At 65.3% G+C, this 52799-nt stretch carries 66 protein-coding genes and 1 tRNA gene (2 of these 67 running past the window's edge); 44 read left to right on the plus strand and 23 right to left on the minus strand.

Annotated elements, in window-relative coordinates:
- The 5 genes from flgK to WFP44_RS01655 form a co-directional block, all read left to right on the plus strand.
- Positions 1-170, plus strand: the 3' portion of a protein-coding gene (gene flgK, locus WFP44_RS01635; RefSeq protein ID WP_336924592.1) for a flagellar hook-associated protein FlgK. 1162 nt of this gene lie to the left of the window's left edge; only the last 170 of its 1332 coding nucleotides appear in the window; its start codon lies off the left edge, out of view; it ends in the stop codon at positions 168-170.
- Positions 167-1084 (plus strand): flagellin N-terminal helical domain-containing protein, encoded by a 918-nt coding sequence (locus WFP44_RS01640; protein ID WP_336924593.1) that lies wholly within the window; start codon positions 167-169, stop codon positions 1082-1084. Before flgK ends, WFP44_RS01640 begins: the two co-directional genes overlap by 4 nt.
- A 15-nt stretch (positions 1085-1099) precedes the next feature.
- Entirely contained in the window at positions 1100-1963 is an 864-nt protein-coding gene (gene motA / locus WFP44_RS01645) for a flagellar motor stator protein MotA (RefSeq protein ID WP_336924594.1), read from the plus strand.
- A gap of 1 nt (position 1964) precedes the next feature.
- Positions 1965-2873 carry a flagellar motor protein MotB gene (locus WFP44_RS01650; protein WP_336924595.1) on the plus strand — a complete coding sequence of 303 codons (909 nt, stop codon included), beginning with the start codon at positions 1965-1967 and terminating at the stop codon, positions 2871-2873.
- Between the two features lie 63 nt (positions 2874-2936).
- The gene (locus tag WFP44_RS01655; protein ID WP_336924596.1) at positions 2937-4193 is read left to right on the plus strand and encodes a potassium/proton antiporter; all 1257 of its coding nucleotides are present in this window, start codon (positions 2937-2939) and stop codon (positions 4191-4193) included.
- Between the two features lie 88 nt (positions 4194-4281).
- Here the strand turns inward: WFP44_RS01655 and WFP44_RS01660 are convergent, their stop codons facing one another.
- Positions 4282-5100 carry a flagellin N-terminal helical domain-containing protein gene (locus WFP44_RS01660; RefSeq protein ID WP_336924597.1) on the minus strand — a complete coding sequence of 273 codons (819 nt, stop codon included), beginning with the start codon at positions 5098-5100 and terminating at the stop codon, positions 4282-4284.
- Positions 5101-5360: 260 nt separating this feature from the next.
- Between WFP44_RS01660 and WFP44_RS01665 the strand changes: the two genes are divergently transcribed.
- From WFP44_RS01665 to fliS, 18 genes are read left to right on the plus strand one after another with little or no spacing between them, the layout of a single operon-like run.
- A complete protein-coding gene (locus WFP44_RS01665; RefSeq protein WP_336924598.1) occupies positions 5361-6632 on the plus strand; it encodes a sigma-54 interaction domain-containing protein in 1272 nt (423 codons plus the stop codon).
- A complete protein-coding gene (gene fliE, locus WFP44_RS01670; RefSeq protein ID WP_336924599.1) occupies positions 6629-7009 on the plus strand; it encodes a flagellar hook-basal body complex protein FliE in 381 nt (126 codons plus the stop codon). Before WFP44_RS01665 ends, fliE begins: the two co-directional genes overlap by 4 nt.
- 3 nt (positions 7010-7012) lie before the next feature.
- On the plus strand, positions 7013-8656 hold the full coding sequence (gene fliF, locus WFP44_RS01675) for a flagellar basal-body MS-ring/collar protein FliF (RefSeq protein WP_336924600.1): 1644 nt from the start codon (positions 7013-7015) through the stop codon (positions 8654-8656).
- Positions 8653-9657 (plus strand): flagellar motor switch protein FliG, encoded by a 1005-nt coding sequence (locus tag WFP44_RS01680; protein WP_336924601.1) that lies wholly within the window; start codon positions 8653-8655, stop codon positions 9655-9657. Before fliF ends, WFP44_RS01680 begins: the two co-directional genes overlap by 4 nt.
- Positions 9641-10255, plus strand: coding sequence for a FliH/SctL family protein (locus WFP44_RS01685; RefSeq protein WP_336924602.1), 615 nt, complete (start codon positions 9641-9643; stop codon positions 10253-10255). Before WFP44_RS01680 ends, WFP44_RS01685 begins: the two co-directional genes overlap by 17 nt.
- Entirely contained in the window at positions 10249-11610 is a 1362-nt protein-coding gene (locus WFP44_RS01690) for a FliI/YscN family ATPase (protein WP_377923111.1), read from the plus strand. Before WFP44_RS01685 ends, WFP44_RS01690 begins: the two co-directional genes overlap by 7 nt.
- Positions 11597-12031, plus strand: a complete 435-nt coding sequence (locus tag WFP44_RS01695; RefSeq protein ID WP_336924603.1) for a hypothetical protein — start codon at positions 11597-11599, stop codon at positions 12029-12031. The genes WFP44_RS01690 and WFP44_RS01695 overlap by 14 nt, the downstream gene beginning before the upstream one ends.
- A gap of 35 nt (positions 12032-12066) precedes the next feature.
- Positions 12067-13575, plus strand: coding sequence for a hypothetical protein (locus tag WFP44_RS01700; RefSeq protein ID WP_336924604.1), 1509 nt, complete (start codon positions 12067-12069; stop codon positions 13573-13575).
- Between the two features lie 26 nt (positions 13576-13601).
- Positions 13602-14177, plus strand: coding sequence for a flagellar basal body-associated FliL family protein (locus WFP44_RS01705; RefSeq protein WP_336924605.1), 576 nt, complete (start codon positions 13602-13604; stop codon positions 14175-14177).
- Entirely contained in the window at positions 14174-15100 is a 927-nt protein-coding gene (locus WFP44_RS01710) for a FliM/FliN family flagellar motor switch protein (RefSeq protein ID WP_336924606.1), read from the plus strand. The genes WFP44_RS01705 and WFP44_RS01710 overlap by 4 nt, the downstream gene beginning before the upstream one ends.
- Positions 15090-15368: a flagellar motor switch protein FliN gene (fliN, locus tag WFP44_RS01715; RefSeq protein WP_336918493.1), complete on the plus strand. Its 279-nt coding sequence runs from the start codon at positions 15090-15092 to the stop codon at positions 15366-15368. The genes WFP44_RS01710 and fliN overlap by 11 nt, the downstream gene beginning before the upstream one ends.
- Entirely contained in the window at positions 15368-15673 is a 306-nt protein-coding gene (locus WFP44_RS01720) for a flagellar biosynthetic protein FliO (RefSeq protein ID WP_336924607.1), read from the plus strand. The genes fliN and WFP44_RS01720 overlap by 1 nt, the downstream gene beginning before the upstream one ends.
- Positions 15673-16449: a flagellar type III secretion system pore protein FliP gene (gene fliP / locus WFP44_RS01725; RefSeq protein ID WP_336924608.1), complete on the plus strand. Its 777-nt coding sequence runs from the start codon at positions 15673-15675 to the stop codon at positions 16447-16449. The genes WFP44_RS01720 and fliP overlap by 1 nt, the downstream gene beginning before the upstream one ends.
- Positions 16450-16464: 15 nt before the next feature.
- Positions 16465-16740, plus strand: coding sequence for a flagellar biosynthetic protein FliQ (locus tag WFP44_RS01730; protein ID WP_336924609.1), 276 nt, complete (start codon positions 16465-16467; stop codon positions 16738-16740).
- Positions 16737-17519 carry a flagellar biosynthetic protein FliR gene (gene fliR / locus WFP44_RS01735; RefSeq protein ID WP_336924610.1) on the plus strand — a complete coding sequence of 261 codons (783 nt, stop codon included), beginning with the start codon at positions 16737-16739 and terminating at the stop codon, positions 17517-17519. The genes WFP44_RS01730 and fliR overlap by 4 nt, the downstream gene beginning before the upstream one ends.
- Before the next feature lie 10 nt (positions 17520-17529).
- Positions 17530-18666, plus strand: coding sequence for an EscU/YscU/HrcU family type III secretion system export apparatus switch protein (locus WFP44_RS01740; RefSeq protein WP_336924611.1), 1137 nt, complete (start codon positions 17530-17532; stop codon positions 18664-18666).
- 30 nt (positions 18667-18696) lie between these two features.
- Complete coding sequence (gene fliD, locus WFP44_RS01745) at positions 18697-20145, plus strand: flagellar filament capping protein FliD (protein WP_336924612.1); 1449 nt, start codon at positions 18697-18699, stop codon at positions 20143-20145.
- 13 nt (positions 20146-20158) lie between these two features.
- The gene (gene fliS, locus WFP44_RS01750; RefSeq protein WP_336924613.1) at positions 20159-20527 is read left to right on the plus strand and encodes a flagellar export chaperone FliS; all 369 of its coding nucleotides are present in this window, start codon (positions 20159-20161) and stop codon (positions 20525-20527) included.
- 4 nt (positions 20528-20531) lie between these two features.
- Here the strand turns inward: fliS and recF are convergent, their stop codons facing one another.
- Entirely contained in the window at positions 20532-21617 is a 1086-nt protein-coding gene (gene recF, locus WFP44_RS01755) for a DNA replication/repair protein RecF (protein ID WP_336924614.1), read from the minus strand.
- Between the two features lie 225 nt (positions 21618-21842).
- On the opposite strand from recF, the gene WFP44_RS01760 reads away from it, so the two are divergent.
- Positions 21843-21971 (plus strand): hypothetical protein, encoded by a 129-nt coding sequence (locus WFP44_RS01760; RefSeq protein ID WP_336924615.1) that lies wholly within the window; start codon positions 21843-21845, stop codon positions 21969-21971.
- Positions 21968-22201 (plus strand): PspC domain-containing protein, encoded by a 234-nt coding sequence (locus WFP44_RS01765; protein WP_336924616.1) that lies wholly within the window; start codon positions 21968-21970, stop codon positions 22199-22201. The genes WFP44_RS01760 and WFP44_RS01765 overlap by 4 nt, the downstream gene beginning before the upstream one ends.
- Before the next feature lie 4 nt (positions 22202-22205).
- Here the strand turns inward: WFP44_RS01765 and WFP44_RS01770 are convergent, their stop codons facing one another.
- A complete protein-coding gene (locus WFP44_RS01770; RefSeq protein ID WP_336924617.1) occupies positions 22206-22964 on the minus strand; it encodes a queuosine precursor transporter in 759 nt (252 codons plus the stop codon).
- A 59-nt stretch (positions 22965-23023) separates the two neighbouring features.
- Here WFP44_RS01770 and WFP44_RS01775 point away from each other — a divergent pair.
- Positions 23024-23100, plus strand: a tRNA-Arg gene (locus WFP44_RS01775).
- A gap of 241 nt (positions 23101-23341) precedes the next feature.
- Here WFP44_RS01775 and WFP44_RS01780 read toward each other — a convergent pair.
- Genes WFP44_RS01780 through leuC form a run of 7 tightly spaced genes read right to left on the minus strand, consistent with a single transcriptional unit; the run spans position 23342 to position 27235 of the window.
- A complete protein-coding gene (locus tag WFP44_RS01780; RefSeq protein ID WP_336924618.1) occupies positions 23342-23956 on the minus strand; it encodes an SOS response-associated peptidase in 615 nt (204 codons plus the stop codon).
- 53 nt (positions 23957-24009) lie between these two features.
- Positions 24010-24339: a Grx4 family monothiol glutaredoxin gene (gene grxD, locus WFP44_RS01785; RefSeq protein WP_336924619.1), complete on the minus strand. Its 330-nt coding sequence runs from the start codon at positions 24337-24339 to the stop codon at positions 24010-24012.
- A 33-nt stretch (positions 24340-24372) separates the two neighbouring features.
- Positions 24373-24606: a BolA family transcriptional regulator gene (locus tag WFP44_RS01790; RefSeq protein ID WP_336924620.1), complete on the minus strand. Its 234-nt coding sequence runs from the start codon at positions 24604-24606 to the stop codon at positions 24373-24375.
- A 4-nt stretch (positions 24607-24610) separates the two neighbouring features.
- Positions 24611-24934 carry a DUF1476 domain-containing protein gene (locus WFP44_RS01795; RefSeq protein WP_336924621.1) on the minus strand — a complete coding sequence of 108 codons (324 nt, stop codon included), beginning with the start codon at positions 24932-24934 and terminating at the stop codon, positions 24611-24613.
- 46 nt (positions 24935-24980) lie between these two features.
- Positions 24981-25595, minus strand: a complete 615-nt coding sequence (gene leuD / locus WFP44_RS01800; RefSeq protein WP_336924622.1) for a 3-isopropylmalate dehydratase small subunit — start codon at positions 25593-25595, stop codon at positions 24981-24983.
- Positions 25595-25753: an isopropylmalate isomerase gene (locus WFP44_RS01805; RefSeq protein ID WP_336924623.1), complete on the minus strand. Its 159-nt coding sequence runs from the start codon at positions 25751-25753 to the stop codon at positions 25595-25597. Before WFP44_RS01805 ends, leuD begins: the two co-directional genes overlap by 1 nt.
- Positions 25754-25801: 48 nt before the next feature.
- Positions 25802-27235 carry a 3-isopropylmalate dehydratase large subunit gene (gene leuC / locus WFP44_RS01810; protein ID WP_336924624.1) on the minus strand — a complete coding sequence of 478 codons (1434 nt, stop codon included), beginning with the start codon at positions 27233-27235 and terminating at the stop codon, positions 25802-25804.
- A gap of 128 nt (positions 27236-27363) precedes the next feature.
- Between leuC and WFP44_RS01815 the strand changes: the two genes are divergently transcribed.
- On the plus strand, positions 27364-27795 hold the full coding sequence (locus tag WFP44_RS01815) for an acyl-CoA thioesterase (RefSeq protein WP_336918465.1): 432 nt from the start codon (positions 27364-27366) through the stop codon (positions 27793-27795).
- Positions 27796-27821: 26 nt separating this feature from the next.
- A complete protein-coding gene (locus tag WFP44_RS01820; RefSeq protein WP_336924626.1) occupies positions 27822-28343 on the plus strand; it encodes a sterol desaturase family protein in 522 nt (173 codons plus the stop codon).
- A gap of 19 nt (positions 28344-28362) precedes the next feature.
- Here WFP44_RS01820 and WFP44_RS01825 read toward each other — a convergent pair whose 3' ends face one another.
- The 11 genes from WFP44_RS01825 to WFP44_RS01875 form a co-directional block, all read right to left on the minus strand.
- Complete coding sequence (locus tag WFP44_RS01825; protein WP_336924627.1) at positions 28363-28710, minus strand: YbaN family protein; 348 nt, start codon at positions 28708-28710, stop codon at positions 28363-28365.
- A 5-nt stretch (positions 28711-28715) separates the two neighbouring features.
- The gene (locus tag WFP44_RS01830; RefSeq protein WP_336924628.1) at positions 28716-29126 is read right to left on the minus strand and encodes a SufE family protein; all 411 of its coding nucleotides are present in this window, start codon (positions 29124-29126) and stop codon (positions 28716-28718) included.
- 72 nt (positions 29127-29198) lie between these two features.
- Complete coding sequence (locus WFP44_RS01835) at positions 29199-29435, minus strand: hypothetical protein (RefSeq protein WP_336924682.1); 237 nt, start codon at positions 29433-29435, stop codon at positions 29199-29201.
- 14 nt (positions 29436-29449) lie between these two features.
- The gene (locus tag WFP44_RS01840) at positions 29450-29710 is read right to left on the minus strand and encodes a hypothetical protein (protein ID WP_336924629.1); all 261 of its coding nucleotides are present in this window, start codon (positions 29708-29710) and stop codon (positions 29450-29452) included.
- Positions 29707-30033, minus strand: coding sequence for a hypothetical protein (locus WFP44_RS01845; RefSeq protein WP_336924630.1), 327 nt, complete (start codon positions 30031-30033; stop codon positions 29707-29709). Before WFP44_RS01845 ends, WFP44_RS01840 begins: the two co-directional genes overlap by 4 nt.
- Positions 30033-30416 carry a hypothetical protein gene (locus tag WFP44_RS01850; RefSeq protein WP_336924631.1) on the minus strand — a complete coding sequence of 128 codons (384 nt, stop codon included), beginning with the start codon at positions 30414-30416 and terminating at the stop codon, positions 30033-30035. The genes WFP44_RS01845 and WFP44_RS01850 overlap by 1 nt, the downstream gene beginning before the upstream one ends.
- Positions 30416-30733 carry a hypothetical protein gene (locus WFP44_RS01855; protein ID WP_336924632.1) on the minus strand — a complete coding sequence of 106 codons (318 nt, stop codon included), beginning with the start codon at positions 30731-30733 and terminating at the stop codon, positions 30416-30418. The genes WFP44_RS01850 and WFP44_RS01855 overlap by 1 nt, the downstream gene beginning before the upstream one ends.
- Positions 30734-30760: 27 nt before the next feature.
- A complete protein-coding gene (gene pspC, locus WFP44_RS01860; RefSeq protein ID WP_336918454.1) occupies positions 30761-31141 on the minus strand; it encodes an envelope stress response membrane protein PspC in 381 nt (126 codons plus the stop codon).
- A complete protein-coding gene (pspB, locus tag WFP44_RS01865; RefSeq protein WP_336924633.1) occupies positions 31138-31434 on the minus strand; it encodes an envelope stress response membrane protein PspB in 297 nt (98 codons plus the stop codon). Before pspB ends, pspC begins: the two co-directional genes overlap by 4 nt.
- 5 nt (positions 31435-31439) lie before the next feature.
- On the minus strand, positions 31440-32297 hold the full coding sequence (gene pspA / locus WFP44_RS01870) for a phage shock protein PspA (protein WP_377923110.1): 858 nt from the start codon (positions 32295-32297) through the stop codon (positions 31440-31442).
- Positions 32294-32470, minus strand: a complete 177-nt coding sequence (locus tag WFP44_RS01875) for a hypothetical protein (RefSeq protein WP_336924634.1) — start codon at positions 32468-32470, stop codon at positions 32294-32296. Before WFP44_RS01875 ends, pspA begins: the two co-directional genes overlap by 4 nt.
- A gap of 166 nt (positions 32471-32636) precedes the next feature.
- Between WFP44_RS01875 and pspF the strand changes: the two genes are divergently transcribed.
- The 7 genes from pspF to rbfA all read left to right on the plus strand — a co-directional run bounded on the left by pspF (position 32637) and on the right by rbfA (position 40347).
- Positions 32637-33674, plus strand: coding sequence for a phage shock protein operon transcriptional activator (gene pspF / locus WFP44_RS01880; protein WP_336924635.1), 1038 nt, complete (start codon positions 32637-32639; stop codon positions 33672-33674).
- 156 nt (positions 33675-33830) lie between these two features.
- Positions 33831-34388, plus strand: coding sequence for a ribosome maturation protein RimP (gene rimP / locus WFP44_RS01885; protein WP_336924636.1), 558 nt, complete (start codon positions 33831-33833; stop codon positions 34386-34388).
- Positions 34388-36037: a transcription termination factor NusA gene (nusA, locus tag WFP44_RS01890; protein WP_336924637.1), complete on the plus strand. Its 1650-nt coding sequence runs from the start codon at positions 34388-34390 to the stop codon at positions 36035-36037. Before rimP ends, nusA begins: the two co-directional genes overlap by 1 nt.
- On the plus strand, positions 36018-36767 hold the full coding sequence (locus tag WFP44_RS01895; RefSeq protein WP_336924638.1) for a DUF448 domain-containing protein: 750 nt from the start codon (positions 36018-36020) through the stop codon (positions 36765-36767). Before nusA ends, WFP44_RS01895 begins: the two co-directional genes overlap by 20 nt.
- A 24-nt stretch (positions 36768-36791) precedes the next feature.
- Complete coding sequence (gene infB / locus WFP44_RS01900) at positions 36792-39350, plus strand: translation initiation factor IF-2 (RefSeq protein WP_336924639.1); 2559 nt, start codon at positions 36792-36794, stop codon at positions 39348-39350.
- Between the two features lie 57 nt (positions 39351-39407).
- Positions 39408-39944, plus strand: a complete 537-nt coding sequence (locus WFP44_RS01905) for a DUF1697 domain-containing protein (RefSeq protein ID WP_336924640.1) — start codon at positions 39408-39410, stop codon at positions 39942-39944.
- Position 39945: 1 nt separating this feature from the next.
- Positions 39946-40347, plus strand: coding sequence for a 30S ribosome-binding factor RbfA (rbfA, locus tag WFP44_RS01910; protein ID WP_336924641.1), 402 nt, complete (start codon positions 39946-39948; stop codon positions 40345-40347).
- A gap of 2 nt (positions 40348-40349) precedes the next feature.
- Here the strand turns inward: rbfA and WFP44_RS01915 are convergent, their stop codons facing one another.
- Positions 40350-41969, minus strand: coding sequence for an AbgT family transporter (locus WFP44_RS01915; RefSeq protein WP_336924642.1), 1620 nt, complete (start codon positions 41967-41969; stop codon positions 40350-40352).
- A gap of 90 nt (positions 41970-42059) precedes the next feature.
- On the opposite strand from WFP44_RS01915, the gene truB reads away from it, so the two are divergent.
- From truB to WFP44_RS01960, 9 genes are all read left to right on the plus strand, one after another.
- Entirely contained in the window at positions 42060-43043 is a 984-nt protein-coding gene (gene truB / locus WFP44_RS01920; protein WP_336924643.1) for a tRNA pseudouridine(55) synthase TruB, read from the plus strand.
- 25 nt (positions 43044-43068) lie between these two features.
- Positions 43069-43338 carry a 30S ribosomal protein S15 gene (rpsO, locus tag WFP44_RS01925; RefSeq protein ID WP_336924644.1) on the plus strand — a complete coding sequence of 90 codons (270 nt, stop codon included), beginning with the start codon at positions 43069-43071 and terminating at the stop codon, positions 43336-43338.
- Between the two features lie 207 nt (positions 43339-43545).
- Positions 43546-45867 carry a polyribonucleotide nucleotidyltransferase gene (gene pnp / locus WFP44_RS01930; RefSeq protein ID WP_336924645.1) on the plus strand — a complete coding sequence of 774 codons (2322 nt, stop codon included), beginning with the start codon at positions 43546-43548 and terminating at the stop codon, positions 45865-45867.
- Between the two features lie 185 nt (positions 45868-46052).
- Positions 46053-47165 (plus strand): sensor histidine kinase, encoded by a 1113-nt coding sequence (locus WFP44_RS01935; RefSeq protein ID WP_336924646.1) that lies wholly within the window; start codon positions 46053-46055, stop codon positions 47163-47165.
- Between the two features lie 87 nt (positions 47166-47252).
- Positions 47253-48314, plus strand: a complete 1062-nt coding sequence (locus WFP44_RS01940) for a class I SAM-dependent methyltransferase (protein ID WP_336924647.1) — start codon at positions 47253-47255, stop codon at positions 48312-48314.
- A 133-nt stretch (positions 48315-48447) separates the two neighbouring features.
- Positions 48448-49395, plus strand: coding sequence for an SDR family oxidoreductase (locus tag WFP44_RS01945; protein WP_336924648.1), 948 nt, complete (start codon positions 48448-48450; stop codon positions 49393-49395).
- Positions 49396-49420: 25 nt separating this feature from the next.
- Positions 49421-50023 carry a histidine phosphatase family protein gene (locus WFP44_RS01950; RefSeq protein ID WP_336924649.1) on the plus strand — a complete coding sequence of 201 codons (603 nt, stop codon included), beginning with the start codon at positions 49421-49423 and terminating at the stop codon, positions 50021-50023.
- 89 nt (positions 50024-50112) lie between these two features.
- Complete coding sequence (locus WFP44_RS01955) at positions 50113-51450, plus strand: MFS transporter (protein WP_336924650.1); 1338 nt, start codon at positions 50113-50115, stop codon at positions 51448-51450.
- A gap of 135 nt (positions 51451-51585) precedes the next feature.
- Positions 51586-52392, plus strand: a complete 807-nt coding sequence (locus WFP44_RS01960) for a helix-turn-helix transcriptional regulator (protein WP_336924651.1) — start codon at positions 51586-51588, stop codon at positions 52390-52392.
- A gap of 363 nt (positions 52393-52755) precedes the next feature.
- On the opposite strand, the gene WFP44_RS01965 is transcribed toward WFP44_RS01960, so the two are convergent.
- Positions 52756-52799: the 3' portion of a GcrA family cell cycle regulator gene (locus WFP44_RS01965; RefSeq protein ID WP_336924652.1), read on the minus strand. It continues 667 nt past the right edge of the window; only the last 44 of its 711 coding nucleotides appear in the window; its start codon lies off the right edge, out of view; its stop codon occupies positions 52756-52758.

A 52799-nucleotide genomic window follows, 5' to 3' on the forward strand; every position in this document is an offset into this window, starting at 1 on the left:
TGCGCACCATTGCCGATACCGCCGCCGTGTCGCTCGCTGCCGAAACGGGCGTCGACCTCGATCAGGAAGCCGCCAATCTCCTGCGCTATCAGCAGATGTTCGAGGCATCGGGTCGCATCATGCAGACCGCGACCGAGATATTCGACACGATACTGGGGATCGGCCGATGAGCACGATCACCAATTCGACACTCGCCTTTTACCGACGCACCGTCACGCAGATGGGCGATCTGCGCGGGCAGGCCGAAGCCTTGCAGCAGCAGCTTTCCACCGGGCAGCGCCTGTCGCGTTCATCCGACGATCCGGTGGCCGCATCGCGCCTGCGCAGTCTCGACCGGGCCGACCGGCTGGGCCGGATCGATGCCGGCAATGCCGCCCGCGCGGCGCAGGATCTGGGGCTTGCCGCCAGCGCGCTGGAATCGATGGGTGCGGACATTATCCGCGCGCGCGAACTGGCGCTGTGGGCCGCCAGCGATACGGTCGGCGCCAGCGAACGCGCCTCCATCGCGGCCGAACTCGACCAATTGCGCTTGCGCCTGATGGCCACCGCCAATTCGCCCGATACAAGCGGCAACGCGCTGTTCGGGGGGGAAGCCAGCGGCAAGGCGTATGAGCTGGGCGCTGGCGGGGTAATCTCCTATGTCGGCAGTCCGGCCAGCGGCACGATCGATCTGGGGCAGGGGCAGACCATCACGCGCGGCCTGACCGGCCCGGAAGTGCTGAATTTCAACGCAGGTGGCACGCCCACCGATATCTTCGCCTTCCTCGCCACGCTGTCCACGGCGCTGACCGGCGGATCACCCGACCCCGCAGGGGCCGCGCGCGATGCAATGGCCGGCCTTGATGAAGCGCTCGACACGCTCACCCGCTCGCAAACCGTGGTGGGCACGCGGCTGGCATGGATCGATGTGATCCAGGATCGGCAGGTCGATCAGGCGGCGTCGCGCGCCACGCAGAAGGCCGAAACCGGCGGCGTCGATCTGGCCGGGACGATCGCGCAAATGCAGCAATTGCTCACCGTGCTGGAAGCCAGCCAGGCCGGGTTCACCCGCCTTGCCGGGCTCAGCCTGTTTGACCGTATCTGAGAGGGAACCGGGACGATGTTTGCAGCCGCCGGGATCGCAATCCTGCTTGTTTTGGTGTTTGGCGGTTTTGTCATCGCGGGCGGTTCGCTCGGCCCGGTGATGAAGGCGCTGCCGCTCGAAATGATGATTATCGGCGGCGCGGCGCTGGGTGCCACGGTTGCGGGCAATTCGATGCACGAACTGAAGCTGATCGGCGGCGGCTTCAAGAAGGTGTTCAAGGGGCCGAAATATTCCGACCAGGATCACATCGATGTGATCGCGCTGTGCAGCCGTTTGATGCGGATGCTCAAAAGCGAAGGCCCGGTGGCGCTGGAATCGCACGTGACCGATCCCGCCAATTCCGCCATCTTCGCCGAATATCCCGGCATCCTTGCCGATCCCGCGCTGACGGGCCTTGTCTGCGACACGCTGACGCTGATCGTGGTGTCCTCGGGCACGCTCGATACCAGCGCGGTGGAAGATGTGATGGACAATTCGATCAAGGCGCAGCTGCACGAACTGGACGAGCCCGCGCACGCGCTGCAAACGCTGGCCGATGCGCTGCCAGCCCTCGGCATTGTGGCCGCCGTGCTGGGCGTGATCAAGACCATGGGCAGCATTGACGAACCGCCCGCCGTGCTGGGCGGGATGATCGGTTCCGCGCTGGTCGGCACCTTCCTGGGCGTGCTGCTGGCCTATGGCATTGTCGGCCCGCTGGCCGGGCGGCTGAAGCAGATCAACGCGCATGACGGGCAGATCTTCCAGTCGATCAAGCAGGTCATCATCGCCTCGCTGCATGGTTATCCGCAGCCGTTGGTGGTGGAAAGCGCGCGGTCGGGCCTGCCGCCCGCGCACCGCCCCGCGCTGACCGATCTGCTCGATATGTTGCGAGGCAAATAGGATGCAGAGCGCGCCCCTGCCCGTGCCCAGCGGTTCGCCGCCGCCCACGCCGCTTTCGCCGCCGCCGGCGGCCAATGCGCCGATCCCGGCGCCGATCATCGTCAAGAAGGTGACGGTGGTGGCCGGCGGCCATCACGGCGGCGCATGGAAAGTGGCCTATGCCGATTTCGTGACCGCGATGATGGCATTCTTCCTGCTGATGTGGCTGCTGGGCGCGACGACCGAGGATCAGCGCAAGGGGTTGGCGGATTACTTCACCCCCACGCTGATCAAGATGCGCGAACAGAGCGCGGGCGCAGACGGGATGCTGGGCGGCTCCTCCATTGTCGATGCGGACAACTATCCCAACGCCGCCGGGCAGACCGGCAACCAGGCGATTACCGTTCCGCGCGATGCACGCGGCGGCCCCACCGAAGGCGGCGCGGATGACGCCGAGCGCCGCCGCATGGAAATCGCCCGCCAGATTGCGGAGCGGATCGCGGCGGTGGAACGGCTGCAGCGCCTTGCCCGGCAGGTGCGCGTGACGCAGACACCCGAAGGCATCCGCATCGATCTGGTAGACGATGCCGAATTTTCCATGTTCCATCTCGGCTCGACCGTATTGGTGCCCGAAGCGCGCGAATTGCTGGGCATTATCGGCCAGACCGTGGCGCCCACGGGCAAGCAGCTGATCGTGCGCGGTCACACCGATGCGCTGCCCTGGCGCGGGGGCGACAGCGGACAGGGGCGGCCGAACAACTGGTCGCTGTCCACGGGGCGTGCCGAAGCCACGCGGCAGGAATTGCTGCGCCATGCACTGCCCGAAAGCCGTTTCAACCGCATTGAAGGCGTGGCCGACCGCGAGCCGCTGGTGCGAAATGACCCGGCCGATCCGCGCAACCGGAGGATCTCGATCCTGCTGGTGGGGTAGGGCGCATCGTCCGGATACAGCTTCCCGGTTGCCAATTGCGTCCCGCTCCGGTCTTTAGGGGCTATGTTTGCCGTCAGCCCCGATGTCGCGCTGCTGGTCCTTGGCCTGCTGCTTCTGCTCACCGTCATTGCCGGCAATCTGTCGAGCCGGTTCGGCCTGCCCGCGCTGATCGGCTTTCTGGGGCTGGGGATGCTGGCCGGGGTGGACGGGCCGGGCGCCATTTCCTTCAGCGATTACGCTCTTACCCAGAATATCGGCATTGCCTGCCTGATCTTCATCCTGTTTTCCGGCGGTCTTGATACCCATTGGAAGGATGTGCGCCGCGTCGCCGCGCCAGCTTTGGTGCTGGCAACAGTTGGCGTCATGATCAGCGCCGGGCTGACGGCGGGCGCGTCCATCCTGCTGCTTGATCTGCCGCCGTTTCAGGCCTTCCTGCTCGGCGCGGTGGTGGCGTCAACCGATGCGGCGGCGGTGTTTGCCATCCTGCGCACATCGGGGCTCGACCTGCATGGCGATGTGCCTGCGCTGATCGAGGTGGAATCGGGCTCGAACGATCCGATGGCGATCTTCCTCGTGGGTGCGGCGCTGCTGTTTATCGCCACGCCGGGCGCATCGCCGCTGATGCTGGTGCCCGATTTCGCGCTGCAAATGGTGCTGGGCACGCTGACGGGGCTTGCGGTGGGCTATCTCCTGCCCGAACTGCTCAAGCGTTCGCATTACCGCAATGCAGGCCTGTCCTTCGTCATCTCGATTTCCGCCGCGCTGATCGCCTATGGCCTGGCAGAGCTGCCGGGCGGCAACGGCTTTCTGGCGGCCTATGTCGCGGGGCTGGTGGCGGGCAACCGCACTTACACGGCCAAGCGGCTGGTGAGCACCTTTCAGGACGGCATGGCCTGGCTGGCGCAGGTGGTGATGTTCCTGACGCTGGGCTTGCTGGTCGCTCCGTCAAACCTGGTCGATATTATCGCGCCGGGGCTGGCGATCACCGTTATCCTGATGTTCGTTGCCCGCCCCATGAGCGTGTTTATCTGCCTGGCGCCGTTTCGCCGTTTCGACTGGCGGGCCAAGCTGTTCATATCCTGGGCGGGGCTTCGCGGCGCGGTGCCGATCGTGCTGGCGACATTTCCCATGGTGGCGGGCGTGCCGGGCGCCTTCACGATTTTCAACGTGGTGTTCTTCGTGGTGCTGATTTCCAGCATCATCCAGGGGCCGAGCATCAAATGGCTGGCGGCACGGCTGGATATTGCCTCACGCACCGGCGCCGAAGGCCCGCGCCTGCCCGATCCTGCCTTGCCTCCTGCAACTGGCACGCCCGATTGAACGCCCAAACGGCCCGGAGCTTGGGAAAGCTCCGGGCCGTCCGGGGAGGGCGGGGAGCCGAGGGAGGCTCCCCTTCAGGGGCTTGCGATTAACGCAGCAGCGACAGCACGTTCTGCTGGCTCTGGTTGGCCTGCGCCAGCATCGCGGTCGAGGCCTGGCTCAGGATCTGCGCCTTGGCGAGCGCGGTGGTTTCCGCCGAATAGTCGGTGTCCACGATCCGGCTGCGGGCGTCCGACAGGTTGATCGAGTTGGTCGAGAGATTGGTGATGGCCGATTCCAGACGGTTCTGCCCGGCACCCAGCGAGGCGCGGGTGGCGCTGATGTCCTTCAGAGCATCGTCGACATTGCCGATCGTGGTGTTCGCCAAGGTCGAGGTCGACACGTCCAGCGCGGTGGCGCTGATCTTGGTGCCATCGATCCCCGTGCTGGTCAGCGTCACCGTGTCGGTCGCGTTGGTTGCAATCACCACTTCGACATCGGTGCCCGAAGTGGTGCTGAACAGCGTCACACCGTTGAACTTGGTGTTCGACAGAATGTCGCTGATCTGTTCCTGCAGCTGCTTGACTTCGGAGTCCATGTAGCCGCGGTCATCGTTCGAATAGGTTTCCGTCTTGGACTGGACGGCCAGTTCACGCACGCGCTGCAGCATGTTCGACACTTCGTCGAGCGCGCCTTCCGCCGTCTTGGCGAGAGCGATGCCGTCATTGGCGTTGCGGATGCCCTGGTTCATGGCGCGGATGTCGGCAGTCATCGTGGTCGAAATGGCGAGGCCGGCGGCATCGTCCTTCGCGCCGTTGATGCGCTTGCCGGTGGAAAGGCGTTCCATCGCCACGCCCATCATCTTGTCGGCGCTGGTCGAGGCGTTCGAGGCGCGCAGGGCGTTAATGTTGGTGTTGATAGCGGCCATTGGTGATCTCCTGCTTGAATATGCGGGGTTGGTCAGGTCTTCGTATTGATCTTCGTCTGTTCGGTGGGTGCTGCCTTCTCGGTGGGCCGATCGGTGCAGCTTCCAGGCAGAAGAGCGGCCGCCTGCAAAATTGTTTAAGTCCGCCTCGGCGAATGTGCCGCGCCGGAGCCTAGGCATTTCTACGGGGGGTTAAGTTTCCGCTTCCTTGGACGTTCGGGCCGCATTTCCCCTCTGTAATCAGGGTTAACAGGGGCAGTTTCATGGCGCGCATTTGTGCTTCCAAGGGGTTGGAAAAAAATCACGCAAGCCTGCTGAATTATGCGCAGATCATGCTGGAAAGCGGTGTGGACGGCGGCGAAGTGCTGCTGGCTGGGGCCGAAAACGACCTGCCCGCACGCCGGCGCGATGACCGGCTGATCGTGCTGGAAAGGGGCGCGTTGCCGCAAGTGCGGGCGTTGGGCGCGGGTGCGCTGCGCCTGACCTATACGCAGGCGGATTGCCCCGCCACCCGCGCCGCACTGCTGGCCTGTGCCGCACGTCCGGGCCAGCCGGTGGCGGCCGACAGCGGCTCCATCGCCATGCTCACGCTGGCCGCGCGCGTCGCCGCCAGCGAAATCCCCGTGCTGATCGAAGGGCCGACCGGCACCGGCAAGGAAGTGCTGGCCCGCTATATCCACAATGCCAGCCCGCGCGCCGCCGCGCCTTTCGTGGCGCTGAATTGCGCGGCCATGCCCGAAGCGATGCTGGAAGCCATGCTGTTCGGCCACCGCAAGGGCGCCTTTACCGGCGCGACCGAGGCGGCGGAAGGTTTCTTCCGCGCCGCCGATGGCGGCACGCTGCTGCTCGATGAACTGGGCGAAATGCCGATCGGCTTGCAGGCCAAGCTGCTGCGCGCGTTGCAGGAAGGCGAAGTGGTGCCGCTGGGCGCGACGCAGCCGGTGAAGGTGGATGTGCGCGTGATCGCCTGCACCAACCGCGATCTGGCCGCCGAAATCGCCGCCGGCCGCTTTCGCGAAGACCTCTATTACCGTCTCAATGTGTTTCCCCTGCGGCTCGATGCGCTGCGCGTGCGGCCCGATGACATTGCGCCGCTGGCCTTTGCCATGCTGCTGCGCCACGCGCCCGCAACGGGTGCGCGCTGGATCGGCGCCGATGCGCTGGACAAGCTGCGCTCCCATGCCTGGCCCGGCAATGTCCGCGAACTGGAAAACGTGATCCGCCGCGCTCTGCTGCTGGCGGGCGAGGAGCCTACCCTCAACGCCGCGCATATCGTGTTCGATAGTGCGGTGCGTCCCGTCGGAGCTGGCGATACCCTGGTCGCCGCGGTTACCCCGGCCGCCTCCGACGGGCGCAACCTTTCCGCGATAGTCCGCCGTTCCGAGGCGCAGGTGATCCTCGACACGCTGGACCAGCACGGGGGCAATCGCCTGGCCACGGCAGCCGCGCTGGGCATTTCGGAGCGCACGCTGCGCTATCGGCTCGCCTCTATGCGTGAGGCCGGGCTGGTGGCCGCGGCCGGAGGCGCACGATGAGCGTGACCGGGCCTTCAGCAGCCGGAGGCGGACTGCAACAGGTGCTGGCGCTGCGCCGCCAGATTGCCGAACAATCCGATGCGCTGCGCACCCTAAGGGATGCAGGCGGTGTCACAGGATCGCCGCAAGCGGGCACGCAAGCCCCAACGCCCGCAGGCGGCGGCTTTGCCGACACGCTGCGCAGCACGCTTGATCAGGTCAATGCGGTGCAGGCCCGCTCGTCCGAGATGACCGCCGCTTATGAGCGCGGCGAAGTGACCGACATCGCGCAGGTAATGCTGGCGCGGCAGGAATCGAGCGTCGCCTTTGAAGCCACGCTGCAAGTGCGCAACAAGCTTTTGTCCGCCTATCAGGACATCATGCGGATGGGAGTGTGATAGATGGCCGAGGCTGATCTTCCCGCCACCCGCCAGCCCGCCTTGCTGGGCGGCAACCCCCTGCTGGGCGACCGGCTGGGCGGCATCATGAACAACCCGCTGCTGCGCCGCAGCCTGCCCGCGCTGGCGGGGCTTGGCACACTGGCGGCGGTGGGCGCGCTGTATCTGGCGCTGTCGAGCGGCCCCAGCCGGATGCTCTATTCCAGCCTGACCGATGCCGAACGTGCAGGCGTGGTGTCTGCGCTCGAAGCGGGCGGCATTTCCTACAAGATCGATCCGGGCACCGGCGCGCTGTCGGTGGCGGAGGAGGATTTGTATCGCGCGCGGATGCTGGTGGCATCCGATGGCGCGCTGGCCAGCCCCGACAGCACATCCGAAATGCTCGATTCCATCCCGCTCGGCTCCAGCCGCACGCTGGAAGGCGAGCGGCTGAAGAATGTGCGCGAACGCGAACTGATGCGCACCATTGCCGAAATCGACGCGGTGGAAAGCGTGCGCGTGCACCTTGCCAGCCCCGAACGCAGCGTGTTCGTGCGCGAGAATGTCGCGCCGTCTGCCTCTGTCATGCTGCGGCTGGCACGCGGGCGGTCGCTGACGAACGATCAGGTGCAGGCCATCGTCAATCTGGTCGCGGGGTCCGTTCCCGGCCTCTCGCCCGATGCGGTGCGCGTGGTCGATCAGCAGGGCCGCCTGCTGTCCGCCCCCCGCAACGGCGCGGCCGATGCGCTGGAATTGCAACGCGAATATGAGGACAAGCTGCGGCTGCAAGTCGCCCAGCTTCTCACCCCATTGCTGGGCGAAGGGCAGTTCTCCACCGAAGTGCAGGTGGAACTCGACATGGCGGAAACCACATCTGCCCGCGAAAGCTATGACAATGAAGGCGTGGTGCGCTCGATCAGCGAAAGCAACGCCACGCGCCCCGGCGATACGCTGGCCGCAGGCGTTCCCGGCGTCACCGCCAACACTCCGCCGCCGCCCGCCGTGCTGGAAGAAGGTGCGCCGCAAGGCGGGGCTGCGGCCGGGCAGGCGACGCCTGCCATGGGCCAGTCCTCCTCCCAGCGCACCTATGAACTGGGCCGCGAGGTTGCGGTGTCGAGCACGCGCCCCGGCACCGTGCGCCGCCTGTCCGTGGCGGTTGCCCTGTCCGAAGAAGCCTTGCAGGCGATTGCACCTGCAACCGCGCAGCAGGTGCAGGAACTGGTTTCCGCTGCTGTGGGGGCAGACCCGGCGCGCGGCGATCAGGTGCGCGTGGTGGCAGGCGCGTTCAAGGCGTCCGAGGAGGATGCGGTGCCTTTCTACGAAACCGGCTGGTTCGCCATGGCGTTGCGCTATGGCACCGCGCTGATTGCGGTCATCCTGGGCCTGCTTTTCGGTGTGCGCCCGATCATCAGCGCGCTGCGCGGCCCGAAGAAGGACGAGGCTGCGGATGAGGACGACGAGGAATCCCCCGCTTTGGCCACGGACGAAAGCGGGCAGCCGGGGCAGATCCTGTCCGGCCAGCGCGTGAATATCGCCGTGGGCGACCCACAGGACGATCTGCGCGAACAGGTCGATCTCGCGCGCCGCCTGGCCGCCGAACAGCCCGAACGCGCCGCCGCCGCGCTGCGCCGGATGCTGGCCGCCCCGGCCGAAGGGGCGAACGCATGACCATGGCCACCCCCGTGACCGAGGCGGATCGCGCCGCGGTTGTCCTGATGCTGATGGACGATGCCGAAGCCGCGCGCATCCTGGCTCAGATGGAACCCGATGAGCTCGAACTGATCGGCGAACGGATGATTGCGCTGGGTGAAGTGGGCGCGGATGGCATTGCCGCCGCCATCGAAGGCTTTGTGCGCCATGCGCAGACCGCCTCGTTGCCCGCCCATGACCGGCCCGCCCAGTTTCGCACCCGCATGGCTGCTGCCGTGGGCGAGGTGAAGGCTGAATCGATCATGCAGCGCATCGCGCCCGATGCCCGCCCCCGTTCGATCGAACTGGTGCGCTGGCTGGCGCCGCAGGTCTTGCTCGAATTGATTGAGGGGGAACATCCGCAGGCGATTGCCGTGCTGCTGCTGTTGCAGGAGGCGGAGCCCGCCGCGCGGCTGCTGGCGATGATGCCGCAAGCAATGCAGCCCGATCTGGTCGAACGCATCGCGCGCATGGGCAAGGTCTCGCACCACGCGATGGCCATGCTCGACGAAATTCTCTCCGCCCGCATTTCCAGTCGGTTTGGCGAAGCTGCACTGACCATGGGCGGCCCGCGCGAGGCGGCTGACCTTATCAATCTGGCCGCGGGCAATATGGGCAAGGTGGTGATCCCCGCGATCACCCAGCGCGATGCCGAACTGGCGCGTGCGATCGAGGCAGAAATGTTCACTTTCGAAATGCTCTACACACTCGATCCCATGCAGATGGGCCGCCTGCTGCGCGATGTCGAAAGCGAAGTGCTGGTCGATGCGCTGAAGGGTATCGAGGACGAACAGCGCGCCCCGTTCTTCGCCGCCATGTCCAGCCGCGCCGCCGATGGCGTGCGCGACGAGATCGAGATGCGCGGCCGCATCAAGCTGGCCGATGTGCGCGAGGCGCAGCGGCGCATTGTCATGCAGGCGCGCGAGCTGGCGGAATTGGGCGAAATCAGTCTGGGGGCGGGCGATGGCGAGTTCGTTTGAGCCGTTGTTCGCGCCCGCACCTGCACAGGGTTCGGCAAGCGGGCCAGACTGGATGGCGTTGCTCTCGCAGCGGGGCGGCTTTGCAAGCGCCGGTTTTGCCGGACGCCACCAGCCAGAGCCCCCGCCACAAGCTGAACCCGACAGGGCGCTGGCGCAGGCCTTTGCCGAAGGCGAGGCGCAGGGCCGCGCCCTGGCCGAGGCCGCCTTTATCGAAGCCGAGGAGGCGCGCGCCGCGCTCACGCTGTCGCTGGCGCAACTGGACGAGGCGATGGAGCGCGAACTGGCGCAGCGGCTGGCTGAATGTGTCGCGGCGCTGTGCGAGGCGACACTGGCCCCGCTGGCGCTGGATCGCGCGGCGCTGGAACGGCGCTGTGTCCGCGCAGCAGGAATGGTGGGCGAGGGCATTACCGATGCAAGCCTGCGTCTCCATCCGGATGATGTGCGCCTGCTCGATCCCGCCTTTGCCTCCACCTGGCACATCCTGCCCGATCCCATGCTGGAACGCGGCAGCGTGGTGTTCGATACGGCAGAAGGCGCGGTGGTGGATGGCCCCGCCGAATGGCGCGCCGCCCTGCGCGAGGCGCTGGGCCTGTGTTAGCAACGCTTGAGGACGAACTGCGCCACATCGCCCGCGCCGCGCCCGATCTGCGCGAGGCGCTGGGCCCGGTGCCGCTGGGCCGCATTGTCAGCTGCGATGGCGGGATGATCGAAGTGGCTGGTCTGCCAGCGCCCATCGGCACGCTCTGCCGTGCGCGGGTTGCCGATGGCGAACACGCGCCTGCTGCCGAAGTGGTGGGCTTTCGATCAGGGCGCAGCCTGATGATGCTGCTGGGCGATACGGTGCGCCTGCAACCCGGCACGCTGGTGCGCGCCGAAGGGCGGCCGGGCATGGTGCGCGTGGGCGAGGAGTTTCTGGGCCGCGCGGTCGATGGCACCGGCACGCCGATTGATGGCGGCCCGCCGGTCAATGGCGGAACGCTGTGGCCGCTGGGCGGGTTGCGCGAAGGGGCGCTGGAACGCGCTTCGGTTGCGCAGCCTTTCGATTGCGGCATCCGCGCGATCAACGCGCTCGCCACGCTGGGCGAGGGACAGCGCGTGGGCATTGTTGCAGGGTCTGGCGTGGGCAAATCGGTGCTGCTCGACATGATGGTGCGCGGCGCGGATTGCGACATTGCGGTGATCGGCCTGATTGGCGAACGCGGGCGCGAAGTGTCCGACTTTGTCGCGCGGCATATGGCCAAAGACCACAAAGGGGATAGGTGCATGAAAACCGCGCTGGTTGCCGTGCCCGCCGATCATGCCGCCAATCTGCGCCTGCGCGGCGCACAGCTCGCCTGTGCGCTGGCCGAATATTTCCGCGCGCAGGGCAAGCGCGTGCTGCTGGTGCTCGACAGCCTGACCCGCGTGGCGCACGCCGCCCGCGAGATTGCGCTGTCGCTGGGCGAACCAGGCGCGGCGCGCGGCTATCCGCCGTCCGCACTGGCAGCGATTACCAAGCTGATCGAACGCGCGGGCAATTCCGCGCGCAGCGGCGGCGCGATCACCGGCATCTACACCGTGCTGGCCGATGGCGACGATGCGAATGATCCGGTGGTGGACACCGCCCGCGCCATTCTGGACGGGCATATCGTGCTCAGCCGCGAGATTGCGCAGCGCGGGCAATATCCCGCGATCGATGTCCCCGCTTCGCTCAGCCGGGTGATGGAAGCGGTGGCCAGCCCGGCGCACCGGCAACAGGCGCGCAGCCTTCGCGGGCTGATCGCGGCGCTGGAGAGCAATCGCGATTTCCTGCTCATGGGGGCCTATCGCCCCGGCGTGGATGCGCAGCTCGATCAGGCGCTGGCCATGCAGGATGCGATCCGCGCCTTTCTGGGGCAGGAGGCGCACGAACAGGTGCCGCTTGACCGGGCGATTGCCGATCTGGCGGGATTGATGGGCCATGCGCCAGCCTGATCGCAAGGCCAAGCTGTTTGCCCGCATGGCGCGCCTGCGCGAAGTGGAGCGGCAGGCCGCGATGGTGCGCGTGGCAGAAGCCGCGGGCCTGCATGGCAAGCTCATCAACCTGCACGCGCGCAGCGGGGAAATCGCCGCATCCTATGCTGCCCACGAACACACCCATTCGGGCGATGATCTGGCCGCGCGGCTGACCTTTCTGGCGGGCCTGCAAACGATACTGAGAGAGACCGAAGGCGACCGGCGCAAGGCCGAACGCTCCAGCGCGGAGGCGATGGCCGCGCTGCGCCTTGCCGAAAGACGGCGCGACATTGCGGGCGAGCGCGTAGCGGCGGAGCGGCAGGCGGCCGAGAAACAGCTCGCCGCGCGCGACCTTCCCGTTTTCGTCCGGCCCGTTTTGGCACGGAAGTTGAAAGGTTGAAGGCAGAACCACTTTTGCAACAGGGATAGCCCCACGTGAACCTCGCCTCGCTGCTCTCGACTGCCGCCGCGCTGCCATCCGGCTCTCCTGCACCGCAAGGCGTAAATGCGGGCGGCAACGGGGGCGAGGCGGCATCCCTTGAGGCCTTTGCCGATCTGCTCGCCCCGCTGTTGCAGGGCGCAGCCACACCCGATCCGAGCGGTTTGAGCGGCAATCCGTTCGGCAGGGATCCGGCAGAGAGCGGCAAGGATTTGCCGGTCGCCGCCGGCATTGCCGTGCCGGATGCCGCAGCACTTGCCGTTCTTCCCGATTTACCCGCGCCCCAAGACCCTGCTCCCCCAGTCCCCGCGCCCCCAGTCCCCGCGCCCCCAGTCCCCGCGCCTGCTGCCCTTACCGCGGCTCTTGCCGTGCCCGATGCTGCGCCGAACGCGGATGTGCCGCTGGCGGCAGAACGTGCCGCGCCCAGCCTGCCTGCTGCGCCGCAGGTGGCTTCCAGCAAGCCGGCCATGGCGCAGGAAATGCCGGGAGCGGCGGCCATGCCCGTTCCTGCCGCTGCACTGGCACGAAGCGTGGCACCCGCGATCACCGCGGCGCCGCTGGCCATGCCCTTTGCCCGCAGTGAAATTCAGGTGAAGCTGCGCGGTGAGCCGAGCCACCTCAGCGCCGCGCAATCCACCGGGGCGCCAGTAACGGCCGCGCCCGTTACGACCGCTGATGGCGCAGCCCAGCTTGTGCCCGAACAGCTGCTCGCGCGGGCTTCCGCCGTGCAGGCCATTGCGGCCCGTCTGGCCGAACGCGCTGCGCCATCTGCCGCCACCCCCTTGGAGGGCGCGGCACAAGAGTCCGCATCGCCGCTGCCTGCTGTGTTGGCGATGCCGGTGCGCAGCGCTGCGCGCGGTGCGGCAATGGCCGAGGTGGCGGGTGACAAATCCACTGCCGCGCAGGCCAACGCGCCGCTGCCCGCTGCCCCCGCATCGGCGCCTGCACCTGCACCATCCCTTGCCCTGGCCGATGCCCCGCGCATGGCCGCCGCCGAAAACACCGGCACGCCGCAAGCAGCCGCTACCCCCGCCACACCGGGCCACGATTTCGAGGCCGTGATCGACAAGCTGGCCCAGGCGCGCGAACTGGCGCAGCCGGGCCGCGCTTCGCTCCAGATCGCGCACCGCGAATTCGGCCAGGTGGCGGTGCAATTCGACATGATTGGCCAGTCGCTGAAAGTCGCGCTGTCGAGCAGCGATGCCGGTTTTGCGCCGGCAGTGCAGGCCGCATTGGCCGACCGCCCCGTGATCGTGGTGCAGGATGGCGCTGCGGTCCGCAATGATGGGCGCGGTGACGGGCGCAATGACGCGCGGGCCGATCAGGGCGGGGGCCCCAATTCCGGCGCTGGCCCTTCGGCCCATTCCGATCAGCAGCGCGGCGAGCAGCAGGCCCGCGCAGCGCGCAATCTTGCCGCTGGCGAACAGATCCTGCGCCAGAACGAACAGAACCCCGCAAGCAAGGCCGAACCCCGCGCACCGCGCGATGGCAGCCGCTTTGCCTGACCCCCTGACTACCCGGAGCCGTTGAGATGACCAAAAAGAAGGAAGATGCCGAAGCCAAGCCCAAATCGGGCAAGATGAAGCTGATCCTGGGCGCAGTCCTGCTGCTGGGGCTGGGCGCGGGCGGCGCCTATGGCGCGGTGGCGATGGGCTATCTGGGCGCAAAGGGCGCGGGCGGGCATGAACCCGATGTCCCCCGCTATGTCGCCAAGGGCGATCCCGATCCTTTTGCCGCCGCCGAGAATGCCGAAGGCCCGCCGATGGTCTATGGCGAAGGCGGCAGCGAATACCGCGCGGCCTATTACACTTTCGAGGACGGCTTCACCTCCAACCTCAAGGATTCGCCCGGTCTGGTGCAGGTGAGCCTGGCCGCCTCCACCCGCCGCGACGGGCGCGTGATCCGCTGGCTGCAACTGCACGAACTCGCCATCCGTTCGGCCATTCTGGTCGAACTGGCCGACACGCCCGAGGACGATGTCTATTCGGTTGAAGGCAAGGAACGCCTGCAACGCCGCCTGACCGCCGCGGTCAACCGCGTGCTGGAGGAGAACGAAGGCTTTGGCGGCGTCGAAGCCGTCCATTTCCGCAGCTTCCTCGTGCAATGATTTCCGAAGGCTTCCTGAAGGCCGAAAGGCCGCTGGCACAGCACAGCACCAGCCTGGCCGCGCGCGTGCCGCAGCCGGACGAGCTGGCCGCGATGCTTGCTGCCGCCGCTCCGCGCCTGCGGCTGGCGCTGGCGGAGAGCTTGCGTCCGCTGCTGGGCGGCGAAAAGGCACAGGTCGAATGTTCCAAGGTGGAAAAGATCGCCGCGCCGCGTCTGCACAAGATGATTGATCCGGTGGCGGTGAACCTGCTGCTGGAAGATGCCGGCGGCGCGCAGATGCTCGCCAGCCTGGATTACGCGGGCGCGCTGGTGCTGACCGATCAGGTGTTTGGCGGGCGCGGCGATGCGCCCGGCGTGTTGCCTGATCGCCTGCCCGCCGCGACCGATCTGACGATGGCCCGCCTTGCTGCGGCCTTGGGCGAGGCGCTGGCGGGCGCGCTGGAACGGCCGCAACCGCTGCGCCTTGCCGCGCGCAGCGAAGTGCTGGGCAAGCTGGTGCGCGCGCGCGATGACGACATGTTCCTGGCGCTGCGCTGCGAAGTGGCTTTGCCGGGGCGCAATCCGTGGGCTGTGCAGCTGGTGATGCGCCTGTCGCAGGCCGCGCTGTTGCTGGTCGAAGGCGCACGTGCGCCGCGCCCCGTCGATGCCGCAGCCGATGTGCCGGTGCAAAGTCTGGACGCGCCCTTTGCCGATCTGCCGCTGGAACTGGTGGCGGTGCTGGCGGAAATGAGTGTGCCGGTATCGCGCATTTCCGCACTTCGCCCCGGCGATACCATCCCGCTGGCGATCCCGGCGAATATTCCCCTGTATCTGGACCGCGTGGCGATTGCCCATGGGCAGGCGGGCAGCGCCGATGGTGTGCTGGCCCTGCGCCTGACGCGGCTGACCCATTCCCAAACCGAAGGACATACCCATGACCGCTGACGATCTGCGCGCGCTTGACCTCATCCGCGATGTGGATGTGACCCTGACGGTGGAGCTGGGCCGCACACGCCTGCCGCTGAAGGATGTGCTGGCTCTGGGCGAAGACAGCGTGGTGCCGCTGGGCCGCCAGGTGGACGAGATGTTCGATGTGCTGGTCAACGGCAAGCTGATCGCGCGCGGCGAAGTGGTGACCGAAGGCAACCGCTTTGCGCTGCGTATCGTGGAAATGGCAGGCGATGCGCGCAGCACGCCAGAGGGCCGCCGCTGATGCTGTGGTATATCCTCAAGCTCCTGCTGCTGCTGCCGCTCTTGGCGGGCCTTGTCTGGGGCAGCCTGTGGCTGACGCGCAAGATGCAGGCGCGCATGGTGGCGCCCGGCGGCGAAAAGGCCGCGCGGCTGGTGGAAACCACGTTCCTGGCCCCCGGCATCCGTCTGGCAGTGATCGAGTTTCGCGGCCGCGAGATTCTGGTGGGCGCGACCAAGCAGGGGCTGGTGCGGCTGGCCGAGAACGATCCCTATGCCGCGCGACGGCAGGTGATGCCCGCCGATAGCCGCGAATGGGAGATGGGCTGATGTTTCGCCTGCTGACGGCAATGCTGGCAGTGGCGGCGCTGATCGTGCTGCCCGATATGGCGCTGGCCGCGTCTGCCGCGCCTGTGATGCCTGCGGCTGGCCTTGGCGGCGCGCTGGAACGCGCCATGGGCGGGGCAAACGGCGGCGCGCCCTTGTCCTTCTCGCTGCAATTGCTCCTTATCATGGGGCTGCTCACCATCCTGCCGGGGCTGGTGCTGATGATGACCAGTTTCCTGCGCATCATCATCGTGCTGTCGATTCTGCGGCAGGCGCTGGGCTTGCAGCAATCGCCGCCCAATCAGGTGCTGATCGGCTTGGCCCTGTTCCTGTCGCTCTTCATCATGGCCCCGACGCTGGATCAGGTGAACACTGCCGCCATCGCCCCCTATGCCGCCGGCACGATAGAGGCGGATGCCGCGATTTCTGCGGCGGGCGATGCCTTCCATTCCTTCATGATCCGCCAGACGCGCGAGACCGACCTTGCGATGTTTGCCGACATGGCCGGTTACGGCACTTTTGCGAGGGCGGAGGATGTGCCCTTTTCGATCCTGCTGCCCAGTTTCGTGACCAGTGAACTGAAAACCGCCTTCCAGATCGGCTTCATGATCTTTCTGCCCTTTCTGGTGATCGACCTTGTGGTGGCATCCGTGCTGATGAGCCTGGGGATGATGATGCTGTCCCCCACAATCATCTCGCTGCCGTTCAAGCTGCTCTTGTTCGTGCTGATCGATGGCTGGGCGCTCTTGATGGGCAGCTTGGCCATGAGCTTCGGATAAGGGGAGGCCTGGCACATGGATGACGGCGCTTCGCTGTTCGCCCTGTTCGACCGGATGCTGTGGACGACCGCGCTGGTCGCCGCGCCCATCCTGCTCGCCGCGCTGGCGGTGGGCCTGCTGGTGGGCGTGATTCAGGCGGCCACATCGGTCAACGAACAGACGCTGACCTTCGTGCCCAAGCTGGCCGTGGTGGCGGCGGTGATGGTGTTCTTCGGCGCGGCGATGTTTGGCCTCATCGGGGATTTCGCGCGCGAGATCTTCGCCCAGATCGCGGGGCTTTCCGGCCAGTGACCCTGCCCGATTTCGGCATTGGCGCGCTGGAGGATCAGCTGTGGGTGCTGATCTTCCTGATGGTGCGCATCGGCGCAGCCTTGATGGCGGCCCCTTTGTTCGGCGCGCGCAGTGTGCCGGTGGAGGTTCGCATCGTGATTGCAGGTGCGGTGGCGGTGTTCGTGATGAACTGGCTGCCCGTGCGCCTGCCCGCCGATATGCTGGCGATCGAGACGATCCTTGCCCTGCTGACCGAAGCCGTGATTGGCTTCACGCTGGGCTTTGTGCTGCAACTCTCCTTTGCCGTGCCCCTGATCGCGGCGGAACAGATCTCGGGCACGATGGGCATGGCGATGGCAACCGCGGTTGATCCCAACAGCGGCGGGCAATCGGGCGCGCTGGGGCAGGTGTTTGCCATCATGTTGACGCTGGTGTTCCTGGCGCTGGGCGGGCATCTGCTGTGGCTGCGGCTGGTGGTGGAAAGCTACAATCTGTTCCCGCCGGGCGCGGACTGGAATGTGGGTGAACGCGGCTGGCTGGTGGCCAGCTTTGCGAGCCAAGCGCTGGCGACGGCAGTAGCGATTGCCCTGCCGGTCACGCTGGTGCTGCTGCTGGTGCAGATCGTCACCGGCGTCATCAGCCGTTCGGCCCCGTCGCTCAACCTGTTTGCGCTGGGCTTGCCCGCAGGCGTGCTGGCCGGCCTTGCCGCGCTGATTGCCGCGGTGCCGCTGCTGACCGAACATTTCGTGATGCTGGCCGAAGCCGCGATCGAACAGGCCGGACGGGCGGTGCAACCATGAAAGGCCGGGCATGAGCGAGCAGCCCGCTGGCGAGAAGAGTTTCGCCCCTACCGAAAAGCGCCTGCGCGACGCGGCGCAAAAGGGCAATGTGCTGCGCAGCCGCGAAGTGGCGACAGCGGTTTCCATGCTGGCGGGCGCGATGTGGCTGAAACTTGCAGGGCCGTGGCTGCTGACCGAAGTTGAAGGCCGCGCCACCAGCGCGCTGACCTTCGACCGGGGCGCGTTGGAGGATTTCCGGCCCGAGAGGCTGGTGGCCGATACCGTCTGGGCACTGCTGCCGCCGATCCTTTCGCTGGGCGTGCTGGTGATCGTGGTCACCTTCACCGCGCAGCTTGCCTATGGCGAAGGCAAGTTCGTGGCCGGCAACGCCCTGCCCAAGGCCAGCCGCATCAACCCGCTGGCGGGCCTTGGCCGGATGTTCGGGCCGCAGGGTCTGATCGAACTGGGCAAAAGCCTTGCCAAGCTGGGCCTCTTGGGCGGCATCACCTGGTATTGGGGCAGCGCCAACCTTGCCGCGCTGATGGCGCTGGGGCGCGGCGAATTGACCGGGCAGCTTTCGGCCGCATGGGAGGCGACGGCCAATCTGCTGCTGCTGCTGTCAGGCGGTCTGGCCGTGATCGCGGCAATCGATTGGCCGATCCAGAACCTGCTGCGCCTATCCAAGCTGAAAATGACTTCGCAGGAAATGCGCGACGAATACAAGGAGATGGAAGGCAGCCCGGAAAAGAAGGCCGCCATCCGCCAGCGCCAGCGCGACATTGCCAAGGGCAGCGTGGCGGGCGCGGTGCGCGAAGCGCAATTCGTGCTGACCAATCCCACGCATTTCTCGGTCGCCATGGCCTATGACCCGGCCGTAGCTGCCGCGCCCTATGTGCTGGCCAAGGGGCGCGGGGAAAAGGCGCTGGCCATGCGCGAACTGGCGGCGGAATACGGCGTGCCGCTGCTCGAATATCCCACTCTCGCGCGCGCGGTCTATTTCACCACGCGCGAAAACCAGATGGTGCGCGCGGAATTGTATTCCGCGATTGCCAGCGTGCTCGCCTTCGTCATGTCGCTCAAACGCGGCGAGCATCCCATCCGCCCGTCCATCACCGTGCCGCTGGAATTGCGCTTCACCGCCGATGGCCAGCCCGAAGCGAAGGGTTAAAGCCGTGGCCTGCCAACCGTTCTTCCTGCCATGACCAGCACCAGCAGCACATCCAGCATCATCACCACGCTTGGCGGTGGCAGCGGCGTCGACATGATCAAGCTGGCGACCGATCTGGCCGAAGCGCGCTTCCTGTCGCAAAAGGGCCAGCTGCAAAGCCGCAGCCAGGCGCTGGAAGCGCGCATTTCCGCGGCTTCGACGCTGCGCAGCCAGATCACCAATCTGGCGAGCGCCTTGGGGGACCGTATCCGCAACGGCGATTTGTCGCCCAGTCCAACGCTGTCCAATCCCTCGATCGCGCAGCTTTCGCTTCTGCCCGGTTCGCCGGGGCGGGGCAGCTATTCGCTGGAAGTCACCGCGCTGGCATCGGCGCAGACGCTGGCCAGCAATGGCTATGCCGCATCCGCCGCCCCGGTGGGCGAAGGGCAATTGACGATCCGTTTCGGCACCGTGGGCGCATCCAGCTTTGCCGAAGATGCCGGCCGCTCGCCAGTGACGATCGACGTGACCGGCACCGATACGCTGGCCGATGTGGCGCGCAAGATCACTCAGTCTGGCAGCGGGCTTACCGCCTATGTTGCCCAGTCCGCAGGTGGCACGCGGCTGGTGGTGAAGGGGCAGGATGGCGCGGCCAACGGCATCGTGATCGAGGCGGCGGGCGCCAGCGCCAGTGACGGGGTAACTCCGCCGGTCGCAGGCCAGATCGACTACCTTGCCTGGTCGCCCACCACCGACAGCGGGCAGCGCAAGGCAACGGCCACGGATGCCGCCTTCCTGTTCGATGGCGTGGCAATGACCAGCGCCAGCAACAAGGTGAGCAATCTGCCGGGCGGCCTCGTGCTGCAACTCACCGGAACCAATGCCGGTGCGCCCGCGCAGATCGGCTTTGCCGACAAGACCACGCAGATCACCGCGATGATGGGCGATTTCGTCAACGCACTGAACGACATTACCGCGTCGCTGAACGAGCTTGCCGATCCCAAAAGCGGCGAACTGGGCAATGATGCGGGCGCTCGCGCGCTGAAGCGGGCGCTGGCTTCGCTCACCACGCAGGTGGTGATGCCCAATGCCGCCGCAGGCGATCCGCGCACGCTGGCCGATCTGGGCCTTGCCACCACGCGCGAGGGCAATTTCCGGCTTGATGCCACGCGCCTGCGCGAAACGCTGGCGAACAGCCCGGCGGGCGCATCGGCCATGTTCACCACCGGCCTGTTCGGCGTGTTCGCCACAGTGGACAGCATGGCGCGCAGCGCATCGCAGCGCACCAACCCCGGCTCGCTGGGCGGATCGGTCACCCGCTATACCAGCCAGCTGGAAAAGATTGACGAACGCCTCGCCAAGATTGCCGAGCAGCAGGAAAAGGTGCGCGAGCAATTGGTGAAAACCTTCACCAGCAGCGACCGCAATGTCGCCGCCTCGCAATCGACGCTGGCTTTCCTGAAGAACCAGATCGCCGCGTGGAATGCGCCGCGCAATTAACGGGTCAATCGCCATGTTGAGAACCGCCAACCCCGCCGAAGCCTATCGCCGCGTCGATTTCGATGCCCGCGTGGCCGGGTCGAGCGGGCTCGACCTCGTCCGGCTGTGCCTGGCCGATGTCGATGCGGCGCTGGGGCAGGCGCTGTGGGCCAATGCGAACGGGCGCGACGATATCCGCCGCAATGGCCTGGCGCGCGCGCAAAGCGGGCTGGGCGCGCTCAGGCTGGGGGTGGATCGCACCAATCCGGTGGGGCCTGCGCTGTTGACGCTGTACGAAGCCATGTCGGCCACGGTTACTGCCTGCCGGTTCCGCTTCGATACCGAGGCGATCTCGCGCGTGCGCGCCGATCTGCGCGACATCGCTGCGGCGATGCGTGGATAACGGCTCAGCCCAACCGCTCCACTTTTCCGCCCGCCACCTGCCATACCGCCGCCTCTGGCAGAATGTCGGCAAAGGGGGCAATTTCGGTGCCCGTCAGCCATATCTGGCTGCCGCTTTCGCGAAGTCGTTCGAACAGCGCGGCGCGGCGCAGCGGGTCAAGATGCGCGGCGACCTCATCCAGCAGCAGCACGCCGGGTCTGCCGCCAGCGGCCAATTGCGCATGGGCAAGGGTGATGGCGATCAGCATGGCCTTCTGTTCGCCGGTGGAGCATTGCGCGGCCGGCATGGCCTTTTCCGCCATCTGCACCTCCAGCTCGTCCCGGTGCGGGCCGGTCAGCGTGCGCCCCGCCGCCCGGTCGCGCCCGCGGGTGCGCCGCCACTCCTCGCGCAGGGCATCGGCGCTGCCACCTCCACCGGGGATATAGGCAAGGTCAGGCCGCGCAAAGGGTTCGTCGGGCAGATCTTCAAGCTCTGCGGATAGCGCCGCGATCACCGCAACGCGGCCCGCCGTCAATGCCGCGCCGGCTTCCGCCATCTGCACCTCGATCGAGTCGAGCCAAGCGGCATCGGGCTCCGGCCCGTCGGCCAGCAGGCGGTTGCGTTCGCGCAGGGCCGCTTCATAGCGGCTGGCATGGCGGGCATGGGCCGGGTCAAGCGCCACGGCCAGCCGGTCGAGATAACGCCGTCGGGCACTGGCGCTGTCGGCAAACAGGCGGTCCATTGCCGGTGTCAGCCAGCCAATCGCCAGCCATTCCCCCAGCGCCAGCGCACTCGCCGCAGCCCCGTTGATCTGCACCACCCGCCTGCCGGGGGCTTCGGGCAGCGTTCCGGTGCCGATTTGCACGGTGTCGTCATCGCCCGTGCGCAGCGCGGCGCTGATGGCAAAGGTGCCAACGCCATTCTGCTCCGCCATATCGGCCAGCGGCGCACGGCGCAGGCCGCGACCCGGTGCAAGCAGCGACAGGGCTTCCAGAACATTGGTTTTGCCCGCGCCGTTTTCGCCCACCAGCAGGTTGAAATGCGCCGCCCCGTCCAGCCGCGTGGCGGCATGGTTGCGAAAGGTGGAAAGGGTGATCCGGTCAAGCGCCATTGTCTGCGCTGTGGCCTATGCCAGCGCTTGCGCCAATTCCACGAAAAAGCGCGAAGCCAAGCATTGGTGAAAAATCCCAATAATCGGCGCGGAGCAGTGGCGCACCTTTCGCGCAGCTGAACGAAAATCGCAGAATTCCGCCATTTTCGCAAATTGGCACACCCCCTGCAATCATTGCTGCATCGGACGCACACCGCGTTCCGGCAAACAGGAAAGGGAAACACAATGTCGAACGAAAAGAGCATCTTGCACCGCGCCGCCGCCGCACTTGGCGCTGTCACCATGTCGCTGGCGATCATGGTCAGCTATTTCGCCACGGCGGAAATGCAGGCGGTTTCGGGAGTGCTGGCATGACCGCGCCCGGCACGCAGTCGGCCAATCACGAGGTGCGCCTTGCGCCGCGCAAATTCGCGCTGGATCGGGAGCGCGCCAAGCTTGGCGGGGTCTGCGCCGGCATGGCCAACTGGCTGGGCACCGATCCGCTGTTGGTGCGCCTCGGCTTTGCCATCGGCACCGTGGCGGGGCTGGGCAGCCTGATCCTGGTCTATCTGGTGATCTGGTTCGTGGGCGCGGTGGCGGAGTGATCCGTCACGCCCCCGCCCCATCAACACGCTCCGCACGGGCGAAGGGGGAGAAATCGGTGTCGGTATCGAAGACATCGACCCCCTCGCGCGCTTTCAGGAAGCCGACCACCTTGTAGGTGACCGGCGTCAGCAGCACTTCCCACGCGGTTTTCAGCCCCCATTGCGTCAGCGCCACGGTGATCACCAGATCAGTCGTCCAGCCAGCCGCACCCAGAAAGGCAATGGGGTAAAACAGCGCGCTGTCCACCCCCTGGCCCACCACGGTCGAGCCGATGGTGCGCGTCCACAAATAGCGGCCCTTCGTCCACACCTTCATCCGCGCCAGCACATAGGAATTGACGAATTCCCCCGCCCAGAAGGCGATGATCGAGGCCATGACGATGCGCGGCACCTGGCCGAACACCTGCTCGTACGCGTCCTGCCCGCCCCAGTTTTCCGCCGGCGGCAGCGCCACCACTACAGTCGCCATGAAGGCCATGAAGATCAGCGCGGCAAAGCCTGTCCAGATGCACCGGCGCGCATGGGCGTAGCCATAGACCTCGGTCAGGATATCCCCGATGACATAGGAGACGGGGAAGAACAGGATGCCTGCGCCAAAGGCCCACAGGCCCAGCACCGGAATATCCATCACCGCCACCTTGCCTGCGCCGATTACATTCGACAGCAGCAGGATGGCGACAAAGGCGGCCATCACCAGATCGAAATAGCGAAACTGGCGGCCAGCGCCTTCTTGCCCGGTGATCGCTTGCGGATTTTGCCCCATCCCCGATGAGTAACCCGATTTGCGCGCGCCGCAAACCCCGCTAAAGGGCGGGGCAGCGCGCGCCCGTAGTTCAACTGGATAGAGCACGAGCCTTCTAAGCTTGGAGTTGCAGGTTCGAATCCTGCCGGGCGCGCCATTCCCGCTCTCCCCCGCTTCGCCGCACCTGTCGGCATTCTTGACAGCGGCCTCGCGCCTTAACTTTTCGCGAACCATCGTCTGCCGCACCAAACCGCCAATCCTGCAAATTGGCACGGCCCATGCAAAGATATTGGCATAGTCTGGTCTTCGACTGAGGCGGGGCCGCTTAACGGTCCAACCCCTGGAACCGATAGTCTCCCGGTCCCGCCTCCCCGAAGCCTGCTTTCCCCCCAAGACCGTCAGCGTTTTCCCGCCCACGGCTCCGCTGTGCGATCCACCACCAGTTCGCCCGCATAGGGGCGGCACAACGCCAGGGCCTCGTCCGGCGGGGCGTTCAGCCATGTGGCCCAGTCCGCGCGCGGCAGGATCACCGGCATCCGGTCGTGCAGGAAGGATACCGCCGCATTCGCCTCTGTCATCACCATGGTGAAGCAATCGCCCCATTCCGCTGATGGCCGCCACAGGCCCGCCACTGCCAGCAGCGGTGCATCGGGTGGTGAGAACCAGGTGCGCGTCTTGCCCCCCTTTGGCCCTTCGGACTCGGCAAAGGCGGATACGGGGACAAGGCAGCGCCGATCGCGGAAGCTGGCCGCCCAGAACGGGCTTGTCAGCTTGTCGGCGCGGGCGTTGTTGACCGGTTTGGGCTTCAGCTTCTGCCCCTTGGCCCCAGTCAGGCTGAGCGGGAAGCCCCAGACCATCGGTTGAATAGTGCGCGCAGCCAGAACGAGGCCGGGATAGCCGGGATAGACCTGTTCGGGCACATTGCCGGGCATCACGCGAAGGTCAGCGGCGATATCCGCAAAAAAGCCCGCCACTTCCGCGGCGGGCCTTGTCATGCGATACAGATTGCACATTGCCTGTCCCGCCTCAGGCGCCGGTGCGGCGGATGCGGAGCAGGGCGCGCAAATCAGGAAGCCTTGGCCACCTGCTTTTCCTCCAGCAGCGCCTGCAATTCGCCGGCTTCGTACATTTCCATCATGATGTCGCTGCCGCCGATGAATTCGCCCTTTACATAGAGCTGCGGAATGGTCGGCCAGTCGGAGAAGGCCTTGATACCCTGGCGGATTTCCATGTCCTGCAACACATCCACGCTTTCAAACGCGACATTGCAATGGTCGAGAATGGCGACCGCCTTGTTGGAAAAGCCGCATTGCGGAAACAGCGGCGTGCCTTTCATGAACAGGACAACATCGTTGCCGGTCACGATTTCGGAAATGCGTTGATTGACGTCAGACATGGATCCCACCGGGTTTTGAGTGCTTGCTGCCTGTCACTTGGGAACGGCAGTGGACAGTTGCAAGGCGTGGAGCACGCCGCCCATGCGCCCGCCCAGCGCGTCATACACCATCTTGTGCTGTGCCACGCGGGTCTTTCCGGCAAAGGCGGCGCTGGTGACGTGGGCGCGCCAGTGATCCCCATCATCGACCAGCGCGGTGATCTCCACCACCGCATCGGGAAGGGCGGCCTTTATCATCGCCTCGATATCGGCGGCGGCCATGGGCATGGGATCAGGACTCGCTCATCAACTGGCGGCGGGCTTCCACCGCCTTTTCATCCAGCTTGGCGCGCACGGTCGCTTCGTCCACATCCTGGCCTGCGGCGATCAGATCGCCCAGCACCTTGCGGATCACGTCCTCGTCGCCCGCTTCCTCGAAATCGGCCTGGATCACCGCCTTGCGATAGGCGTCGGCTTCTTCCGCGGTCAGGCCCATCAGGCCTGCGGCCCATTCACCCAGCAGGCGGTTGCGGCGCGCGGCGACGCGAAAGGCGGTATCTTCGTCCATGGCGAATTTGGCTTCTTCGGCGCGTTCGCGGTCGTTGAAATTGGTCATCGGATTTCCTCGTAAGCGGGATAGGGCGAAATTACTGCGTGGCCGGTCAGGCGGCAAGCCCGGTTCCGGCGCCGGTTCCGTTGGCAACCCATGGCTGGCCAGCGGCAAGGCGCGCTTCATAGGCGGCGATAGCTGCCTCGCTTTTCAGCGTCAGGCCCACCTCGTCGAGCCCTTCCATGAGGCAATGCTTGCGGAACGGGTCGATCTCGAACGTCCAGCGATCCTGAAAGGGCGTGGTCACGGTCTGGCTTTCGAGGTCGATCGTAATCGGATCGGTCTCGGCCACTTCCATCAGCCGGTCGATCGCGTCCTGCGGCAGTGCCACGGTCAGGATGCCGTTCTTGAAGGCGTTGCCGGCAAAGATGTCGGAGAAGCTGGGCGCGATCACCGCCTTCACGCCCATGTCGAGCAGCGCCCAGGCAGCGTGTTCGCGGCTGGAGCCACAGCCGAAATTGTCGCCCGCCACAATGATCGGCGCGCCCGCATGGCGCGGATCGTCGAACACATTGGCGGGGTCTTTGCGCAGGGCCTCGAATGCGCCCCGGCCAAGGCCGTCGCGCGTCACCGTTTTCAAGTAATGCGCGGGAATGATGATGTCGGTATCGACATTCTTCATGCCGAAGGGATAGGCGCGGCCTTCGACGCGTGCGACGGGCTCCATCAATCGGTCTCCGGGTTCTCGCCAGAGGGAATGGGGCCGGGTGCTGCGCTTTCCGGCTTCTTGCGGCGCTTGGTGGCGTAAAGCAGCGCGGCGGCCACGGCGGCTGAACCGATGGCGGCACCGGCGGCGATCAGCTTCTTCTTGTTGTCGTCGGTCATGATGGCAATGTGGTCTTTCGCAAGGGCAGGCACAAGCGGCCGAGCAGCCTATTTCACCAGTTCGCGCACATCGGTCAGCTTGCCGGTAACAGCGGCGGCCGCTGCCATCGCAGGCGACACCAGATGCGTGCGCGCGCCCGGCCCCTGCCGGCCGACGAAATTGCGGTTTGAGGTGGAGGCGCAGCGTTCGCCCGCAGGCACCTTGTCCGGGTTCATGCCAAGGCAGGCCGAACAGCCCGGCTCGCGCCATTCCAGACCCGCCTCGATAAACACCTTGTCCAGCCCTTCAGCCTCGGCCTGCATCTTCACCAGACCAGAGCCGGGCACGATAATGCCCCATTTGATGTTGGGGTGTTTCTTTCGGCCGCGCAGCACCTCGGCCGCCGCGCGCAGATCCTCGATCCGGCTGTTGGTGCAGCTGCCGATGAAGATATTCTGCACCTCGATTTCGTCCATGCGCTGGCCCGGTTCCAGCCCCATATATTCGAGGCTGGCGCGCGCCGCGCGCTGCTTGGACGGATCGGCAAAGCTCATGGGATCGGGCACCACGCCGCCGATTGCCACGGTATCTTCCGGGCTGGTGCCCCAGGTGACGGTGGGCTCGACATCGGCGGCATTGATTACCACGCTCTTGTCGAACACCGCGCCTTCATCGGTGTGGAGCGAGCGCCAATAGGCAACCGCCGCATCCCAATCCGCGCCCTTGGGGGCATAGGGGCGGCCTTTGAGATAGGCGAAGGTCGTCTCGTCAGGCGCGATCAGACCCGCGCGCGCGCCGCCCTCAATGCTCATATTGCAGACAGTCAGACGGCCTTCGATGCTCATCTGTTCGAACACGCGGCCGCGGTATTCGATCACATGGCCCGTGCCCCCGGCGGTGCCGATGGTGCCGATGATGTGCAGGATCAGATCTTTGGAGGTCACGCCGGGCTTGAGGTCGCCCTCCACTCGCACTTCCATCGTCTTGCTCTGCCGCAATTGCAGCGTCTGCGTGGCAAGCACGTGCTCCACTTCGGATGTGCCGATGCCAAAGGCGAGCGCACCCACGCCGCCATGGCAGGCGGTGTGGCTGTCGCCGCACACGATCGTGGTGCCGGGCAGCGAAAAGCCCTGTTCCGGCCCGACGACGTGCACAATGCCCTGCTGCGCGGCGGTGGCGCTGAAATAGCGGATGCCGAATGCGGGCGCATTGCGCTCCAGCGCTTCCAGTTGCTGGCGGCTTTCCGCGTCCGCGATCGGCACGCGCTTGCCCGCCGCATCCACGCGCGGCGTGGTGGGCAGATTGTGATCGGGCACCGCCAGCGTCAGTTCCGGGCGGCGGACCTTGCGCCCGGCAAGGCGCAGCGCCTCGAAGGCCTGCGGGCTGGTAACCTCGTGCACGAGGTGGCGATCGATGAAGATCAGGCTGGTGCCATCGGGCCGCTGCTCGATGACGTGGCTGTCCCAGATCTTTTCGTAAAGGGTGCGCGGTTTGGATGCCATGATGCTGGCCCCGTTAGCGCCTGTGGGCCATGCCCTGCAAGCGGGCTGGGCCAAGGAATTCTTTGCGCAGGCGAAATAACCGCACGGCGCATCTTGGAAATGTCATGCGGATGCACTAATTTACATCCATGTCAGCAAACGCGCACGCGATTCCCATCCGCATTGTCCCTGAAGATATCGACTTCATGGGCCATGTGAACAATGCCCGTTATCTCAATTGGGTGCAGGATGTGGTGCTGGCGCACTGGCACCGCTTTGCCCCGGCAGAGACGGCGGCGGCGCACGCCTGGGTGGCGCTGAAGCACGAGATTACCTACCGCAAGCCCGCCTTTCTTGGCGATGATGTGATTGCGCGCACCGTGCTGGAAAAGGTGGCGGGCGCGCGTTCCTTCTACAACACCGTGATCGAGCGCGGGGGCGAGGTTCTGGCCGAAGTGCAGTCGATGTGGTGCTGCCTCGATTCGGCCACGCTGCGCCCGGCGCGGATCAGCCGCGAGATCGCGGAAAAGTATTTCGGAATAATCGCGGGAGATAGGGCCAAAGGCGAGACTTCCGCCTGAACCGCTTTCGGCTTATAGCGGCCACCATGTCCGACACCCTGCTTGCCATCCTGATCGTGCTTGCCAGCGTTCTGGCGATGGAATGGGTTGCCTGGGCCAGCCACAAATACATCATGCACGGATGGGGCTGGGGCTGGCACCGCGACCATCACGAACCGCATGACAAGGTTTTGGAAAAGAACGATCTTTATGGCGTGGTCGGCGCGGGGATGAGCATTTCGATGTTTGCTATCGGCAGCCCGATGGTGATGGGCGCATCGGCCTGGTGGCCGGGCACGTGGATCGGGCTTGGCATCCTTGTCTATGGCCTCATCTACACGCTGATCCATGACGGGCTGGTGCATCAACGCTATTTCCGCTGGGTGCCCAAAAGCGGCTATGCCAAGCGGCTGGTGCAGGCGCACAAGCTGCACCATGCGACGATCGGCAAGGAAGGCGGCGTCAGCTTCGGCTTCGTCTTTGCGCGCGATCCCGCCAAGCTGAAGGCGGAACTGAAGCGCCAGCGCGAGGCGGGGATTGCCGTGGTGCGCGAAAGCGCGGGGGCGTAACCCACAGGTTTCGCCGCACCTATTCCGGACGCCTCCAGATCCAGCTTCCCGTCACGCTGACCACGCCCAGCGTCACCAGCCACCACGGAAAACCGGCGGTCAGCCCGGTCAGCACCACACCCATGCCCATCGCGATCAGCGCGGACACCTTCGCCCGGCGCGAAATCGCGCGGCGTTCCCGCCATTCGAGCAGCGGCGGCCCCCAGCGCGGATGGGCGAGCAGGCGGGCCTCCCACGCCGGATTGCCGCGCGCAAAGCAGAACGCGGCCAGCAGCAGGAACGGCACCGTCGGCAACAGGGGCAGAAAGGCACCCAACGCGCCGAAGCCCACACAGAACAGCCCCGCGCCAGACCAGAGCGGGCGCACCGCGATCAGGCTGCCGCCGCGATGCGCGCGGCGTGCTCTTTCACCAGCGCGATCATGTTGGGCACGCCTTGGGTGCGGTTGCTCGACAGCTGGTTTTTGAGGTCGAACGGAGCGAGCGCGCCCGCTACGTCCATCGCTGCCACTTCGGCGGCAGGCTTGTCCTGCACCGCGGCGATCACCAGCGCCACGATGCCCTTGGTGATGGCGGCATTGCTGTCGGCCAGAAAATGCAGGCGGCTCGCATCACCCGTGGGATAGACCCAGACCTGCGCCGAACAGCCGCGCACCAGCGTGGCATCGGTTTTCAGCGGCGCGGGCATCTCTTCCAGCTCGCGGCCCAGCTCGATCAGCAGGCGATAGCGTTCATCGCCATCGAGGAAGTCGTATTCGTCGAAAATGTCAGAGAGGCTGCGCATGGCCGCGCCTTTAGCCGATGGGGCGGACAAATCCACCCTGTCCGAACAGCGGGGTGGCCGAACAGCGGGGCGTTACAAATCCACCCCGCTGGCGATGGCTTCCAGCTTGCGGATGCGTTCCTTCAGGTCGGCAATCTCGATGCGCTGCATCCCTTCAAGCGAGCCCCCTTCGCTGGCCGCAGGGGACAGGCGGCGTTCCAGTTCGCGCTCCTTCAGCGCCAGCCAGCCCTGCCAGCCTTTCAGCGCGGCGGCGGCGAGGATTATCAGGCCCAGCAGAGAAACACAGGCTAACAGAATTTGTTCGCTCATCATTTCCTCACTTCCTATTCGTCGCGCAGTTTCTCGATTTCCGAGGACAGGCGCTGCGCCTCGCGTTCGTCGGTGACGATGCGTTCGAGCACCTTCACCCGTTCGCGCAGGGCTTTTACCTCGGCCTGCAGTTCCGCGTCGCGGGCGGAGACCGCCTTGTGCAGCTTGCCATCGGCATCCTCGACATGGCCCATGCGCGCCAGATTGCGCTGTTTGACCAGTTCAAAGGCCATGCCCGCAATCACCACAAGGAAAACGAAGGTCCAGAAACTCATTGCACCTTTTCCTTCAGGTTCAGCGGCACGCCGTGGGCTTCCTCCTGCTGCGCGCGCAAAGCCTCGATCTCGCGCGCCAGCGTGGCGGCGGTGTCCGTCCTGCCATCGGTGGCGATGCGTTCCAGCACGCGCAGGCGCTGTTCCATACTGTCCAGCCGTGCAGCCACTTCGCCGGAAAAGGCGGGCAGGGCGGCGGCGCGTTCGGCGTCGAGCCGCTTTTCCTTCAGCGCAATCGCGCGCTTTGCCACTTCCTTGACGGTGCCCAGCACCAGCGCGGAAATCACCACGATGAAGCAGAAGAAAAAGGCCATTCCAGCGTCCATTACAGCACCTTTTCGCGTGCGCGGCCCCGCGCCAGCGGCAGGCCCGTATCGGTATCGGTGTCGCGCAGCGCCTCGATCGCTTGCGTCAGGTGAAATCCGCCATCGGTGACGATGCGTTCCACATTGGCCATCCGGTCTTTCAGGCTGGACAGTTCGGCGCGCAGCTGGGCGTTTTCCTGCGTCAGCAAGGTGACGCGCTGCTGCGCCTCGCTACCCATGCCGGGCTTCAGCGACTGGCCCCACATCCCTTCGAGCGGATAGCCGTTCTTGATCTTCATCCGCGTGGAGTTCCACGAGGCGAGGATACCTGCGAGCGAGATAACCACCACGCCGGTGATGATCAGCGGCACGTAATCCAGAATGCCTGCCAGATTGGGGTCCATCACACGCGCTCCCCGCTCTTGGTATTGTTCAAACCAAGCGGCACGCCGTTGTCGTCTTCGACGTGGCGGGTATCGCGCAGCGCCTCGATTTGCGCGGCGACATTGTATCCGCCATCGGTGACAATGCGTTCCAGCACGCGCACCCGTTCCTCCAGCGCGGCCACCTTGCTGGCATATTGCGCGGCGCGTTCCGCCGTATCGGTGGCGGTGTTCTGCAATTTCATTTCCGCCAGCCGTTGCTGGTGCTTGCTCCAGATCGCCATGAGCGGGATCGACAGCGCCAGTATCGGGATCAGCAGGGCCAGACTTCCTTCCATCTTCGGTTCCCCCCTTGGGAATTGATGTCAGCGCAGCTTTTCGATCTCGTCGGAAAGGCGCGGATTGCTGTTGACGTAGAAACTTTCCACTTCCGCCAGCCGCCGGTCGATGGTGCGGAACTGGGCGCGGATTTCACGCGCGGTGCGCTTTGGCGATTGCCGCACGCGCTGCCAGTATTTCTGCTCACCCTCGTCGCGGTAGAGATAGGGCGGCTTCTTCTGCAGCAGGAACCAGGCAGCGATGTAGCCGGGCACGGTGATGGCCGACAACGGCAGGAACAGCGAGACGATCAGGCCCAGCCGCACCCAGAACACATTGATCCCGGTGTAATCGGCAATCCCGGCGCAGACCCCGGCAATCTTGCCATTGGCCTTGTCGCGATAGAGCGTCGTATGCGGCGTGTTCACCGGCGTTCCCCTCTCTTTTCCGCAAGCATCATTTCCAGCTCGCGCAGTTTCAGATTGTCGCTTTCCAGATCGGGAAGGACGCGCGCGGGCTTGAAATCTGCGTGATCGCTGGCCACCAGCCGTTCCACCGTGTCCATGCGTTCATCCAGCCGCTTGGCCAGTTGATAGAGCTCCTCCAGCAGCGCTTCGTCATCGCTGGTGATGCTGGCGGCGGTCTTCCACTTGGTCATGTAGTGGAGCACGATCCACGGCAATCCGATGAAGACCGCAAGAATTCCGATCAGCGGTTCCATGGCCCTTACCCCTCGTGCTTCCCGCCCATCCCCAGGGCGCGCTTCATTTCCTCCAGCTCCTCGTCCACCTTGTCCGTGCCTTCGAGAGCCGCGAATTCATCCGCCAGCGTGGCCTTGCCGCCCTGCATCCCGATCGCATCGGCGCGGCCTTCTGCGTAATCCACGCGGCGTTCGAGCTGGTCGAACCGGGCCAGCGCCTCGTCCACGCGCTCATTCGTCATCAGGCTGCGCAGCTTGAAGCGGTTTTCCGCGCTTTCGAGGCGTGCGGCGATCTGGCTTTGCCGGCTGCGGGCTTCGCGCAGGCGGCTCTGCAACTTGTGGATGTCCACCTCGTAAGCGCGCAGCGCATCTTCCAGCACCGCGATTTCGGCCTTCAGCTGTTCAGCCATGTCGGCTGCGCGGCGCTTTTCGACCAGCGCGGCCCGCGCCAAATCCTCGCGCCCCTTGGACAGCGCCAATTGCGCCTTGTCGGCCCAATCGGCCTGCAATTTGTCGAGCTTGGCCGCGTGGCGGTGCATTTCCTTCTGGTCGGCAATCGTGCGCGCGGCGCTGGCGCGCACTTCCACCAGCGTTTCCTCCATTTCCAGGATGATCATGCGGATCATCTTTGCCGGATCATCGGATGAATCGAGCAATTCGTTGAAATTGGCCGCGATAATGTCACGCGTGCGGGAAAAAATGCCCATCAAGGCAGCTCCTGTGGAAGTGGAATAGGCAGCGGATAGCGAATTGCGGGTGGGTGTGGGAAGCCGTGAAGCACCGCTGCGCAGCCGTTCGATCTCGCGTTCAAGGCGCGAGGGCGCGGCCTGAACGGGCCGCTGCGTATCAACCGGCGTCAGCGCGGTGCCCGGCCTGTCGTTCACGCCAGTTCCGCCATCTGCACCAGCGCGGCAGGCGCGCTGCCCAGCGGGTTGGAATAGGAGGTGGAGGCGGAGCTTGCCTGCGCCACGGCGAACAGGTTGAAGGCCACCATCGCGGCCACGCTGATCAGCGCGCTGAGGCCCAGTTTGCTGGCAAAGAAGCGGTTGTTCGACATGGTTCGTTTCCCCTTGAATTGGCGGCCGTAGCCGGTGTTGCGGGATAAGTTGCAACCGCCGTGCCAATTGCCGCAAAGCGCGGAAATCCGCCATTCTTGCCTGCATATTGCGGGACGAAGTTAGGAAATATTGCCAAGCCTTGGGGATATTTGCTATTCCTTGGGAATGGAGCGGGGAAATCAGTTTATCGGCCAATCGGGCGCGTTTCTCGATGCGGTCGAACGCGCCAGCCGCGCCGCACCTCTGCGCCGCCCGGTGCTGGTGATCGGGGAGCGCGGCACAGGCAAGGAACTGATCGCCGAACGCCTGCACCGCCTGTCCGACCGGTGGGAGGAGCCGCTGGTCACGCTCAATTGTGCCGCGCTTCCCGAAACGCTGATCGAGGCCGAACTGTTTGGGCACGAAGCAGGCGCCTTCACCGGCGCCACCCGCGCGCGCGAAGGACGGTTTGAAGAAGCGAATGGCGGCACGCTGTTCCTCGATGAACTCGCCACGCTGTCGATGGGCGCGCAGGAGAGGCTGCTGCGCGCGGTGGAATATGGCGAGGTGACGCGCATCGGCTCCTCCCGCCCGATCCGCGTCGATGTGCGCATCGTCGCCGCCACGAACGAGGATTTGCCGCGGCTGGCCGGGGAGGGGCGCTTTCGGCCCGACCTGCTCGACCGGCTCAGTTTCGAAGTCATTACCCTGCCGCCCTTGCGGGTGCGCGAAGGGGATATCGCGGTGCTGGCCGATTATTTCGGGCGGCGCATGGCGGCGGAACTCGGCTGGCAGGAATGGCCCGGCTTTGCTCCGCACGTCGCCCGCGCAATGGAGGAATATCCCTGGCCCGGCAATGTGCGCGAATTGCGCAATGTGGTGGAGCGGGCGATCTACCGCTGGGACGACTGGGGCGAGCCGGTAGGCCATATCCAGTTCGACCCGTTCGACAGCCCGTGGAAGCCGGTTGGCATGATGCCAGCTGCGGTGGTGCCCCCTGCCAGCGCAACGCCCACTTCGCCATCAGCCTCTCCGCCGCCCGATCTGTCGCAGGTGAGCGATCTGCGCGCGGCAGTGGACGCGCATGAAAAGGCCATCGTCGAACAGGCGCTGGGCCGTCACCGCTGGAACCAGCGGCAGACCGCTGCCGCGCTGGGCCTGAGCTATGACCAGTTGCGCCATTGCCTGAAAAAGCACGGCATCACCGGAAATCCGCCCGAATAGAGCCGCCCCATCGCCGCTTGCATTTCGCCCGGAATGCGCCTATCTGCGCGTCATCCCGACATTGTGAAGGCAATTTACGGATGCTGGCGCCGCAAGGGGCCGGCCCACTTCCGGTTTGTCATCCCAATGCCGGATTGAAAGGATACATTGCTCTCCATGGCCAATATGCCGCGCCTGACTGCCCTGATCGAAGCCGAAGCCACTGCGCTCGGCTTTGACCTGGTGCGCGTGCGGCTGAGCGGCGAGGGCGAGGAGCGCACGCTTCAGATCATGGCCGAAGATCCCGCCACCGGGCAGATGATCGTGGAACAATGCGCCACGCTCAGCCGCGCCATTTCCGCCGCGATTGACGCGGTGGAGGAGACTGAGGGCGAGCTGGTTGATGGCGCCTATATGCTGGAAGTGTCCAGCCCCGGCATCGACCGCCCGCTCACCCGGCCCAAGGATTACGCCAACTGGACCGGACACGAGGCGAAGATCGCGCTGCTCCCCGGCCACGAACACCGCCGCCTGTCGGGCGAATTGCTGGGGCTTGATGGCGATGTGGTCGCCATTGAAGACCGCAAGCTGGGCCGGGTCGAGGTGCCGCTGGCCCAGATCGCTTATGCCCAGCTGGTGCTGACTGACAGGCTGATTGCCGCGACCCAGCCGCTCGACATGAGCGGCGCGGACGAAATCGAAGAATCCACCGAGGAAGAGAAGGTCGAAGACTGATGGCCACCCCGATTTCCGCCAACAAGGCCGAACTGCTCGCGATTGCCACCGCCGTCGCGTCGGAAAAGATGATCGACAAGGCGATCGTGATCGAAGCGATGGAGGAGGCCATCCAGAAGGCCGCCCGCGCGCGTTACGGTGCCGAAAACGATATCCGCGCCAAGCTCGACCCGCTGACGGGCGATCTGCGCCTGTGGCGCGTGGTCGAAGTGGTCGAGGAGGTCGAGGACTATTTCAAGCAGGTCGATCCCAAGCAGGCCGACAAGTTGCAGCCCGGCGCAAAGGTGGGCGATTTCATCGTCGATCCGCTGCCCCCGGTGGACCTGGGCCGCATCGACGCGCAGAGCGCCAAGCAGGTCATCTTCCAGAAGGTCCGCGATGCCGAGCGCGAGCGCCAGTATCAGGAATTCAAGGACCGCGCGGGCGAAGTCATCACCGGGGTGATCAAGTCGGTCGAATTCGGCCATGTGATTGTCAATCTGGGCCGCGCCGAAGGCGTGATCCGGCGCGACCAGCAGATCCCGCGTGAAGCGGCCCGTCCGGGTGAGCGCGTGCGCGCGCTGATCATGAAGGTGGAGCGCAACAACCGCGGCCCGCAGATCTTCCTGTCGCGCGCGCATCCCGATTTCATGAAGAAGCTGTTCGCGCAGGAAGTGCCCGAAATCTATGACGGCGTGATCGAGATCAAGGCCGCTGCGCGCGATCCGGGCAGCCGCGCCAAGATCGGCGTGATCAGCCGCGATTCCAGCATTGACCCGGTCGGCGCCTGCGTCGGCATGAAGGGCAGCCGCGTGCAGGCGGTGGTGCAGGAATTGCAGGGCGAAAAGATCGACATCATCCCCTGGAGCGAGGATACCGCGACCTTCGTGGTGAACGCGCTGCAACCCGCCACCGTGTCGCGCGTGGTGCTGGACGAGGATGAAGGCCGCATCGAAGTGGTGGTGCCCGACGATCAGCTCAGCCTCGCCATTGGCCGCCGCGGCCAGAATGTGCGCCTCGCCAGCCAGCTGACCGGTCACCAGATCGACATCATGACCGAGGAGGAAGCCTCGGAAAAGCGCAGCAAGGAATTTGCCGAGCGTTCCAAGATGTTCGAGGAAGAGCTGGACGTCGACGAAACGCTTTCGCAGCTGCTGGTGGCCGAAGGCTTCGCCGAGCTGGAGGAAGTCGCCTATGTCGATCTGGCCGAACTCGCCAGCATCGAAGGCTTCGACGAGGAGCTGGCCGAGGAACTCCAGACCCGCGCGCAGGAAGCGATCGAGCGCAAGGAAGAGGCTTACCGCGAACAGCGCCGCGAACTGGGCGTCGAAGACGCGCTTGCTGAAATCCCGCATCTGACCGAAGAAATGCTGGTCGTGCTCGGCAAGGCGGGCATCAAGACGCTCGACGATCTGGCCGATCTGGCGACCGACGAACTGATCGCCAAGAAGCGCGAAGCGCAGCGCCGCCGCAATGCCGACGGCCCGCAATTGCGCCGCAATGTCCGCGAGCAGGACAAGGGCGGCGTGCTGGGTGCGTTTGGCCTCAGCGAAGAGCAGGGCAACGAAATCATCATGGCAGCCCGCGCGCACTGGTTCGAAGATGAGGATGCGGCCGATACCGCCGCGTCCGCAGATGAGGAGGCCGCCCATGCGGAATCCTCGCAATGAGCCGCTAGGTTCCGACATCACCGGCACGGCGCACGGGGGCAGCAATGCTCCCGCCAATGCGCCTGAACGTCGCTGTGTGCTGACTGGCGAGAGTTCGGCGCGCGGCGATCTGTTGCGCCTTGCGGTCTCGCCCGATGGGCTGGTTCTGCCCGATGCCCATGCCAAGGCGCCGGGGCGCGGGGCGTGGATTGGTGTGGACAAGGCCGCACTGGCCGCTGCGCTGGCAAGCGGCAAGCTGAAAGGCGCGCTGGCCCGCGCGTTCAAGACCGGCGCGCTGACCATTCCGGCTGACCTGCCCGATCGGGCAGAGGCGGCGCTGCGGCGTGCCTTGCTTGACCGGCTGGGCCTGGAACTGCGATCGGGCAAGCTGATCCTGGGATCAGACAGAATCGCGAACGAGGCGCGGATGGGCAAGGTGGCCGCGCTGTATCATGCCGCCGATGCCAGCGCCGATGGTGCGCGCAAGCTCGATCAGGCGTGGCGCGTGGGACTGGGCGAGGAAGGCACCGGACGTGTCGGCCAAAGGCTGCCACTGGACCGCGATACCCTGTCTGTGGCATTGGGCCGCGACAATGTCGTTCACCTGGCCTTGGTGGACCATGCTGCGGCACAGCGGGTAGCAATCCCGTTGGGGCGTTTCGCGACCTTTATCGGGGCTTATTCCGGCACTGGCGACAGTGCTGCGGGCGATGCGGGCAATCTGCCCGGTATCGCTGCGACAATGAATTGAATTTTGAAGGAAATCGGTAGGCGTATGAGCGATAACGAAGACAAGCCGCAGCGTGAACGCAAGCCATTGGGGCTGAAGCGTTCGGTCGATGCCGGCGAGGTCAAGCAGACCTTCAGCCACGGCCGCACCAACAAGGTGGTGGTCGAGGTGAAGCGCCGCCGCGTGCTTGGCAAGCCGGGCGCGCCCGAAGCGGCTGCGCCGCCGCCCCCTCCGCCGCCGCCCGCTGCCGTGGCACCGCCGCCGCCACCACCTCCGGCCGCGCCGCGCAAATCCGTGCCCGCCGGCGAAACGCCGCAGGAACGCGTCGCTCGACTCCAGCGCGAGGCCGAGGAAGATCGTCTGCGCATGGCGGAGGAAAACCGCCGCCGCGAGGAAGAGGAAAAGCTCCGCGCGCTTGAGGAGGAAAAGCGCCGCGCCGAGGAAAACCGCGCTCAGGAAAAGCGCGCCGAGGAAGAAGCCGCCGCCCCTCCGGCCCCGGAAGCCGCGCCCGCTGCCCCCGAAGCGCCCGTGGCAGAACCTGCCGCAGGCCCGGAAGGCGATGCAACCGCTGCGCCCTCACCGCCCGCACCGCGCCGCTTTACGCCGGTCGAACGGCCCGAAGCCAAGCGCGCCGACACGCCCAAGGAGACCAAGAAGGTTCCTGACCGTTCGGACCGCAAGGCGGGTGCCGGCAAGATCTCCGAGCGGGAAAACCGCCGCGGCAAGCTGACGGTCAACCGCGCGCTGAACGAGGACGAGGGCGCGCGCGCCCGTTCGCTCGCCGCGCTGAAGCGTGCGCGGGAAAAGGAACGCCGTGCGCATTATTCGGGCCAGAGCCAGAGCCGCGAGAAGCAGGTGCGCGACGTGGTCGTGCCCGAAGCGATCACGGTGCAGGAACTGGCCAACCGCATGGCCGAAAAGGGCGCCGATCTGGTGAAGTCCCTGTTCAACATGGGCATGATGGTGACCGTCAACCAGACGATCGATCAGGATACCGCGGAACTGCTGGTCGAGGAATTCGGCCACAACATCACCCGCGTGTCCGAGAGCGATGTCGACATCGACACGTCCGAGGATCAGGATCCGGAAGAGACCCTGAAGCCGCGCCCGCCCGTGGTCACGATCATGGGCCATGTCGATCACGGCAAGACCAGCCTTCTGGACGCGCTGCGCGGGGCCAATGTGGTGAAGGGCGAGGCCGGCGGCATCACCCAGCACATCGGCGCCTATCAGATCACGACGAAGAACAAGGACAAGATCACCTTCCTCGACACGCCGGGCCACGCCGCGTTCACGCAGATGCGCCAGCGCGGCGCGAATGTGACCGACATCGTCATCCTGGTGGTGGCAGCCGATGACGGGATCATGCCGCAGACGATCGAGGCGATCAATCACACCAAGGCGGCCGGCGTGCCGATGATCGTGGCGATCAACAAGTGCGACAAGCCCGAAGCCAACCCGCAGAAGATCCGCGAACGCCTGCTTGAACATGAAGTGGTGGTCGAGGCGATGTCGGGCGATGTGCAGGACGTGGAAGTTTCCGCCAAGACCGGCGCGGGGCTGGACGAACTGATCGAGAAGATCCTGCTTCAGGCCGAACTGATGGAACTGAAGGCCAATCCTGATCGCCTGGCCGATGCAACCGTGATCGAAGCCAAGCTCGACAAGGGCCGTGGCCCCGTGGCGACCGTGCTGGTCAATCGCGGCACGCTGAAAGTGGGCGATGTGTTCGTGGCGGGCACGCAGAGCGGCCGCGTGCGCGCGCTGATCGACGATCGCGGGCAGCAGATCAAGCAGGCCGGCCCTGCCACTCCGGTCGAAGTGCTGGGCCTTGGCGGGGTGCCGCAGGCGGGCGATTCGCTCACCGTGGTGGAAAACGAACAGCGCGCCCGCGAAGTCGCCTCGTTCCGCCAGCAGCGCGAGACCGAGAAGCGCACGACGCTGGCCCCCACCAATTTCGACACCATGTTCTCCAGCCTGAAGAGCAGCGTGATCGAATATCCGGTGGTGGTGAAGGCCGATGTGCAAGGCAGCGTGGAGGCCATTGTCACCGCGCTCCACAACCTCTCGAATGACGAGATCAAGGTGCGGGTGCTGAACGCAGGCGTGGGCGCGATTACCGAAAGCGACGTGACGCTGGCTGCGGCCAGCAAGGCGCCGATCATCGGCTTCAATGTCCGCCCCAACGCCAATGCGCGCCAGCAGATCGAACGGCACAAGACCCGGATGATGTATTACGATGTCATCTATCACCTCACCGCCGATGTGGCGAAGGAGATGGCGGGCATCTGGGGCCCCGAACGGATCGAACACGTGGTGGGCCGCGCCGAGGTCAAGCAGGTGTTCCCGGCCGGCAAGCGCGACAAGGCGGCAGGCCTGCTGGTGCTGGAAGGCATCATCCAGAAGGGCTTCCACGCACGCCTCACCCGCGACGATGTGATCGTCTCGGCCACCACGGTCGCCTCGCTGCGCCGGTTCAAGGACGATGTCGACGAAGTGCGCGCGGGCCTCGAATGCGGCGTGGTGCTGGCCGATACGAACGACATCAAGCCGGGCGATATGCTCGAAGTCTTTACGGTCGAGGAGCGTGAGCGCACGCTGTAACCCCGAATTCCCCTCCCGCTCGCGGCAGGGGGCGGGGCCAGGCAATTCTGGAGGATCATGACCCGTTACGTGGCCCTGTTCGGCGCAATCAATGTCGGCGGCAACCGGCTTTCGATGGCCGATTTGCGCGATGTGCTTGAGCGTGAGGATTTCGAAGGCGTCGAGACCGTGGTTGCCAGCGGCAATGTGTTGTTCGATCACGAAGAACGCCCAACCGAAGGCTTGTCCGAAAAGCTCGGTTATATCGTGCGCGAGGCGTTCGGGTTCGATACATTCGCCGTGGTTCTTACCCGCGATGCACTGGCCGCGGCGATTGCGGAAAACCCCTTTGCTGATGACGGAGAAGATAAGCTGGTGCACACAGTGTTCCTGTCCGCCCCATATGACCGCGAGGAACTGATATTCTTTGCGGAAAACTATGCGGGGCCGGAACGGCTGGCGCCGGGCACGCATTGTTTTCATATCGATTATGTCGAAGGGGTGGGGCGGTCGCTTCTCGATCCCGCCATGCGCCGCGCCAAACTGAAATTGCCGCGCGGAACGGCCCGCAACATTCGGTCGCTGCGGCGCATACTCGCCAAGATGGATTCGTAAAATGCCCCGCCATTCCACCTCCGAAGAACCCTCGGTCCGCCTGCTCAAAGTGGGGGAGCGGGTGCGCCATATCCTGTCCGAATTGCTGGCGCGCGGCGAGGCGCATGACGAAGTGCTCTCCGCCACCACGGTCAGCGTCACCGAAGTGCGGATGTCGCCCGACCTCAGGCAGGCGAAGGTCTATGTGAAGCCGCTGCTGGGCCATGACGAGGCGAAGGTGGTGAAGGCCTTGCAGGTGAACACCGCCTTCTTTCAGCGCGAGGTGGCGCATCGCCTCGGCCTCAAATTCGCGCCCAAGCTGCGCTTCATGGCCGATGAGAGCTTCGACGAGGCGAGCCGCATCGACCAGCTGCTGCACGATCCCAAGGTGCGGCGCGATCTGGAGGATGGCGCGGAAGGCTGAGCCTACGGCGCCGTCGCCTCTGCCGCCGGGGCGACCTGCGCGGAAGGCACATCGGTAAACACGCTCGCCCCCGGCCCCAGCGGCAGGTCGAGCGCCACCCAGCCAATTGTCATCGCCACGCCCACTGCCAGCAGCGCCATCGAATAGGGCAGCATTGTTGCCGCCAGCGAACCGAGACCGAAATCCTTTTGCCAGCGCTGGCAGAAGATCAGGATCAGCGGGAAATAGACCATCAGCGGGGTGATGATATTGGTCGCGCTGTCGCCCACACGGTAGGCGGCGGTTGCCATTTCGGGCGAGATGCCCAGCAGCATCAGCATCGGCACCAGAACGGGGGACAGCAGCGCCCATTTGGCGCTGGCCGATCCCACCAGCAGATTGAGTGCGGCGGCGACCAGAATGATCGCGGCCAGCAGCGCCCAGGCGGGCAGGCCCGAATGGCTGAGGAAATCGGCCCCGTTCACCGCCAGAATGAGGCCGAGATTCGACCAGCCGAACATCGCCACGAAATGCGCCGCGGCAAAGGCCAGCACGAGGTAATAGGCCAGATCCTCCATCGCGCCCGCCATCATCTTCACAAGGTCGCGGTGATTGCTGATCGCGCCGGTTGCGCGGCCATAGGCCCAGCCGGCGAGGATGAAGAGCAGGAAGAAGCCCGCCACAAGGCTTTGATAGAACGGGGTCAGCTGCGCTTCGGGCGAGGCGGCCTCGTCAATCAGCGGGGTGCCGGGGCCAATCGCGAAAAAGGCCCACAGCGCGCACACCGCCAGCACGGCAAGGCCCGCATGGCGCAGACCCTTGCGCTCCGCCTCGGTCAGCGGACGGTCGGCAGGTTCGTCCGCATGGGCCGTGCCCGCCCGCGTGGCATCCCATGCGCCAAGGCGCGGCTCGATGATCCGATCGGTCACATACCAGATTACCGGCAGGAACAGGAAGAACATGGCGGCAATGAAATACCAATTGCCCGCAATATTGGCGGTGAAGGCGCCGAAGGTGCTTTCCACGGCCGCTTCGGTAATGCCGAACAGCAGCGCGTCGAGCTGACCCGGCAGCAGATTGGCCGAAAAGCCGCCTGATACGCCCGCGAAACTCGCCGCAATTCCGGCAATCGGGTGCCGCCCGGCGGCGTGGAAGATGATGCCTGCCAGCGGGATCAGCACGACATAGGCCGCGTCTGCCGCCAGATTGCCCATCATGCCCACCGCCACCACGATGGGTGTCAACAAGGCGCGTGGCGCGTCGCGCACGCCCGCGCGCATCGCGGTGCCGAACAGGCCCACCTTTTCGGCTACGCCTGCGCCCAGCATCACCACCAGCACATAACCCAGCGGGTGAAAGTGGGTGAAGGTGGTGGGCATTTCCACCCACAGGCGGCGGATATTGTCGGCCGACAGCAGGCTGGTGGCGGCGATCACCCGTGCCTCACCGGTTTCGGGGTCGATTTCCGCCGGGTGCGGCACGCTCCAGCCCGCCAGCGATGCCGCCACCGACACCGCGACGAGGCCGAGGATCAGCCACAGGAACAGAAAGACGGGATCAGGCAGCTTGTTGCCCGTCCTTTCAATCCAGCCGAGGAAACCCTTCTGCGATGGCGAGGGGGCGGCGGGGCTGCTTGCTGTCACGGATGATCCCTTTTCACCGGAAACGTGTTGCCTAGCATGGCGCAGCCTGCGGGTCTTTACCAGTGGGCCAAAAATCCCCAAGGCAGTGCCATGACCGATAATCCGCAGCCGCACGGCTGGCTCATCCTCGATAAACCGCGCGGGCTTGGTTCCACGCAAGCTGTGGGCATGGTGAAGCGTGTCTTGCGCGAGGGCGGCTTTGGCAAGGTAAAGGTGGGCCATGGCGGCACGCTTGATCCGCTGGCCGAAGGCGTGCTGCCGATTGCCTTGGGCGAGGCGACCAAGCTGGCGGGCCGGATGCTCGATGCCGACAAGATCTACGCCTTTACCATCGCCTTTGGCGCCGAGACCGACACGCTCGATACCGAGGGGCAAGTGGTGGCAAGCAGCGACCGGCGCCCCCCGCGCGCGGCGGTGGCGGCGATTCTGGATGCCTTTACCGGCCCGATCGATCAGGTGCCGCCTGCTTTTTCAGCGATCAAGGTGGACGGCAAGCGCGCCTATGATCTGGCCCGTGCAGGCGAAGCGGTGGAAATGGCAACGCGGCGCGTCACCATTCATTCGCTGACGCTGGAAGGCGGGGGGCAATTCGATGCGGTGGATTCGGCCTTTGCCACCACCGCCGGGCGGCCCGATCCTTACGATCCATCCGCCCCGCTGGAACTGGCGGACAGCGTCACGCTGCTTGCCCATGTCTCCAAGGGCACCTATATCCGCAGCCTGGCGCGCGACATTGCGCACGCGCTGGGCACCTTGGGCCATGTCACCTATCTGCGCCGGATAAAGGCCGGGCCATTCCTTCAGCAGCAGGCGATTTCGCTGGACATACTGGAGGAAATCGGTAGAGGCGCGGCCTTGAAAGACCACCTCCTGCCGCTGGAGGCGGGGCTGGACGGCATCCTGGCCCTGTCACTCGATCCGGAAAGCGCGCAGGCGGTCCGCCAGGGCCGGGTCATTTCCGGATTGCCCAATCCCGACGGGCTTCATCTGGCAAAGCTGGGCGATGTTCCGGTTGCGCTGGTGGATGTGTCGGGCGGCACGGCCACGGTCGTGCGGGGTTTCAATATCGCATGATGCTGCGAAAGGTGAAGAAGACGAGATGACTATTTCTGTTGAACGCAAGGCCGAAGTGATCGCTGACAATGCGCAGGCTCCCGGTGATACCGGCAGCCCCGAAGTGCAGGTCGCCATTCTGACCGAACGTATCCGCAACCTGACCGACCACTTCAAGGCCAACCACAAGGACAACCATTCCCGCCGCGGCCTGCTCAAGATGGTGAACAAGCGTCGCAGCCTGCTCGCCTATCTCAAGAGCAAGGATGTGGGTCGGTATAACGCGCTGATCCAGAAGCTGGGTCTTCGCAAGTAAGAGTTTTCGGGAGGGCGGCCGGAATGGCCGCCCTTTCGCTTTTGGCGCAATGGCCTTTTTGTTGGCCGCGCCAGCAACGCCATTCCTTCGCAATTCGGCGGGGAGGGCACACGGGGCGCGAATTATGCCCCAGACCGCAACCGGGGCGGATTACCCGGCAGCAAACCCCGCAGGCGCAATCTGGCGGTGCGGGTTCGAAGGAAAAATATGTTCGACACCAAGACTGTATCGCTGGAGTGGGGCGGGAAAACCCTCACTCTGGAAACCGGCCGCATTGCCCGTCAGGCTGACGGCGCGGTCCTCGCCACCCTGGGCGAAACCGTTGTTCTGTGCGCGGTGACTGCCGCCAAGAGCGTGAAGGAAGGGCAGGATTTCTTCCCCCTTACCGTCCACTACCAGGAAAAGTTTTCCGCCGCCGGCCGTATTCCGGGCGGCTTCTTCAAGCGTGAACGCGGTGCGACCGAAAAGGAAACGCTGGTCTCCCGCCTGATCGACCGCCCGATTCGCCCGCTGTTCCCCGAAGGTTTCTACAACGAAATCAACGTGATCTGTCAGGTTCTTTCCTTCGATGGCGAGAACGAGCCCGATGTGCTGGCGATGGTTGCCGCCTCGGCCGCGCTGACGATTTCGGGCGTGCCCTTCATGGGTCCCATCGGCGCGTGCCGCGTGGGCTTCATCGATGGCGAATATGTCCTCAACCCCAAGCAGGACAAGGCGCTGGAAGATGGCCGCCTCGATCTGGTTGTTGCCGCCACGCAAGACGCGGTGATGATGGTGGAATCGGAAGCCAAGGAGCTGACCGAGGACGAAATGCTCGGCGCGGTGATGTTCGCGCACGAGGAAAGCCGCAAGGTCATCGGCGCGATCATCAAGCTCGCTGAACAGGCCGCCAAGGATCCGTGGGAAGTCGACCTGTCGGACAACACCGCCGAGATCAAGGCGAAGCTCAAGGATCTGGTGGGCAAGGATATTGCCGCCGCCTACAAGCTGACCGACAAGTCCGCCCGTTCCAACGCGCTGAACGAAGCGCGGGCCAAGGCCAAGGAAGCCTTTGCCGCCGAAGGTGCGCAGACGCAGATGGTCGCCATCAAGACCATGAAGAAGCTGGAAGCCGATATTGTGCGCACCGCCATCCTGAAGGACGGCCAGCGCATTGACGGACGCAAGCTCGATCAGGTTCGCCCGATCGAGGCGATCGTGGGTTTCCTGCCGCGCACGCACGGTTCCTCGCTGTTCACGCGCGGGGAAACGCAGGCGATCTGCACCACCACGCTGGGCACCAAGGACGCCGAACAGATGATCGACGGGCTGGAGGGTCTCTCCTACCAGTCGTTCATGCTGCACTACAACTTCCCGCCCTATTCGGTGGGCGAAGTGGGCCGCTTTGGCGCGCCCGGCCGCCGCGAAGTGGGCCATGGCAAGCTGGCCTGGCGCGCGCTGCACCCGGTGCTGCCGTCCAAGGAAGACTTCCCCTATACCATCCGCATCCTGTCCGACATTACGGAGAGCAACGGCTCCTCCTCGATGGCGACCGTGTGCGGCGGCTGTCTGTCGATGATGGATGCCGGCGTGCCGATCAAGGCGCCGGTTTCGGGCATCGCCATGGGCCTGATCCTGGAAGGTGACGAATTCGCCGTGCTGTCCGACATTCTGGGTGACGAAGATCACCTGGGCGACATGGACTTCAAGGTGGCCGGCACCGAGGCTGGCATCACCACGATGCAGATGGACATCAAGGTTGCCGGCATCACGCAGGAAATCATGGCCAAGGCACTGGAACAGGCCAAGGCCGGGCGCACCCACATTCTGGGTGAAATGCAGAAGGCGCTGGGCTCTGCCCGCACCGAACTGTCGGCCCATGCCCCGCGCATCGTCACCATGCAGATCGACAAGTCGAAGATCCGCGATGTGATCGGCACCGGCGGCAAGGTGATCCGCGAAATCGTGGCCGAAACCGGCGCGAAGGTGGACATTGACGATGAAGGCGTGATCAAGATCAGCTCGTCCGACATTGCCCAGATCGAAGCCGCCAAGGCGTGGATTTCGGGCATTGTGGAAGAAGCTGAAGTCGGCAAGATCTACACCGGCAAGGTCGTGAACATCGTCGATTTCGGCGCATTCGTGAACTTCATGGGCGGCAAGGACGGCCTCGTCCACGTGTCCGAAATGAAGAACGAGCGCGTGGAAAAGCCGACTGATGTCGTCACCGAAGGCCAGGAAGTGAAGGTCAAGGTTCTCGAAATCGATCCGCGCGGCAAGGTTCGCCTGTCGATGCGCGTGGTTGACCAGGAAACCGGCGAGGAACTGGAAGACACCCGCCCGGCGCGTGAACCCAAGGGTGATCGCGGCGACCGGGGCGACCGGGGCGGTGACCGCCGTGGCCCGCGCTCTGGCGGTGGTGGCCGTGGCGGCGACCGTGACCGTGGCCCGCGTGGCGGCGGTGATCGTCCGCGCCGCGATGACACCCGCGACACCGGTGGCGATATCGGCGGCGCTGGCCATCTGCCGGCCTTCCTGAAGGACGACTGACCTACCTTACAATGGCTTCTCTCCCCGCGTCGGGCATGGTGCGGGGGGGGCAAGGGCCCCATCATGAGTCAGGGGCTGCGGCACAAATGCTGCTGCGGCCCCTTTTTCATTACATAAGCAATCGTGTTACGCTTGCCGCGAGCTCACCGCGAATCGGGCAACACCTTAGGATCACGCACGACTTCATGCCCGCACCAAACATTCAGAACCTTTTCCGTGGGCTGCCCCTTTTTGGTGGCCGCCCGGTTATCGCGGTGCCTGCTGCACTCAGCATCACCCTGCTGGCTTTTCTGCTGCGTCTTTTCATGGACGATTTGCTGCCGACCGGCTTTCCCTATGTCACCTTTTTCCCGGCCGTGCTGATCAGCGCGCTGCTGTTCGGATTGTGGGGCGGTGTGGCCAGCACGGCGCTGGGTTTCGTGCTGGCGCGGTGGTTCTTCATTGCGCCGGTCGGATCGATGAGCCTTGACGGCCCGCCCGGTTGGGCCATGGCGCTGTATCTGTTTGTGACTGTGGTGAATGTGGTGACGATCCACCTGTTACAGATCGCCTTTCGCGGGCTGGATGCAGAGCGCCGGCGCAACCGCGATCTGGCGCGCAGCCGTGAATTGCTGTTCCACGAATTGCAGCACCGCGTGGGCAACAATCTCCAGATGATCGGTTCGCTGCTGGCCATGCAGGCGCGCCGGGTGCAGGACGATGCGGCGCGTGTTGCGGTGGAAGAAGCGGTGCGGCGCGTCAGCGTGGTGGGCAAGATCCAGCGCACGCTCTACAATCCCGAAGGGTCGCAGCGCAGCCTGTCGGGCCTGCTTGGCCCGCTGGTGCGGGATATTGTGGCCAGCGCGCAAGGCAGCGCGGTGACGATCCGGCTGGAGGCGACACGCGATCGGCTTCTGCCTGCCGAACAGGCCATTCCCGTGGCGCTGATCGTCAGCGAGGCGGTGTCGAATGCGCTGGAGCATGGCTATGGCCCTGGCGGTGGCGGCGAACTGGTGGTGCGCATCACACAGGATAGCCCGGCCCAATCCGACGGGTCGCTTTCGCATCTGTGCATCGCAGTGGAAGATGACGGGGCAGGCCTGCCCGATGGGTTCAGCATGGCGGCCAGCGGCAGCCTTGGCCTGAAGATCGCCCGCAGCCTGGCGGGCAGTCTGGGGGGCGAATTCACCATGATGCCGGGCAAAAGGGGCGGCACCTGTTCGCAATTGCGCTTTCCCCTGCCCGATGGCGATGCACCGCGATCGGTTTCTGCCCCGGAAAACGGGGCCGCTGTTCCGCTGAGAGCTGCGACCGCCTGATCCTCCCCCGAATTGCCTTTGCGCGAGCGCCTTCTCCAGTGTTAGGGACGCAGCAAAACACAAGCATAAATCGGGGAGAGCATTGCAATGAGTGAGCAGATCGACTTTGCCAAGGTTCAGGAAATGGCCGGCAAGGTGATGCACGATGTCGCGGGCGCGGTCAGCCTGATGATGGCCTATATGGGCGATCAGGCGGGCGTTTTCGCCGCGATGGACGGCGAAGGGCCGATGACGCTGGACCAGCTGGCCGCCAAGACGGGCCTTGAACCCAAATATCTGCGCGAATGGCTGGGATCGGTTTCGGCTGCCGGATATGTCGATTTCGACCCGGAAGCCGAAACCTTCTGTCTGCCGCCGGAAAAGGCGCTGGTCTTCACCCGCGAAGGCCAGCCCGCCTGTATGCAGGGCTTCATTCAGGCCGTTGTGGCGCAATACGAAATGCACGAAAAGGCGGTGGATACGTTCAAGACCGGCAAGGGCCGGCCGTGGAGCGACCATTCGCAATGCCTGTTCTGCGGCACCGACCGCTTCTTCCGCCCCGGTTACGAAATGAACCTCATCCCCAACTGGCTGCCCGCGCTGGGCGGCGTGGTGGACAAGCTGAAGGCGGGGGCCAAGGTGGCGGATATCGGCTGCGGCTATGGCACCAGCACGATCCTGATGGCGAAGGAATATCCCAATTCCACCTTCGTTGGCATCGATTTCCACCTGCCCTCCATCGAAACCGCGCGTGCCCGTGCGGCCGAGGAAGGCGTCAGCAATGTCAGCTTCGTCCATGCCAAGGCGCAGGACTTCGAAGGCGATGGGTTCGATTTCGCCTGCATTTTCGATGCGTTGCACGACATGGGCGATCCGGTGGGCGCGGCAGCGCATATCAAGGCCGCGCTGAAGCCCGACGGCACCTTCATGGTGGTGGAGCCGATGGCGGGTGACCGCATGGCCGAGAATATGCATCCGATGGGGCAGATCTTCTACGGCTTTTCCTGCATGGGCTGCGTGCCCGTCTCGCTCAGCCAGGAGGTCGGTTACGGCCTTGGCGCGCAGGCGGGCGAGAAGCGCCTTGCCAAGGTGCTCAACGATGGCGGATTTTCGCAGGTTCGCCGCGCCACGCAAACGCCCACCAATATGGTGCTGGAAGCGCGCGCCTGATCTTGCGCCAAAAAGGGGGGGAGGCGCTGCAACAGCGCTTCCCTCGCGGCCTTCTTGCGTTACAGTGCGCAGGATAGCGCCGCGCCGGGCAAACCGGCGGGCGCAAGGGAAAGGCGTGGGGAGAGCGCAGTTTATGGAACATCTCGAAGGGCGGGTTGCCTTCATCACCGGCGGGGCCAGCGGCATCGGCCTTGGCATGGCAAAGGCCTTTCTGGCCGAAGGGATGAAGGTCTCGCTGGCGGACTGGAGCGATGAACATATCGCAAAGGCCAAGGCCGAGCTGGCAGGCAACAACGCCGCCTTTTTCGTGAGAACCAATGTGGCCGACCGCGCGAACCTGAAGGCGGCGGTGGACGAAACGCTGGCGCATTTCGGCAAGATCCATGTCCTGTGCAACAATGCCGGGGTGAACGGCGGCGGCACGGCGGCCAGTCCCGATTTCGACGACTGGGACAGGGCCATCGCGGTCAATCTGGGCGGGGTGGTGAACGGCACCAAGATCGTCGCCCCGATCATCCGCACGCAGGGTGAAGGCGGCCATATCGTCAACACCAGCAGCATGGCGGGCATCGTGCCGCTGCCCGGCCTTGCCGCCTATTCCACCGCCAAATACGCCGTGCGCGGCTTTTCCGAGAGCCTCAGGATGCAGCTTGCGCCCAAGGGCATTGGCGTCTCCTGCCTGTTCCCCGGCGCGACGCGCACCGCGCTGGTGCCACTGCCCGAAGATGATCCCAGCATCGATGCGGAGAATGCGCCGCAATTCCTGAAGGATCTGTGGGACGCGATGCGCGGCGCGATCGATCCGCTGGATACCGGGCGCGCGGTGGTGGAGGCGATCAGGGCCAACCGGTTCTACATCTTCACCAACCGCGAATTCCTCGACGAAGTGAAGCAGCGCCACCGCGAGATCGAGGACGCTTTCCCGCTGGAGGAGCCGACGCCGGGCCGGGTCAAGTTCGAAACCATGCGCGCCGAACAGGTGCGCAATCTGATGGCGCCGGGCAACCGGCCTGTGCCACAAGAGGATGCGGGCGACATGGCGCTCGATCTGGGGTCACGCTCGCCGGCGGGCGGACAATAGTCCTACTGGGGAAAGGCTGCTGACGATGATCTACCTGCTGCGCCACGGCCAGACCCATTTCAACCTCGAGCGGCGGATCGAAGGCAGCCTTGACAGCCCGCTCACCAGCCTGGGACGCGAACAGATGCGCGCCGCGGGCGAGCGGCTTCGCGGGATGCTGGCCCCTGAAACGCTGAATGGCGAAGCGGAGTACCAGATCCTGTCCAGCCCGCAGCCGCGCGCGCACCAGTCCGCGCTGATCCTGCGCGAGGCGATGGGTGCGGATAAGCCCGTCATCACCGATGCGCGCCTGGCCGAAGTGGGCTGCGGTTCGTGGGAGAAGCACCATTACGCCTCGATCTGCGCGCGCGACCCGCTGGTGGAGGAGGAGCCGACCTTCCTGTCCGCCTGGGCGCATCATTGCCTCGACGGGGAAGGGCTGGATACGGCGGTGGAACGCCTGTGGTGCTGGCTGCGCTGGGCGGGCAATGCCCGGCTGATCGTGGTGGGCCACGGCATATCGGGCGCGATCCTGCGCGCGCTCTATGCGGGCGAGGGGCGCGATGCGATGCTCGCCCACCACACGATTGAACCTGATTGCATCCACCGGCTGGAGCGCGGCTGGGTGGAAGAGATCGCGGTAGACTGAATGCACGCTGCGCAAAGGGCGGCGATGGGGAAAGGATCATATCATGACACATTACGCCGGCCTTCGTGCCTGTGGCGGGGCCGCCTGACATGGCCCGCACCTTCGTTGATGCGCTGAACGCGCTGCCGGTGCGGCCTTTCCAATGGGCGACGCTGGCGGTGTGCATGGGCGTGCTGATCGGCGCCGGGGTGGCGCTGCAACTGCTGGGCATCGTCGCGCCGCTGGTGATGGAGGCGTTCGGCGTGGAGCGCGGCGAATTCGGCATCGCGATGAGCGCGGCGATCATCGGCTTTGGCGTGGGGGCATGGGGCGGCGGCTGGCTGGGCGACCGGATCGGCCGGCGCTGGACCATCGCCATCGCCGCGCTCGCCTATGCGCTGGCGGCGATGGGATCGGCCACCACCGAAGGGGTGTGGGAACTGGCGATCTGGCGGCTGTTTACCGGCCTTGGTGTGGGCGGCGTCTATCCCAATGTGCTGGCGCTGGCGAGCGAGTGGCTGGCGCAGCGCTGGCGGCCCGTGGCGGTCAGCACGCTGGTGGTGGGCGTGCCGATCGGCGGCACGGTGGCGGGCTGGCTGGCGCCGGGCCTGTCGGCGGCAAATGGCTGGGAAGGCACCTTTGCGGTGCTGGGCCTTGGTCTGCTTGTGGTGAGCGTGCTGGTGGTGCTGGTGCTGCGTGACAGCCCGTCTTTTCTGCTGGAACGGGGCAAGGGGGATGCGGCGCAGCGCAATGCGGCCCTGGTGCTGGGAGCGCCGGAAGACCTGCTGCCCGATGCCAAGCCTGCGCAAACTGATGGCATGGGGCATATCGGCGTGCTCCATCCGTCCAATGCGCGCTTCAATCTGGGCGTTGGTATCGCGTTTTCCTCCGCCGCGCTGGTGGCATTCGGCATACTGAGCTGGTCGACCACCTTCCTCACTACGGCGGGATTTGAATTTGCCGAAGCGAGCCGGGCGGTGTCGATTGCCGGGATCACCTCGATCGCGGGCTCAGTGCTCGCAGGCGAACTGGTGCGCCGATACGGATCGCGCCTGATCATGAGCCTGTTCAGCGCCACGCTGTGCGTCGTCATCCTTGCGCTGGGTTGGCAGGTGCAGGCCCTGCCCGCTGAGCCGGATGCGGCGCAGCGTCTGGTGGTGACCTGCCTTGTGGGCCTCGCGGGCGCGGTGTTCAGCGCCTGCATGGCGGCGATGTATGTCATCATGGCGCTGGGCTATCCGCAAAGCTGCCGGTCGGCGGGCATCGGCTTTGGCATTTTCATGAGCCGGGTGGGCGCGTTCCTTGCCACGGCCTTTGGCGGCACCTTGCTGCAATGGGGCGGCACCAGCGTCGTGCCCTTCTTTGCCGTGCTGCTGGTGGCATCGGCCATGGTATCGGCAGCGGCGTTTGTGGTGGACCGGCAGGTTCCTCCGTCCCGACAGGCCTAGTCCGCTGCGGAACCGGGCCGCCGCTTGTAACGCGGGCCGAGACATGGCAATCTGCGTTATTCACTTACGCGACGAAGCTGGCGGCAGGGAGAGCGGCCTTTGCACTAAATGCGGTGCCTGACTTGGGGAAAGGCAATGCCTGCGCAAGATGGGGAAGTAGCCGAGGAGTTCTCCCGTCGTCTCACGGCGATCGATTCGTGCGAAAATGTGGTTCCGCTGCGCGATGCGACGATGAGTGCGCTGGCCCTGTTGGGATTTTCCGCCGCCTGCTTCATCGCTCCCCTGACCCGCGATCCGCGCGTGGGCCGCAGCATGACCAATATCGGCCTGCCCTGGACGTGGGAGAAGCAATACCGCGCGCGGCTTCATGCCAGCGATCCCTTGCCCGATATCGCGTTGCAGCGCCTTTCCGCCTTTGTCTGGCCGGATGATCTGGCGGACGAAAAGCTGACCAAGGCGCAGAAGCGATTCTTCGAGATATCGGCGCAATTGGGGGTGGAGCGCGGCGTTGCCACTGCCTGTTTCGGGCCAGAGGGGCGCAGCGGCTTTCTGGGCGCGATGCTGGCAGCGGATGCCCCACGGCCAGACCAGTTGACGCTGCACCGCTTTCACGCGGTCGGGCAGACCTCGTTCCAGTCCTATTGCCGCATGGTGAAGCGGATGCAGGATATTCCGCAGCTGTCCAACCGCGAAATGGAAGTGCTGCACTGGATCGGGCGGGGCAAGAGCAATTCGGTGATTGCCGAGATCCTCGGCATCTCGCCCTCATCGGTAGATGTCTATGTGCGGCGCATTTTCGCCAAGCTGGGGGTGAGCGACCGCACCACCGCCTCGGTAAAGGCCTATTCGCTGGGCCTGATCATCACGCCCGATTACGAGAAGTTCGTCGCCCAGATCGAAGCGCAGGATACGGGGCGCGATCCGCTCAAGGACGCCGACTGACCAGCCGGGCCAATATGGCGCAGAACGGCCACTGTCGGGCAATCACGTTACGTGCAGGTCTGGAACACCTGCCTTAAACGCCGTGCCGAGGCCAGCGACGGCCCTTCGGGTCGCGTCGAAGGATTGTCATGGTCTCGGCGTCCTGGACCCCAAGCCGGGACGCCTTACGTTTCCCCTGATCGTGCGGCCCTGCGCCACTCCCCCCCCCTGCCTACCCAAGGCGGCGCGGGGCCGCACGGTCTTTCCCCGCGCCCAACCCCCGCGCCAGAACCCCCGCGCCAGATCCCGCGTTTGACCGGTGCATAGCAAAACGGCCGCATCCCGGTGGGATGCGGCCGTCTGGGATTGTGTCATCGCTGCGTTTTAACGCACGCGCGGCCCGCCAAAGGGCAGCGGCGGCGGAGGAC

The sequence above is a fragment of the Alteraurantiacibacter palmitatis genome (genome assembly GCF_037154115.1).
Classification (GTDB): domain Bacteria; phylum Pseudomonadota; class Alphaproteobacteria; order Sphingomonadales; family Sphingomonadaceae; genus Alteraurantiacibacter; species Alteraurantiacibacter palmitatis.

What these genes read in the sequence shown, in the direction of transcription:
- fliN (WP_336918493.1), top strand. Translation starts at nt 15,090, where the DNA reads ATGACCGCTGACGATCTGCGCGCGCTTGACCTCATCCGCGATGTGGAT.
- WFP44_RS01760 (WP_336924615.1), top strand. Translation starts at nt 21,843, where the DNA reads ATGTCGAACGAAAAGAGCATCTTGCACCGCGCCGCCGCCGCACTTGGC.
- WFP44_RS01705 (WP_336924605.1), top strand. Translation starts at nt 13,602, where the DNA reads ATGACCAAAAAGAAGGAAGATGCCGAAGCCAAGCCCAAATCGGGCAAG.
- WFP44_RS01935 (WP_336924646.1), top strand. Translation starts at nt 46,053, where the DNA reads ATGCCCGCACCAAACATTCAGAACCTTTTCCGTGGGCTGCCCCTTTTT.
- WFP44_RS01835 (WP_336924682.1), bottom strand. Translation starts at nt 29,435, where the DNA reads ATGAGCGAACAAATTCTGTTAGCCTGTGTTTCTCTGCTGGGCCTGATA.
- WFP44_RS01955 (WP_336924650.1), top strand. Translation starts at nt 50,113, where the DNA reads ATGGCCCGCACCTTCGTTGATGCGCTGAACGCGCTGCCGGTGCGGCCT.
- motA (WP_336924594.1), top strand. Translation starts at nt 1,100, where the DNA reads ATGTTTGCAGCCGCCGGGATCGCAATCCTGCTTGTTTTGGTGTTTGGC.
- WFP44_RS01875 (WP_336924634.1), bottom strand. Translation starts at nt 32,470, where the DNA reads ATGTCGAACAACCGCTTCTTTGCCAGCAAACTGGGCCTCAGCGCGCTG.
- pspF (WP_336924635.1), top strand. Translation starts at nt 32,637, where the DNA reads ATGGAGCGGGGAAATCAGTTTATCGGCCAATCGGGCGCGTTTCTCGAT.
- WFP44_RS01815 (WP_336918465.1), top strand. Translation starts at nt 27,364, where the DNA reads ATGTCAGCAAACGCGCACGCGATTCCCATCCGCATTGTCCCTGAAGAT.
- WFP44_RS01640 (WP_336924593.1), top strand. Translation starts at nt 167, where the DNA reads ATGAGCACGATCACCAATTCGACACTCGCCTTTTACCGACGCACCGTC.
- pspB (WP_336924633.1), bottom strand. Translation starts at nt 31,434, where the DNA reads ATGGAACCGCTGATCGGAATTCTTGCGGTCTTCATCGGATTGCCGTGG.
- WFP44_RS01790 (WP_336924620.1), bottom strand. Translation starts at nt 24,606, where the DNA reads ATGCCCATGGCCGCCGCCGATATCGAGGCGATGATAAAGGCCGCCCTT.
- WFP44_RS01770 (WP_336924617.1), bottom strand. Translation starts at nt 22,964, where the DNA reads ATGGGGCAAAATCCGCAAGCGATCACCGGGCAAGAAGGCGCTGGCCGC.
- WFP44_RS01845 (WP_336924630.1), bottom strand. Translation starts at nt 30,033, where the DNA reads ATGGACGCTGGAATGGCCTTTTTCTTCTGCTTCATCGTGGTGATTTCC.
- WFP44_RS01895 (WP_336924638.1), top strand. Translation starts at nt 36,018, where the DNA reads ATGCGGAATCCTCGCAATGAGCCGCTAGGTTCCGACATCACCGGCACG.
- leuC (WP_336924624.1), bottom strand. Translation starts at nt 27,235, where the DNA reads ATGGCATCCAAACCGCGCACCCTTTACGAAAAGATCTGGGACAGCCAC.
- WFP44_RS01905 (WP_336924640.1), top strand. Translation starts at nt 39,408, where the DNA reads ATGACCCGTTACGTGGCCCTGTTCGGCGCAATCAATGTCGGCGGCAAC.
- WFP44_RS01945 (WP_336924648.1), top strand. Translation starts at nt 48,448, where the DNA reads ATGGAACATCTCGAAGGGCGGGTTGCCTTCATCACCGGCGGGGCCAGC.
- WFP44_RS01850 (WP_336924631.1), bottom strand. Translation starts at nt 30,416, where the DNA reads ATGGACCCCAATCTGGCAGGCATTCTGGATTACGTGCCGCTGATCATC.
- grxD (WP_336924619.1), bottom strand. Translation starts at nt 24,339, where the DNA reads ATGTCTGACGTCAATCAACGCATTTCCGAAATCGTGACCGGCAACGAT.
- WFP44_RS01795 (WP_336924621.1), bottom strand. Translation starts at nt 24,934, where the DNA reads ATGACCAATTTCAACGACCGCGAACGCGCCGAAGAAGCCAAATTCGCC.
- WFP44_RS01820 (WP_336924626.1), top strand. Translation starts at nt 27,822, where the DNA reads ATGTCCGACACCCTGCTTGCCATCCTGATCGTGCTTGCCAGCGTTCTG.
- pnp (WP_336924645.1), top strand. Translation starts at nt 43,546, where the DNA reads ATGTTCGACACCAAGACTGTATCGCTGGAGTGGGGCGGGAAAACCCTC.
- fliS (WP_336924613.1), top strand. Translation starts at nt 20,159, where the DNA reads ATGTTGAGAACCGCCAACCCCGCCGAAGCCTATCGCCGCGTCGATTTC.
- fliE (WP_336924599.1), top strand. Translation starts at nt 6,629, where the DNA reads ATGAGCGTGACCGGGCCTTCAGCAGCCGGAGGCGGACTGCAACAGGTG.
- WFP44_RS01950 (WP_336924649.1), top strand. Translation starts at nt 49,421, where the DNA reads ATGATCTACCTGCTGCGCCACGGCCAGACCCATTTCAACCTCGAGCGG.
- WFP44_RS01840 (WP_336924629.1), bottom strand. Translation starts at nt 29,710, where the DNA reads ATGAGTTTCTGGACCTTCGTTTTCCTTGTGGTGATTGCGGGCATGGCC.
- recF (WP_336924614.1), bottom strand. Translation starts at nt 21,617, where the DNA reads ATGGCGCTTGACCGGATCACCCTTTCCACCTTTCGCAACCATGCCGCC.
- rpsO (WP_336924644.1), top strand. Translation starts at nt 43,069, where the DNA reads ATGACTATTTCTGTTGAACGCAAGGCCGAAGTGATCGCTGACAATGCG.
- WFP44_RS01740 (WP_336924611.1), top strand. Translation starts at nt 17,530, where the DNA reads ATGAGCGAGCAGCCCGCTGGCGAGAAGAGTTTCGCCCCTACCGAAAAG.
- fliD (WP_336924612.1), top strand. Translation starts at nt 18,697, where the DNA reads ATGACCAGCACCAGCAGCACATCCAGCATCATCACCACGCTTGGCGGT.
- WFP44_RS01830 (WP_336924628.1), bottom strand. Translation starts at nt 29,126, where the DNA reads ATGCGCAGCCTCTCTGACATTTTCGACGAATACGACTTCCTCGATGGC.
- WFP44_RS01665 (WP_336924598.1), top strand. Translation starts at nt 5,361, where the DNA reads ATGGCGCGCATTTGTGCTTCCAAGGGGTTGGAAAAAAATCACGCAAGC.
- rbfA (WP_336924641.1), top strand. Translation starts at nt 39,946, where the DNA reads ATGCCCCGCCATTCCACCTCCGAAGAACCCTCGGTCCGCCTGCTCAAA.
- fliF (WP_336924600.1), top strand. Translation starts at nt 7,013, where the DNA reads ATGGCCGAGGCTGATCTTCCCGCCACCCGCCAGCCCGCCTTGCTGGGC.
- WFP44_RS01695 (WP_336924603.1), top strand. Translation starts at nt 11,597, where the DNA reads ATGCGCCAGCCTGATCGCAAGGCCAAGCTGTTTGCCCGCATGGCGCGC.
- WFP44_RS01710 (WP_336924606.1), top strand. Translation starts at nt 14,174, where the DNA reads ATGATTTCCGAAGGCTTCCTGAAGGCCGAAAGGCCGCTGGCACAGCAC.
- rimP (WP_336924636.1), top strand. Translation starts at nt 33,831, where the DNA reads ATGGCCAATATGCCGCGCCTGACTGCCCTGATCGAAGCCGAAGCCACT.
- WFP44_RS01655 (WP_336924596.1), top strand. Translation starts at nt 2,937, where the DNA reads ATGTTTGCCGTCAGCCCCGATGTCGCGCTGCTGGTCCTTGGCCTGCTG.
- fliP (WP_336924608.1), top strand. Translation starts at nt 15,673, where the DNA reads ATGTTTCGCCTGCTGACGGCAATGCTGGCAGTGGCGGCGCTGATCGTG.
- WFP44_RS01680 (WP_336924601.1), top strand. Translation starts at nt 8,653, where the DNA reads ATGACCATGGCCACCCCCGTGACCGAGGCGGATCGCGCCGCGGTTGTC.
- WFP44_RS01940 (WP_336924647.1), top strand. Translation starts at nt 47,253, where the DNA reads ATGAGTGAGCAGATCGACTTTGCCAAGGTTCAGGAAATGGCCGGCAAG.
- WFP44_RS01660 (WP_336924597.1), bottom strand. Translation starts at nt 5,100, where the DNA reads ATGGCCGCTATCAACACCAACATTAACGCCCTGCGCGCCTCGAACGCC.
- WFP44_RS01650 (WP_336924595.1), top strand. Translation starts at nt 1,965, where the DNA reads ATGCAGAGCGCGCCCCTGCCCGTGCCCAGCGGTTCGCCGCCGCCCACG.
- WFP44_RS01765 (WP_336924616.1), top strand. Translation starts at nt 21,968, where the DNA reads ATGACCGCGCCCGGCACGCAGTCGGCCAATCACGAGGTGCGCCTTGCG.
- WFP44_RS01730 (WP_336924609.1), top strand. Translation starts at nt 16,465, where the DNA reads ATGGATGACGGCGCTTCGCTGTTCGCCCTGTTCGACCGGATGCTGTGG.
- leuD (WP_336924622.1), bottom strand. Translation starts at nt 25,595, where the DNA reads ATGGAGCCCGTCGCACGCGTCGAAGGCCGCGCCTATCCCTTCGGCATG.
- WFP44_RS01805 (WP_336924623.1), bottom strand. Translation starts at nt 25,753, where the DNA reads ATGACCGACGACAACAAGAAGAAGCTGATCGCCGCCGGTGCCGCCATC.
- truB (WP_336924643.1), top strand. Translation starts at nt 42,060, where the DNA reads ATGACCGATAATCCGCAGCCGCACGGCTGGCTCATCCTCGATAAACCG.
- nusA (WP_336924637.1), top strand. Translation starts at nt 34,388, where the DNA reads ATGGCCACCCCGATTTCCGCCAACAAGGCCGAACTGCTCGCGATTGCC.
- WFP44_RS01685 (WP_336924602.1), top strand. Translation starts at nt 9,641, where the DNA reads ATGGCGAGTTCGTTTGAGCCGTTGTTCGCGCCCGCACCTGCACAGGGT.
- WFP44_RS01780 (WP_336924618.1), bottom strand. Translation starts at nt 23,956, where the DNA reads ATGTGCAATCTGTATCGCATGACAAGGCCCGCCGCGGAAGTGGCGGGC.
- WFP44_RS01720 (WP_336924607.1), top strand. Translation starts at nt 15,368, where the DNA reads ATGCTGTGGTATATCCTCAAGCTCCTGCTGCTGCTGCCGCTCTTGGCG.
- infB (WP_336924639.1), top strand. Translation starts at nt 36,792, where the DNA reads ATGAGCGATAACGAAGACAAGCCGCAGCGTGAACGCAAGCCATTGGGG.
- WFP44_RS01960 (WP_336924651.1), top strand. Translation starts at nt 51,586, where the DNA reads ATGCCTGCGCAAGATGGGGAAGTAGCCGAGGAGTTCTCCCGTCGTCTC.
- WFP44_RS01855 (WP_336924632.1), bottom strand. Translation starts at nt 30,733, where the DNA reads ATGGAAGGAAGTCTGGCCCTGCTGATCCCGATACTGGCGCTGTCGATC.